General features: G+C 72.5%; 44 protein-coding genes, 3 tRNA genes and 1 pseudogene. 17 read left to right on the top strand and 31 right to left on the bottom strand.

Going from position 1 to position 56882, the window contains the following annotated elements:
* Positions 1–86: 86 nt before the first annotated feature.
* The 4 genes from ACFT4A_RS36555 to ACFT4A_RS36570 form a co-directional block, all read right to left on the bottom strand.
* On the bottom strand, positions 87–2015 hold the full coding sequence (locus ACFT4A_RS36555) for an ABC transporter ATP-binding protein (protein ID WP_382839331.1): 1929 nt from the start codon (positions 2013–2015) through the stop codon (positions 87–89).
* Positions 2015–3748 (bottom strand): ABC transporter ATP-binding protein, encoded by a 1734-nt coding sequence (locus tag ACFT4A_RS36560; RefSeq protein WP_382839333.1) that lies wholly within the window; start codon positions 3746–3748, stop codon positions 2015–2017. Before ACFT4A_RS36560 ends, ACFT4A_RS36555 begins: the two co-directional genes overlap by 1 nt.
* A 109-nt stretch (positions 3749–3857) precedes the next feature.
* Positions 3858–5312 (bottom strand): FGGY-family carbohydrate kinase, encoded by a 1455-nt coding sequence (locus ACFT4A_RS36565; RefSeq protein ID WP_382839335.1) that lies wholly within the window; start codon positions 5310–5312, stop codon positions 3858–3860.
* A gap of 152 nt (positions 5313–5464) precedes the next feature.
* The gene (locus ACFT4A_RS36570) at positions 5465–5770 is read right to left on the bottom strand and encodes a YtxH domain-containing protein (protein ID WP_189725003.1); all 306 of its coding nucleotides are present in this window, start codon (positions 5768–5770) and stop codon (positions 5465–5467) included.
* Positions 5771–5930: 160 nt separating this feature from the next.
* On the opposite strand from ACFT4A_RS36570, the gene ACFT4A_RS36575 reads away from it, so the two are divergent.
* The 4 genes and pseudogenes from ACFT4A_RS36575 to ACFT4A_RS36590 form a co-directional block, all read left to right on the top strand.
* Positions 5931–6003: transfer RNA gene (locus ACFT4A_RS36575), tRNA-Asn, on the top strand.
* Positions 6004–6008: 5 nt separating this feature from the next.
* Positions 6009–6081: transfer RNA gene (locus ACFT4A_RS36580), tRNA-Asn, on the top strand.
* 190 nt (positions 6082–6271) lie between these two features.
* Positions 6272–6345, top strand: a tRNA-Ile gene (locus tag ACFT4A_RS36585).
* A 153-nt stretch (positions 6346–6498) separates the two neighbouring features.
* A pseudogene (locus ACFT4A_RS36590) lies at positions 6499–6947 on the top strand (sigma factor-like helix-turn-helix DNA-binding protein); the annotation flags it as partial.
* Positions 6948–7023: 76 nt separating this feature from the next.
* Here ACFT4A_RS36590 and ACFT4A_RS36595 read toward each other — a convergent pair.
* Together ACFT4A_RS36595 and ACFT4A_RS36600 are read right to left on the bottom strand one after the other, a co-directional pair.
* The gene (locus ACFT4A_RS36595; protein WP_382839337.1) at positions 7024–7686 is read right to left on the bottom strand and encodes a DUF4232 domain-containing protein; all 663 of its coding nucleotides are present in this window, start codon (positions 7684–7686) and stop codon (positions 7024–7026) included.
* A 358-nt stretch (positions 7687–8044) separates the two neighbouring features.
* Positions 8045–9205, bottom strand: coding sequence for an FAD-dependent oxidoreductase (locus ACFT4A_RS36600; protein WP_382839339.1), 1161 nt, complete (start codon positions 9203–9205; stop codon positions 8045–8047).
* Positions 9206–9503: 298 nt separating this feature from the next.
* On the opposite strand from ACFT4A_RS36600, the gene ACFT4A_RS36605 reads away from it, so the two are divergent.
* A complete protein-coding gene (locus ACFT4A_RS36605) occupies positions 9504–11357 on the top strand; it encodes an alpha/beta fold hydrolase (protein WP_382839342.1) in 1854 nt (617 codons plus the stop codon).
* Between the two features lie 222 nt (positions 11358–11579).
* Positions 11580–12317: a dienelactone hydrolase family protein gene (locus tag ACFT4A_RS36610; protein WP_382839344.1), complete on the top strand. Its 738-nt coding sequence runs from the start codon at positions 11580–11582 to the stop codon at positions 12315–12317.
* 10 nt (positions 12318–12327) lie between these two features.
* Here the strand turns inward: ACFT4A_RS36610 and ACFT4A_RS36615 are convergent, their stop codons facing one another.
* Genes ACFT4A_RS36615 through ACFT4A_RS36625 form a run of 3 tightly spaced genes read right to left on the bottom strand, consistent with a single transcriptional unit; the run spans position 12328 to position 14946 of the window.
* A complete protein-coding gene (locus ACFT4A_RS36615; protein WP_382839347.1) occupies positions 12328–13293 on the bottom strand; it encodes an alpha/beta hydrolase in 966 nt (321 codons plus the stop codon).
* A 26-nt stretch (positions 13294–13319) separates the two neighbouring features.
* The gene (locus tag ACFT4A_RS36620; RefSeq protein WP_382839349.1) at positions 13320–14300 is read right to left on the bottom strand and encodes a zinc-binding dehydrogenase; all 981 of its coding nucleotides are present in this window, start codon (positions 14298–14300) and stop codon (positions 13320–13322) included.
* Positions 14301–14328: 28 nt separating this feature from the next.
* Entirely contained in the window at positions 14329–14946 is a 618-nt protein-coding gene (locus ACFT4A_RS36625; protein ID WP_382839352.1) for a TetR family transcriptional regulator, read from the bottom strand.
* A 176-nt stretch (positions 14947–15122) separates the two neighbouring features.
* On the opposite strand from ACFT4A_RS36625, the gene ACFT4A_RS36630 reads away from it, so the two are divergent.
* Together ACFT4A_RS36630 and ACFT4A_RS36635 are read left to right on the top strand one after the other, a co-directional pair.
* Positions 15123–16616: a SpoIIE family protein phosphatase gene (locus tag ACFT4A_RS36630; protein WP_382839354.1), complete on the top strand. Its 1494-nt coding sequence runs from the start codon at positions 15123–15125 to the stop codon at positions 16614–16616.
* A gap of 86 nt (positions 16617–16702) precedes the next feature.
* On the top strand, positions 16703–17734 hold the full coding sequence (locus ACFT4A_RS36635; protein ID WP_382839356.1) for a hypothetical protein: 1032 nt from the start codon (positions 16703–16705) through the stop codon (positions 17732–17734).
* 212 nt (positions 17735–17946) lie between these two features.
* Here the strand turns inward: ACFT4A_RS36635 and uppS are convergent, their stop codons facing one another.
* Both uppS and ACFT4A_RS36645 read right to left on the bottom strand, forming a co-directional pair.
* Positions 17947–19683, bottom strand: coding sequence for a polyprenyl diphosphate synthase (gene uppS / locus ACFT4A_RS36640; RefSeq protein WP_382839359.1), 1737 nt, complete (start codon positions 19681–19683; stop codon positions 17947–17949).
* Positions 19684–19819: 136 nt separating this feature from the next.
* Positions 19820–20500 carry an ANTAR domain-containing protein gene (locus ACFT4A_RS36645; protein WP_382839419.1) on the bottom strand — a complete coding sequence of 227 codons (681 nt, stop codon included), beginning with the start codon at positions 20498–20500 and terminating at the stop codon, positions 19820–19822.
* Positions 20501–20692: 192 nt separating this feature from the next.
* Between ACFT4A_RS36645 and ACFT4A_RS36650 the strand changes: the two genes are divergently transcribed.
* Both ACFT4A_RS36650 and ACFT4A_RS36655 read left to right on the top strand, forming a co-directional pair.
* Positions 20693–21043 (top strand): STAS domain-containing protein, encoded by a 351-nt coding sequence (locus ACFT4A_RS36650; protein ID WP_382839362.1) that lies wholly within the window; start codon positions 20693–20695, stop codon positions 21041–21043.
* Entirely contained in the window at positions 21040–21993 is a 954-nt protein-coding gene (locus ACFT4A_RS36655) for an anti-sigma factor RsbA family regulatory protein (protein ID WP_382839365.1), read from the top strand. Before ACFT4A_RS36650 ends, ACFT4A_RS36655 begins: the two co-directional genes overlap by 4 nt.
* Positions 21994–22008: 15 nt before the next feature.
* Here ACFT4A_RS36655 and ACFT4A_RS36660 read toward each other — a convergent pair whose 3' ends face one another.
* The 8 genes from ACFT4A_RS36660 to ACFT4A_RS36695 form a co-directional block, all read right to left on the bottom strand.
* Positions 22009–23046, bottom strand: a complete 1038-nt coding sequence (locus ACFT4A_RS36660) for a rod shape-determining protein (RefSeq protein ID WP_382839367.1) — start codon at positions 23044–23046, stop codon at positions 22009–22011.
* A gap of 137 nt (positions 23047–23183) precedes the next feature.
* On the bottom strand, positions 23184–27530 hold the full coding sequence (locus ACFT4A_RS36665; RefSeq protein ID WP_382839370.1) for an SAV_2336 N-terminal domain-related protein: 4347 nt from the start codon (positions 27528–27530) through the stop codon (positions 23184–23186).
* Positions 27520–28575 (bottom strand): AAA family ATPase, encoded by a 1056-nt coding sequence (locus tag ACFT4A_RS36670; protein ID WP_382839372.1) that lies wholly within the window; start codon positions 28573–28575, stop codon positions 27520–27522. Before ACFT4A_RS36670 ends, ACFT4A_RS36665 begins: the two co-directional genes overlap by 11 nt.
* Before the next feature lie 70 nt (positions 28576–28645).
* Positions 28646–30379, bottom strand: coding sequence for a trypsin-like peptidase domain-containing protein (locus tag ACFT4A_RS36675; RefSeq protein ID WP_382839375.1), 1734 nt, complete (start codon positions 30377–30379; stop codon positions 28646–28648).
* On the bottom strand, positions 30376–30729 hold the full coding sequence (locus ACFT4A_RS36680) for a CU044_2847 family protein (protein ID WP_382839421.1): 354 nt from the start codon (positions 30727–30729) through the stop codon (positions 30376–30378). Before ACFT4A_RS36680 ends, ACFT4A_RS36675 begins: the two co-directional genes overlap by 4 nt.
* An 80-nt stretch (positions 30730–30809) precedes the next feature.
* Complete coding sequence (locus ACFT4A_RS36685; protein ID WP_382839378.1) at positions 30810–32150, bottom strand: carboxyl transferase domain-containing protein; 1341 nt, start codon at positions 32148–32150, stop codon at positions 30810–30812.
* The gene (locus ACFT4A_RS36690) at positions 32143–33609 is read right to left on the bottom strand and encodes an acyl-CoA synthetase (RefSeq protein ID WP_382839381.1); all 1467 of its coding nucleotides are present in this window, start codon (positions 33607–33609) and stop codon (positions 32143–32145) included. Before ACFT4A_RS36690 ends, ACFT4A_RS36685 begins: the two co-directional genes overlap by 8 nt.
* Positions 33610–33682: 73 nt before the next feature.
* Positions 33683–34951 (bottom strand): SLC13 family permease, encoded by a 1269-nt coding sequence (locus tag ACFT4A_RS36695; protein ID WP_382839383.1) that lies wholly within the window; start codon positions 34949–34951, stop codon positions 33683–33685.
* Positions 34952–35143: 192 nt separating this feature from the next.
* On the opposite strand from ACFT4A_RS36695, the gene ACFT4A_RS36700 reads away from it, so the two are divergent.
* A complete protein-coding gene (locus ACFT4A_RS36700) occupies positions 35144–35851 on the top strand; it encodes a FadR/GntR family transcriptional regulator (RefSeq protein WP_382839386.1) in 708 nt (235 codons plus the stop codon).
* Positions 35852–35861: 10 nt separating this feature from the next.
* Here the strand turns inward: ACFT4A_RS36700 and ACFT4A_RS36705 are convergent, their stop codons facing one another.
* Positions 35862–36947 (bottom strand): MerR family transcriptional regulator, encoded by a 1086-nt coding sequence (locus ACFT4A_RS36705; protein WP_382839389.1) that lies wholly within the window; start codon positions 36945–36947, stop codon positions 35862–35864.
* A gap of 166 nt (positions 36948–37113) precedes the next feature.
* On the opposite strand from ACFT4A_RS36705, the gene ACFT4A_RS36710 reads away from it, so the two are divergent.
* The gene (locus ACFT4A_RS36710) at positions 37114–37998 is read left to right on the top strand and encodes a RimK family alpha-L-glutamate ligase (RefSeq protein WP_382839391.1); all 885 of its coding nucleotides are present in this window, start codon (positions 37114–37116) and stop codon (positions 37996–37998) included.
* A gap of 56 nt (positions 37999–38054) precedes the next feature.
* Positions 38055–39446 carry an MFS transporter gene (locus ACFT4A_RS36715; protein WP_382839393.1) on the top strand — a complete coding sequence of 464 codons (1392 nt, stop codon included), beginning with the start codon at positions 38055–38057 and terminating at the stop codon, positions 39444–39446.
* On the opposite strand, the gene ACFT4A_RS36720 is transcribed toward ACFT4A_RS36715, so the two are convergent.
* From ACFT4A_RS36720 to ACFT4A_RS36765, 10 genes are all read right to left on the bottom strand, one after another.
* Complete coding sequence (locus ACFT4A_RS36720; RefSeq protein ID WP_382839395.1) at positions 39427–40020, bottom strand: hypothetical protein; 594 nt, start codon at positions 40018–40020, stop codon at positions 39427–39429. The two genes, ACFT4A_RS36715 and ACFT4A_RS36720, sit on opposite strands and share 20 nt — an antisense overlap.
* Positions 39995–40822: an FkbM family methyltransferase gene (locus tag ACFT4A_RS36725; protein ID WP_382839397.1), complete on the bottom strand. Its 828-nt coding sequence runs from the start codon at positions 40820–40822 to the stop codon at positions 39995–39997. The genes ACFT4A_RS36720 and ACFT4A_RS36725 overlap by 26 nt, the downstream gene beginning before the upstream one ends.
* On the bottom strand, positions 40819–41040 hold the full coding sequence (locus ACFT4A_RS36730; RefSeq protein WP_382839399.1) for a Trm112 family protein: 222 nt from the start codon (positions 41038–41040) through the stop codon (positions 40819–40821). The genes ACFT4A_RS36725 and ACFT4A_RS36730 overlap by 4 nt, the downstream gene beginning before the upstream one ends.
* Positions 41037–41942: a hypothetical protein gene (locus ACFT4A_RS36735; RefSeq protein WP_382839423.1), complete on the bottom strand. Its 906-nt coding sequence runs from the start codon at positions 41940–41942 to the stop codon at positions 41037–41039. Before ACFT4A_RS36735 ends, ACFT4A_RS36730 begins: the two co-directional genes overlap by 4 nt.
* A gap of 15 nt (positions 41943–41957) precedes the next feature.
* A complete protein-coding gene (locus ACFT4A_RS36740; RefSeq protein ID WP_382839401.1) occupies positions 41958–42731 on the bottom strand; it encodes a class I SAM-dependent methyltransferase in 774 nt (257 codons plus the stop codon).
* Positions 42728–44008 (bottom strand): condensation protein, encoded by a 1281-nt coding sequence (locus tag ACFT4A_RS36745; RefSeq protein WP_382839403.1) that lies wholly within the window; start codon positions 44006–44008, stop codon positions 42728–42730. Before ACFT4A_RS36745 ends, ACFT4A_RS36740 begins: the two co-directional genes overlap by 4 nt.
* Positions 44005–48138, bottom strand: a complete 4134-nt coding sequence (locus ACFT4A_RS36750) for an alpha-(1->3)-arabinofuranosyltransferase family protein (protein ID WP_382839405.1) — start codon at positions 48136–48138, stop codon at positions 44005–44007. The genes ACFT4A_RS36745 and ACFT4A_RS36750 overlap by 4 nt, the downstream gene beginning before the upstream one ends.
* Positions 48135–48860 carry a class I SAM-dependent methyltransferase gene (locus tag ACFT4A_RS36755; protein WP_382839407.1) on the bottom strand — a complete coding sequence of 242 codons (726 nt, stop codon included), beginning with the start codon at positions 48858–48860 and terminating at the stop codon, positions 48135–48137. Before ACFT4A_RS36755 ends, ACFT4A_RS36750 begins: the two co-directional genes overlap by 4 nt.
* Complete coding sequence (locus tag ACFT4A_RS36760) at positions 48857–50008, bottom strand: glycosyltransferase family 4 protein (RefSeq protein ID WP_382839409.1); 1152 nt, start codon at positions 50006–50008, stop codon at positions 48857–48859. Before ACFT4A_RS36760 ends, ACFT4A_RS36755 begins: the two co-directional genes overlap by 4 nt.
* 241 nt (positions 50009–50249) lie before the next feature.
* Positions 50250–51245, bottom strand: a complete 996-nt coding sequence (locus ACFT4A_RS36765) for a DUF3068 domain-containing protein (RefSeq protein WP_382839411.1) — start codon at positions 51243–51245, stop codon at positions 50250–50252.
* Between the two features lie 214 nt (positions 51246–51459).
* On the opposite strand from ACFT4A_RS36765, the gene ACFT4A_RS36770 reads away from it, so the two are divergent.
* The gene (locus tag ACFT4A_RS36770) at positions 51460–51612 is read left to right on the top strand and encodes a hypothetical protein (RefSeq protein WP_184592273.1); all 153 of its coding nucleotides are present in this window, start codon (positions 51460–51462) and stop codon (positions 51610–51612) included.
* 2 nt (positions 51613–51614) lie between these two features.
* Positions 51615–52859: a PucR family transcriptional regulator gene (locus tag ACFT4A_RS36775; RefSeq protein WP_382839413.1), complete on the top strand. Its 1245-nt coding sequence runs from the start codon at positions 51615–51617 to the stop codon at positions 52857–52859.
* A gap of 16 nt (positions 52860–52875) precedes the next feature.
* Here ACFT4A_RS36775 and ACFT4A_RS36780 read toward each other — a convergent pair whose 3' ends face one another.
* Positions 52876–54912: a TerD family protein gene (locus ACFT4A_RS36780; protein ID WP_382839425.1), complete on the bottom strand. Its 2037-nt coding sequence runs from the start codon at positions 54910–54912 to the stop codon at positions 52876–52878.
* Between the two features lie 232 nt (positions 54913–55144).
* Between ACFT4A_RS36780 and ACFT4A_RS36785 the strand changes: the two genes are divergently transcribed.
* Both ACFT4A_RS36785 and ACFT4A_RS36790 read left to right on the top strand, forming a co-directional pair.
* Positions 55145–55918, top strand: a complete 774-nt coding sequence (locus ACFT4A_RS36785; protein WP_382839415.1) for an IclR family transcriptional regulator — start codon at positions 55145–55147, stop codon at positions 55916–55918.
* Positions 55915–56775 (top strand): SMP-30/gluconolactonase/LRE family protein, encoded by an 861-nt coding sequence (locus tag ACFT4A_RS36790; RefSeq protein WP_382839417.1) that lies wholly within the window; start codon positions 55915–55917, stop codon positions 56773–56775. Before ACFT4A_RS36785 ends, ACFT4A_RS36790 begins: the two co-directional genes overlap by 4 nt.
* The last annotated feature ends 107 nt before the right edge of the window (positions 56776–56882 follow it).

Below are 56882 nucleotides of genomic sequence, written 5' to 3' on the forward strand. Positions count from 1 at the left end.
GTTCCCCGCGCCCCTGGAGGGGCGCGAGCCGCACGTCCTCAAGGGGCGCGGGGAACTGCGCGACCAGCCACAACGGACCCGCGGCCTCAGTCCACTTCCGCCACGGCCTGCGCGAACTGCGCCTTGTACAACCGCGCATAGGCCCCGTCCGACGCCAGCAGCTCCCCGTGCGTCCCCTGCTCCACGATCGCCCCGTTCTCCATCACGAGAATCGCGTCCGCGTCCCGGATCGTCGACAACCGGTGCGCGATGACGAACGACGTCCGCCCGTGCGCCAGCTTCGCCATGGCCTTCTGAATCAGCACCTCGGTCCGCGTGTCGACCGACGACGTCGCCTCGTCCAGCACCAGGATCACCGGGTCGGACAGGAACGCCCGGGCGATGGTGATCAGCTGCTTCTCGCCCGCGCTGACCCCGGTCCCCTCGTCGTCGATCACCGTGTCGTACCCGTCCGGCAGCGTACGGATGAACCGGTCCGCGTGCGCGGCCCGGGCCGCCTCCTCGATCTCCCCCCGGGTCACCTTCCGGGCCGCCCCGTACGCGATGTTCTCCGCGATCGTGCCGCCGAACAGCCAGGTGTCCTGGAGCACCATGCCGATCCCGGCCCGCAGTTCGTCCCGGGACATCCGCGCGATGTCGACCCCGTCGAGGGTGATGCGCCCGCCCGTGACGTCGTAGAACCGCATCAGCAGATTCACCAGCGTCGTCTTGCCGGCGCCCGTCGGCCCGACGATGGCCACCGTGTGCCCGGGCTCGACCTTCAGCGACAGGTCCTCGATCAGCGGCGTGTCGGGGTCGTAGCGGAACGACACCCGCTCCAGCGCCACCAGCCCGCGCAGCTCCTCGGGCCGTACGCCCGGCACCGGATCGGCTCCCTGCTCCTCCGCGTCCAGCAGTTCGAAGACCCGCTCCGCCGAGGCGACCCCCGACTGCACCAGGTTCGCCATGGACGCGACCTGGGTCAGCGGCATCGAGAACTGCCGCGAGTACTGGATGAAGGCCTGTACGTCACCGATGGACAGCGAGCCCGAGGCGACCCGCAGCCCGCCGACGACCGCGACCAGTACGTAGTTGAGGTTCGACACGAACATCATCAGCGGCTGCATCACCCCGCTGTTGAACTGCGCCCGGAACCCGGCCTCGTACAGCTCCTCGTTCTGCTCGGCGAACTGCCTGGCCGACTCCTCCTGCCGCCCGAACACCTTCACCAGGGTGTGCCCGGTGTACATCTCCTCGATGTGCGCGTTCAGCTTGCCCGTCGTACGCCACTGCTGCACGAAGTGCGGCTGCGACCGCTTGCCCACCCGTGTGGCGATGACGAACGACAGCGGCACGGTCACCAGCGCGACCAGCGCCAGGATCCAGGAGACGTAGAACATCATCGCGAGAACGCCGATGATGGTCAGCACCGAGTTGATGAGCTGCCCCATCGACTGCTGGAGCGTCTGCCCGATGTTGTCGATGTCGTTCGTCGCCCGGGACAGCACCTCGCCGCGCTGACGCTTGTCGAAGTACGACAGCGGCAGCCGCGACAGCTTCGTCTGTACGTCCTCGCGCATCCGGAACATGGTCCGGTTCACGGCCCGGTTCACCAGCCGTGTCGCCACCGCCATCAGCAGCCCGGCCACCGCGAACACGCCCAGCGCGAGCAGCAGCACCTGCCCCACGGCCGTGAAGTCGATGCCCTGGCCCGGGGTGAAGTCGGTGCTGCGCAGCATGTCGGCGACGTCACCGTCCCCGCGCTGCCGCATGGAGTCGAGGACCTGCTCCTTGCTCGCCCCCTCCGGCATGCCCCGCCCGACGATGCCCGCGAAGACCAGGTCGGTCGCCTTGCCGAGGATCTTCGGCCCGACGACGCTGAGCCCGACGCTCAGCACCACGCACAGCAGCAGCACACAGATGGTCACCCGCTCCGGCCGGAACCGCGTGACCAGGCGTTTGCCCGACCCCTTGAAGTCCAGCGAGCGCTGGTCGGGGCCGCCCCCGGCCATCATCCGCCCCATCGGCCCGGCCATCAGGCAGCCTCCGCTTCCGTGAGCTGGGAGAGCACGATCTCCCGGTAGGTCTCGTTGTCCGCCATCAGCTCGTGATGCCGGCCGGTGCCGACGACCCGGCCCTCGTCGAGGACGACGATCCGGTCGGCATCCCGGATGGTCGCCACCCGCTGGGCGACGATCACGACGGTCGCCTCGGCGGTCTCCTGCGCCAGCGCGGCCCGCAGGGCGGCGTCCGTGGCGTAGTCGAGCGCGGAGAAGGAGTCGTCGAAGAGATAGATCTCGGGCCGCTGCACCAGCGTCCGGGCGATGGCGAGGCGCTGCCGCTGACCGCCCGACACATTCGTCCCGCCCTGGGCGATCGGCGCGTCGAGCCCGCCCTCGAGACGCTCGACGAAGTCCTTGCCCTGCGCCACCTCCAGCGCGTGCCACAGCTCCTCGTCGGTGGCGTCCGGATTGCCGTAGCGCAGGTTCGTCGCCACCGTGCCCGCGAACAGATACGGCTTCTGCGGCACCAGTCCGACGGTCCGCGCGAGCAGCACCGGATCGATCTCCGCCACCTCGACACCGTCCACGAGCACCTGCCCGTCGGTCGCGTCGAACAGCCGCGGCACCAGCCCGAGCAGTGTGGACTTGCCGCTGCCGGTCGAGCCGATGACGGCGGTCGTCTCGCCCGGCCGGGCGAGCAGGTCCACGGCCCGCAGCACCGGCTCCTCGGCCCCCGGATAGCGGAAGCCCGCCCCCCGGATCTCCAGATGCCCGTGCCGGCGCAGCTCCCGTACGGGCGCGGACGGCGGTACGACGCTGGAGGAGGTGTCCAGCACCTCCTGGATCCGCTCGGCGCACACCTCCGCGCGCGGCACCATCATGAACATGAAGGTGGCCATCATCACGGACATCACGATCTGCATCAGATAGGCCAGGAACGCCGTCAGGTCACCGATCTGCATCCCGCCGCTGTCGATGCGGTGCGCGCCGAACCACACCACCGCGATCGACGACAGGTTCACCACCGTCATGACGATCGGGAACATCAGCGCCAGCAGATTGCCTGTGCCCAGCGCGAAGTCCGTGAGATCGGTGTTGGCCTTCCGGAAGCGCTGCTGCTCGTACTCGTCCCGGACGAAGGCGCGGATCACCCGGTTGCCGGTGATCTGCTCGCGCAGCACCCGGTTCACCGTGTCCAGCCGCTCCTGCATCGCCCGGAACAGCGGGCGCAGCCGCCGCACGATCAGCGTCACGCAGATGCCCAGCACCGGCACGACCGCCACCAGCACCCCGGACAGCGGAACGTCCAGGCCGAGCGCCAGCACGATGCCGCCCACGCACATGATCGGCGCCGACACCATCAGCGTGAACGTCATCAGCGCCAGCATCTGCACCTGCTGGACGTCGTTCGTCGTACGGGTGATCAGCGTCGGCGCCCCGAAGTGACCCACCTCGCGCGCGGAGAACGACTGCACCCGGTCGAACACGGACGCCCGCACGTCCCGCCCGAGCGCCGCGGCCGTACGGGCGCCGTAGTACACGGCACCGATGTTGGTGACGACCTGGACCAGCGAGATGCCGATCATCAGGCCGCCGTAGCCCACGATGTAGCCGGTGTCACCGTTCACGACACCCTGGTCGATGATGTCCGCGTTCAGCGTGGGCAGGTAGAGCGTGGCGCAGGTCTGCAGGAACTGCAGCAGCACCAGCAGGGCTATGGGTTTCTTGTAGGGCCTGAGATAGGTCCGCAGAAGTCGTATGAGCACGCTGCTTCTCTCGGAGTGGGCGACGGGGCGGTTGGTTGCCCCTGGCCCCTATCGTCGAACACTCCACCCGCGTTACCTCAACCGAATTAACCCAACAGGGCCTCCGGGCCTACTGCCGCAGCGCTCCGGGATGCGTCTGCTCCCGCACCGCCACGAACTGCTGCCGCACCGCCTGCCCCACGGCCAGGTCCTCCCCGGGCTCCAGCACCTGGGCGACGGCGCCCTGCCAGGTCGGCGGGGTCCGCGCGTCGAGCGAGCCCTGCGACACCCCGAGCGCCCAGGCCGCCTGGCGGGCCGCGCCGATCGCGGCGTAGTCCGCGGGCTGCGGCACCACGACCTGCGTCCCGAACAGCGAGGGCGCTGCGGCCTGCACGGCGGGCAGTTCGGCGGCCGACCCGAGCAGGAAGACCCGCCGCACCTCCACGCCCCGCCCGCGCAGCACGTCCAGCGCGTCCGCGAGCCCGCACAGCATGCCCTCGAACGCGGCCCGCGCCAGATGCTCCGCCTTCATCGACTCACGCCGCAGCCCCGCCAGGGTCCCGGCGGTGTGCGGCAGATTCGGTGTCCGCTCACCCTCCAGATAGGGCAGCAGCACCAGCCCGTGCGACCCCGGCGTCGACTTCATCGCCAGGTCGGACAGGCTCTCCAGATCGGACAGCCCGAGCAGCTCGGCGGTCCCGCGCAGCGTCCGTACGGCGTTCAGCGTGGTGACGACCGGCAGGTGCATGCCGGTCGCGTCGGCCAGCGCGGTGATCATCCCGGAGCCGTCGACCAGCGCCTCGGGGTGTACGGCCATCACGGACCCGGACGCGCCCAGCGACACGACCGCGTCCCCGAGCCCGATGCCCAGCCCGAACGCCGCCGCCATGGTCTCGCCGGTCCCTACGGAGATCAGCAGCCCCTCCGGCGTCCTGCCCGCCGCGTCCGCCGGGCCGATCACCTCCGGCAGCATCGCCTGCTGCCCGAGCGCCAGCTCGACGAGATCGGTCCGGTAGCCGCCGGTCGCCGCCGACCAGTACCCGGTGCCGGACGCGCCGCCCCGGTCGGTGGTTCTTCTGACCGGCCGGCCCAGCAACTGCCACACCAGCCAGTCGTGCGCCTGCAGGAGGATCGCGGTGCGCTGCGCGTTGTCGGGCTCGGTCCGGGCGAGCCAGCGCAGCTTCGTCACCGGCTGCGCGGCCTGCGGCACACAGCCCACCGCCTGCGCCCACGCCTCACGCCCCCCGAGCGCGTCGACCAGATCGGCCGCCGCGACCTGCGTCCGCTTGTCGCTGCCGACCATCGCCGGCCGCACGGTGTTGCCCTGCGCGTCCAGCGGCACGACGGCGTTCTGCTGGGCCGACACGCCGATGGCCTGCACGCCTTCGAGGAGCCCGCCGCCCGCCGCCTCGCCCAGGGACAGCAGCCAGGCCTGCGGATCGACGTCGGACGGCCGGCCGCCGCCCTCGGGGCTCTCCACCGGATGCTGCGCATATCCCTGCCTGAGCACGGCTCCGGAGTCCGTGTCACAGACGACGATACGAGTGAAATCGGGTGAACTGTCCAACCCGGCGACTATCCCCATGGCCAAAATTCTGCCGTACCGCTGCGCTGGCCGGGGCGGTGGGCGCCGTGGGGGCCCGTGCCGGCTTCTGGGCGCGGGCCTCGTCGTGGCTGGTCGCGCCGTTCCCCGCGCCCCCTGGGTACGTGGACCCGCCCGGCACCGCAGCGGAACTGTTACGTGTTGCTCGTGCCCCAGTCGTCTTCGCCGCCGTTGTGGGTGGCGCGGTCGCGGAGGTGGCGGACCCGGTCGGCCACCGACTCGGGGACGCGGTCCCCGACCTTGTCGCTCACCACGTGGTACGCCTTGCCGGCGAACTCACGGCCCTGGTGGGCGGCCGACTCCGCGGTGTTGCGGACGGCGGGGTTCTGCGCGAACTGCTGGGCCGTCTTCTTCAGCTGCTCGTAGCGCTCGCGTCCGGCCCTCGTGCCCAGCACGTAACCCAGGACGACTCCGGCGACGAACGTGAGCCGGTAACGCATGGCGGCCACCCTTCCCTTGCGTAGGTCTCCGGTGCGGTGTCGGCGCCCCGCCGGGTACCGATTGGCGGAGCACCCCCCTGCTTGCGCTAATGTATGTGTCGCAGCGAGCAACCGCCCCCTGGCGGATACCCAGGTAGGTACGTTCGATGCAACGAGGCATTCCTCGGTAGCTCAATTGGCAGAGCAGCCGGCTGTTAACCGGCAGGTTACTGGTTCGAGTCCAGTCCGGGGAGCTCGGTCCTCCGTAGCTCAATTGGCAGAGCAGCCGGCTGTTAACCGGCAGGTTACTGGTTCGAGTCCAGTCGGGGGAGCATGGTGAACGAGGACCCCTCTCAGGGGTCCTTTTTCATGCCGGTTTCGATCTTCCGGGAACCGCGCGGAGCCCGTCGCAGTCCTCATGGTCACGAAGGCCGTGCGAAGCCGACCATCCGAAGCAGGAGATCGTATGAGCGGCTATGCTGCGGCAGACGGCGCGCACACATGTACGCGACACGCCGCTATGGGGCGGTAGCTCAGCCGGTTAGAGCAGCGGACTCATAATCCGTCGGCCGTGGGTTCGAGTCCCACCCGCCCCACTCCAGCAGAATCGTCGTGACCTGCTCAAACGAGGTTCATGACGTTACTCGGGCCACGGCATTCGCCGCACGAACCCCGCACCGACCCGCCGCAGGCTCCTTCGTATGGCTCACACGTCGCGCCGACGGCCTTGCCGGGTGGTTGTCACATGCGCCATCGCGATGCTGACCGTCCTGGAGACGCTCGGACCGGCGGAACGCGCGGTGTTCGTCCTCCGCGAGGTCTTCGACCTGCCGTACGACGAGGTCGCCGAGGCCGTGGGCAGGACGCCCGCCGCGGTTCGGCAGATCGCCCGGCGGGCCCGTCACCACATCGCCGCTCGGCAGCCACGCGTCAGCGTGAACCGGTCGGAGCACCAGGCCGTGGTGGCCGGTTCGTCGCCGCGCTGCATACCGGGCGCGTCCAGGACCTTCTGGAGATCATGGCGCCGGACGTGGTCCTCATCGCCGACGGCGGCGCTCCGGCGATCCGGGTCGACTCCGACAGCGCACGGGCCGCGGTCAGCCTCGTGATCGAGGACGGGCGCGTCACCCGGATCTGTGCGACATCAAACCCCGAGAAACTGACCCGACTCGACGAACCGACCGATCTCACCAGGTAGACCGGGTGCGGGTGTTCTGGTCTGCCCGACGCGACTGGGGATGTCCGGGTAGCGCGGCCGCCTCGCCGGCACCGGCCTACTTGGTCGTGTGCGTGGGGTAGACCTGAACATCGGTGTAGGCGCCCTTGATCTCACCCGCGCTCGCGGGCCACTTCAGGCTCACGCTGTGGGTCTCGTTGGGGGGCGTCACCAGGATGTCGGTCGGGTGCGCGAGGCTGTCGCCGGTGTTGTCGATGTCGTAGGCGAGGTTGAAGACAGCGGCGTCCCCGGGCTTCAGCGTGGTGACACGCGGCTCGGCGTGGCCGCGCTCGATGGGGTTCGAGGTGTTGTCGGCGTCCTTGATGTCGACGCCCGCGAAGCCCGTCGCCGAGCAGGTGGCCGAACCCCGGTTGATCATGGTGATGTCGATCCTGCCGGAGGCCTCGTCGGTCGCGGCGTCCCTGGCGTCGATGGCCAGGTCCTGCGTCTTGCAGAACTTGACCTTGCCGCCGGTCTCCGTCGCGCCGTTCGCGGCACCGGCGGCCTTGGTGTCCTGTCCGGAACCCGAGGAACTGTCGGAGTCCGCGCCGCTCTCCGCCTTCGAGCCGTCATCCGAGGACGAAGAAGACGAGGAGGAAGACGAGGAAGAAGAGCCCTTGGAGGACGAGTTCTTCCCGGAGTCACTGCCGCCACAGGCGGTGAGCGAGAGGGAGGCGGCGACGCCGATGGCGGCGAGGGCGGCGATGCGGGTGTACTTCACGGTGTTCCCCCAGGAGGAGCGCGGTGCGTGCGGTCTGAAGTATTTGTATCTCGCACCGAGTTACAGGCGGTCCTCCGCGAAGTCTTCGTTCTGTCACGGGCGGTCGACGCGGCAGGCCACCGGATTCCTCGGCTTCGACGACCGGCCGCGGCCCGTGGTCGGACACCAGGCGACGGTGACGTGGGCTCTGCTCCTCGTACTCGGCGAGAAACTGGGGCAACGGGATGTCGGCTGCTCTTCGCATTTCAGGCTGAGCTCCTGCTTGCAGCGGCCTGCTCTTCGTATCGACGATGACCCTGGCCGGTGCCGCGTTCAGTCGGCACCAGCGCTGGGACGGCCTCGGCGGACTGATCCAACGTCAGGAAGGCTGGACCTCGTCGAAGAGGGCGACGGCTTGGGACGGGTCCGGGCTGACGAGGCGTTCCAGGCCTGCTGTCGTGATCTTCGCCCACCTGCCGGCCCGGGCCCACATCTGTTCCTCGAAGGCGCGGACGGCTTCGTCCAGATCCGCAGGGCCGGGGGCGGCGGCGATGGACTCGGCGAGTTCGGCGCCTTCCAGCATCGCGAGGTTCGCGCCCGCTCCCAACGGGGGCATCAGGTGGGCGGCGTCGCCCAGGAGCGTCACCCCGGAGACATGGGGCCAGGTGTGGGACACGGGAAGGACGTAGAGGGGGCGGTGGACGAAAGTCGTGCCGTGGCGGAGGAGGTCGAGCACGGGGGCGGCCCAGCCGTCGAACTGGGCCAGCAGGCTTGATCGCACGGCTTCGACATCGGCCGGGCCGAGGTCCGCGGGCTGGTCCGGGGCCGTATGCCGGTCGGGGGTCGTGTGCGAGTCCAGCGGTACGCGGAACTGCGCGTACACCTTGACGTGGCCGCCGCTGTTGCGCTGGGCGACGATCGCGCGGTTCACGCCGTACACGGCCAGGGAACCGTCGCCGACCAGCCGGGCGAGGGCGGGGTGGCGGGTGTCGACGTCGTCCAGGGAGGTCTCGACCAGGGTGACGCCGGTGTACTGCGGCGTCGCGGACGAGACCGCCGGGCGGACCCGGGACCAGGCGCCGTCCGCGCCGATCACGAGGTCGAAGGTCTCCTGTCGCCCGTCCGCGCAATGGACCAGCACGCCGTCCGGGCCCTCCGGCACCACCTCCGTCACGACCCGCCCCCACTGAACCTCCAGAGGTCCGAGCAACAGGTCACGGAGTTGCCCGCGGTCGATCTCGGGATTGGCCCGGTCGCCCGGACGTGGCCGCCAGTCGCGCAGGACGGTCCCGTCCGTGTCCAGGATGCGCATGGCCTGCCCCTCGGGACGGGACAGCGCATGGAACTCCGCCAGCACCCCCGCCTTCTCCAACGCCAGCTGGCCCAGCCCCTCGTGGAGGTCCAGCGTGCCGCCGGCGGGACGGGCGTCGCGGGCTGGGTCGCGTTCGAGGACGGTGACCGGGTGGCCATGACGGTGAAGGACGCGGGCGAAGGCAAGCCCGGCGGGGCCGCTGCCGATCACGGCGATACGGGGTCTCATGTCGAAACAACGTACGGCCCTTCACCGGCAAAGGTGATGGGGTTCATCGACTCGGTCGGCACGATGATTCTCGGCCGTCCGGTTGAGCCGCGAGGTCCGCACGTCGCCGGCGGGTGCCGGGCGTGCGTGGCGTGTGGGGGGCTTCTGAGGCGTTGGGGGCGGGTGGACGTGCTTCTGTGCCCCTGTGCAGCCCTGCTGTGGTGATGGAAGGGATCAAGAGGCTGCCGGGGTCTCCGGCAGCCAGCAGGGTGCCGACCGTCGCCCCCTTCCGGTCGGCGACAGTGAGAGGACGGGCTTCGTGAGCCACCCCCAGGAAGACGACGCGATCACCGCGGTCACCACGGCGCAGCTGAGCCGGATCGCCGAGCAGGGCGTCTACGCGTCGCCCACATCGCTCGATCCGGCCGCCGCCAACCTCGCCGCGGCCCTGGTCGCGACGCTGAACGGCACGTCCGAGAAGGCGGTGCTGCCCCCTGACCTCCAGAAGCTGACGGAACAGGTCCGGCAGAAGGCGACCATCGGCTTCCCCCGCATCACCGCCGACGACGGAGTACGGCTGTCGGCGCACACGATCAAACTCAACACCGAAGAACCGCGGCCCGTGGTGATCGTGCCCTCCGGCTGGACGCCCTTCGGCTGGGCGTTGTTCGAGTACACGTACCTCCAGCTGGCGCTGCGCGGCTACCACGTGCTGGCGTACACCCCGCGTGGCATCGGCTACACCATGGGCCTCCCCGACGGCGGCTACGTCGACGCGCCGTTCACCTCCGGGGGCACGATCGACGTGGCCGGCCCCGCGGACCGGTCCGACGGCTCGACCGTCATCGACTACGCCCAGCAGCACTTCGACCCGAGCGCCATCGCCTTCCTGGGTGAGTCGTACGGCTCGGGCATCAGCCAGCTGGTCGCGGCGCACGACCCGGCGGGACGGGTGGCCGCGGTGGTCGCCCTGAGCACCTGGGGAGACCTGGCCGACAGCCTCTACCACCACGACACCCGGCACCTGGCGGCGGTGGACGCCCTGATCAACTTCACCGGAGGCCCGCTCGAGCGGAAGTTCGACGCGGCCACGCAGCAGATCCTGGCGGACTTCCGGGCCGGCCGGAACCTCGACGACGTCGTGGCATGGGGCAAGGAACGATCGCCGTCGTCGTACGTCGACCTGACCAACGCCCGCGGCGTGCCCACGTTCCTCTCCAACACCTGGCACGAGACGCTCTTCCCGGCCAACCAGGTCATCGAGCACTTCGGCCAACTGACCGTGCCCAAGCACCTGAACCTGTGGATCGGCGACCATGCCGCGCCCGAGGGCGCCGGTCTCACCGTCCCGTTCAGCGGCCCGAACGCGCCGGTCGAGGAGGCGCTCGCCTGGCTGGACCACCATGTGGGCGGGGCCGCGAACGACGTGCCCTCCTGGTCCGAGGTCCGCAGCCAGGTCATGTTCACCTACGAGACCCGGACCGATCCGGACACCGGGAAGAACGTCATCACCGTGCCGGCCGTGCGCGAGTCCAGGCAGTCCTGGGCGGACGTCACCACCTCCGTCGAACGCTGGTACCTCACCGCCTCGTCGGGCGGTCCCGACGGCGCTCTGGGGACCGCTCCGCAGACGGGCTGGGCACGGGAGTTCACCGCCGGGCAGTCGACCGACTGCACCGCCGTGGACGCCATCATCACCACCGGCCAGGCCGAGTGGAACGGCAACCCCAAGAGCTACCAGCCGGACAAGTTCGACCGCCGCAACCTCGCGGTCTTCACCAGCGACCCGATCGCGGCAAGCGGCGGCAGCGGCAGCGGCAGCGGCACCGGTGAGGCCCGTCGGATCCGGGGCATCCCCGAACTCACGCTGACCGTGCGCAGCTCCGCCGACTCCACCACCCTGGTCGCCTACCTGTACGACGTCAGCCCTGACGACACGGCCCGCATCATCACGCACGAGCCCCTCACCCTCACCGGTCTGACCCCCGGCCAGGACCGCACCAGCACCTGGAGGTTGCAGGCCGCCGGCTACGACCTGCCCGCGGACCACCGGTTGATGCTGGCCGTCACCAGCAAGGACCCCCTCTACTCCGACGCGAGCGTCGAAGGCAGCACCACCACGATCGGCTCGCCCGACGGCCGGCCCTCGTTCCTGGCTCTGCCTCTGGGGTGACTGACCGCACGGCCCCGCTCCGTGGCAGCCGGCCACGGAGCCTCCGCCAAAACCTGTTGGCGGGCCGCGTCGCCCCCTGCTACTTTCCGGGAGGCCGTGCGAGAGAACGAGGAGGTGGTACCCGTGAACGCAGTATCGACATGGGTGCTCCCCTCCGGGGTCACGGTCGGGCGATAGGTCGTCCGGGAGCGCCGTTCACGAGCGCTCCCGAAAGGCACGACCATGCGATTCACTTCCGAGCAACGCCTCGACGACGGCGTCCTCGCACGCGAATTCACCCTCGGCGAGATCCCCGGCACCCTGTGGACGCCGGGCTCTGCTGGATCTTCTGGGGCGGCACCGGCCCCGCTGGTCCTGATGGCCCACAACAATGGCCTGCCCAAGGCGCAACCCCGGCTGGTGGCCCGGGCCCGGCACTGCGCGGCGTACGGCTACGCGGTGGCCACCATCGACGCCGCCGGGTGCGGCGACCGGCCCCGTTCCGCCGCCGACGAGCAGGCCCGCGCCGACATGCGCCGGGCGATCCAGTCCGGCGAGCCGGTCGACGAGATCTTCGAGTCCTACATCGGCCCGCTGGTCGAGAAGGCGGTCCCGGACTGGCGGACCACCCTGGACGCCCTCCTCGCGCTGCCCGAGATCGGCGGCCCGGTCGGGTACTCGGGGTGGACCGCCGTCGGCATCCGGCTGGCGGTGTCCGAGCCGCGCATCGCGGCCGCCGGATTCTTCGCCGGGGGGTATGTGCCCCTGGCCCAGCGCGAGGAGGCCCGGCAGGTCACCATTCCGCTGCTGTTCCTGCTGCAGTGGGACGACGAGGGGAACCCCCGGCAGCGTGCCCTCGACCTGTTCGACGCCTTCGGTACCGAGGAGAAGACGCTGCACGCCAATCTGGGCGGGCACACCGGCACCCCGTGGTTCGAGGTGGACGACGGGAACCGGTTCTTCGACCGGCACCTGAAGTGAGCCCGGGCCGTCAGTCCAGGAGCCGCCGCAGCCAGCCGACCCGCGCGGCCGTAGCGGCGCGGGAGAGGGCGGCATCGGGCGCGTACCCCTCGAAGGCGTGGTACGCGCCCGGCCAGACGTGGAGTTCGGCCGCCGCGCCCGACTGCCAGAGGCGGGAGGCGTAGGTGACGACCTCGTCGCGGAAGGTCTCCGCGGAGCCGACGTCCAGGTAGGCCGGGGGCAGGCCCGAAAGGTCCTGTCCCCGTGCGGGCGCGGCGTACGGGGACACCTCGGGCGTGCCCCGCCGTTCGCCCAGCAGCGCCGTCCAGCCCAGTTCGTTGGCCTTGCGGTCCCAGACGCCCAGGCCCTCCATCTGGTAGGCGGACGGGGTGTCGTTGCGGTCGTCGAGCATCGGGGCGAACAGCATCTGCCCCAGCGGGCGCGGGCCCTCACGGTCCCGGGACAGCAGGGAGAGGGCCGCGGTCAGTCCGCCGCCCGCGCTGTGCCCGGCGACGACGATCCGCTCGGGATCCCCTCCGATCTCCTCGGCGTGTTCCGCCGTCCAGACCAGACCGGCGTAGACGTCCTCGACAGGCGCCGGGTGCGGATGTTCCGGCGCGAGCCGGTACTCCACCGACACCACCACCAGGTCCAGTTCGCGGGCCCAGGACGCGAAGCCGTCCATCCCCGAGCGGTTGTTCCCTACGATCATTCCGCCCCCGTGCACGTGGTAGAGAACGGGCCGACCGCCCGCGCCGGCAGCGGGTCGGCAGATCAGCAGGGAGATGTCGGGGGCGCCGTGCGGCCCCGGCACCGTTCGCTCCTCGACCGTGAAGAAGCCGTCGCGGCCGAGCTGTTCGAGAGTGGGGGCCGCGGCGTTCAGGGCCTCGCGCTGTTCGGCGAGCGTGTCATGGGTGAGCGCGAAGGAACCGGCCTCACCGGCGGCGAGCAGGGCTTCGGCGAGTTCCGGGTCGAACGGGGGCGGGAGCAGGGGCATGACGACTCCTTGGCGGTGGCGGGGCATCAGCCGCGCACGTGGACGAGCTTGCCGCGCACCCCACGGCCCGACAGCTCGACGAGCGCCGCCGGTACCTCGTCGAGAGTGACCGTGCGCGCCAGCATCGGATCGAGGCGGCCGTCGGCGGTCAGGGCGAGCAGGTCCGTCAGCATGCCGGACAGCTGCGCGAGGGCCCGTTCGTCGCCGACGGTGTACGCCGCTCCGAGCGCGATCTCGTGCACGGAGGGCGCCATTCCGAAGGGCGGTACGGCGCTCAGGTCGGGGCGTCCGGCGATGGCGGCGAGACCGCCTCCGTGCACCAGGAGGCGGAGGTTGGCGGTGGCGGAGTCGGTGCCGATGGTGTCGACCACGGCGTCCAGACCCCGGCCGTCGGTCAGCTCCCGTACGCGCGTGGGGATGTCCTCGGTGCGGAAGTCGATGACCGCTTCCGCGCCGAGTGCCTTGACGTGCTCGGTGTTGTGCGCGGCCTCGGTGGCGAACACGCGGGCGCCGGCCAGCGCGGAGAGCTGCACGGCGAAGCCGCCGACCCCGCCCGCGCCACCGGTGATCAGCACGGTGTCGCCGTTGCCGACGCCCAGGCGGCGCACCACCGCCTGATAGGCGGTCAGTCCGGCCGAGGGCAGCGCGGCCGCCGTCGCGGGTTCCAGACCGTCGGGGACGAGGGCGAGGACCGTCGCGTCGGCCAGGCTGTACTCGGCGAAGCCGCCGCGTGCGCGGATGTCACCGTGGTACGCGACGCGTTGCCCCGGGCGGACGTGCGTCACGTGCGCGCCGACGGCGTCCACGAGGCCCACGACGTCCAGGCCCAGGACGGCGGGCCACTCCCACTCCGGGATGCCGTACGCGGCACGCTGGTGGTCCGAGGGATTCAGGCCGCAGGCTTCGACCTTGACCCTCACCTGCCCGGGGCCGGGCTCGGGGGTCGGCAGGTCTGCCGGGCGCAGCGTGTCGCAGGTGCCCGGCTGGTCCAGGACCAAGGCGTGCATAAAGAGGTTCTCCTGGTGATGTAAGTGGTCAGCGCTCCGCGACGAGTGCGCGCAGGCGGGTGCAGGTGGTGCGATACGCCTCGGCGAGGGCTGACTCCTTGCCCGGTTCGTACCGCGCCGCCCAGTCGTCGAAGGCCACGCGCAGCGTGACGCTCACCGTCTCGGCCAGGAGACGGGCCCGCGGATCCAGCGGTGCGCTGCCCGTGGTCGCGGCCAGCAACCGCAGGAACCGCTCGCACTGTTCTGCTTCCCGCCGCAGGGCCGCGCTGCGCAACGCCTCGTCCTTCATGACCAGACGGCGTACGCGCACCATGCGCCGTACGACCTCGGGCCGGCCCGAGCCGAGTTCGCCGAGCACGGCGGCCACGGCCTCCTCCACGTCCCGCAGCGCCGACGTGCCCGCCACATGCCCGTCGAGCCGTGCGGTGAGCAGCGCTTCGAAGGCGCGGTTCGGGCCCAGGGCCGCGTCCTCCTTCGTCGCGAAGTACCGGAAGAAGGTGCGCTGCGACATGCCGACCCGCGCGGCGATGTCGTCCACGGTCGTGCTCTCGAACCCGCGCTGCTCGAACAGGTCGAGCGCGGCGTCCTCGATCTCGGACTCCGTGGCCAGCCGGCGGCGCTCACGAAGGTCTTTCTTGTCAGTCACTGACATGACGCTAGCAGATGTCTCTTTGTCAGTCACTGACGGGGATGGCTCGCCCTGTAGGCGCAGTGGTGTGACGCTGTGCGGACTCTTCGCCGGTGTGGGCGTGCACGCGTGGGTGGCGGAGGGGGACGATGGGATGGCGGCGGCCTGATCGGCGGCCGGAAGGAGCCTGGGGTATGGGTGCGACCGAACCCTTCCGGGGTGGGCCCGGTGCGGCGGGTGTGGTCGCGTCCACGCCGGGTGGCCTGCTGGACGTGCTGAACGTGGCGGCTGTCCTCCTCGACGCCGAGGGCAGGATCGATCTCTGGAGCCCGCAGGCCGAGATCCTTTTCGGCTACAGCGCCGAGGAGGCCCTGGGTCAGTACGCGGGGCGGCTGCTGATCGACGAGGAGCACCTCGACACGGTGCTGGCGCTGTTCGCCCAGGTCATGCGGGACGGTACGAGCTGGGCCGGGGCCGCTCCCGTCCGGCACAAGGACGGCAGTACGCGCATGGTGGAGTTCCGCAACATGCGGCTGCAGGACGACCAGCGCGACTTCTGGGCGCTGGGTCTGGCCACCGACCAGGCGACCCTGCGGCAGGTGGAGCGGAACCTGGCCCTGTCCGCACAGCTGGTGTCCCAGTCACCGATCGGACTGGGCATGCTGGACACCGAGCTCCGGTACATCTCCGTGAACCCCGCGGAGGAACGGATGAACGGCATGCCGGCCGCCGAGCACATCGGCCGCCACATCCACGAGGTGCTGCCCTTCGTGGACGAGTCCTTCGAAGCCGCCATGCGTGAGGTTCTGGCGTCCGGGACACCGGTCGTGGACCAGTACACCGTCGGCCGTACGGCGGCCGACCCGGACCACGATCACGCCTGGTCGATCTCCTTCTACCGGCTCGAGTCCCCCAACGGGAAAGTGCTGGGAGTGGCCACCTCCAGCGTCGACGTCACCGACCGGCATCGCGCCGTGGAGGAACAGCGCCGCATCGCCCTCACCCTCCAGCGCAGCCTGCTGCCCCATCCTCCGCCACAGCGACCCGGCCTCGACGTCGCCTGCCGCTACCGCCCCGCGCAGGCCGCCATCGAGATCGGCGGCGACTGGTTCGACGTCATCCCCCTGAACGGCGACAAGACCGCCCTCGTCGTCGGCGACGTCATGGGCAGCGGCGTCACGGCCGCGGCCACCATGGGACAGCTGCGCACCGCCACCAGAACCCTGGCCGATCTCGATCTGCCCGCCGACCAGGTCCTGCACCACCTCGACCACATCACGGACGGCATCGACACCATCGCCACCTGCGTCTACGCCGTCTTCGACCCCCACGCCGCGCGCTGCCACATCTCCCTCGCCGGGCATCTGCCGCCCGTCCTCCTCCGCCCGGACGGCACACGCGAGCTGCTCGACATGCCCACCGGCGCGCCCCTGGGAGGCTGCGGCATTCCCTTCGACTCCACGTCCATCGGCTTCGGACCGGGGGACCAGCTCGTCCTCTACACCGACGGCCTCGTCGAGACCCGCGACCAGCCGATCGACGTCCGCCTGGACGCCCTCCTCGATGTCCTCGACGACCCCGACCGCTCCCTCGACGCGACCTGCGACCTGCTTCTGCACTCCCTGCGCGCCGAGGGAGACCACGACGACGTGGCTCTGCTCATCGCCCGGGCCAAGGCGGAGGCGTGACCCCGCGCGGACGGTACTGACCGCGCGTAGATGACCAAAAGGGATCAAAATGGTCGAAAGGTATGCCAAAACGCGGAGGCGTGGCGATGGGTGGCAACGCCGAGAACGATGAGGACTCCGTCGAGGAGTACGACGACGAGTACGTCGATCCCGAGGCTTACGACGAGGAGGAGGACGAGGAGGACGCGGTCGGGGGGAGCCCTGATGTGTACCTCGATGTTCCGATCCTGAAGGTCGACGAGATCGACCTGGACGTCGAGGATCTGCGGGCACATGTCTCGTTGCAGGCCGAGGTGCTGGATCTGCTCAAACTGAACGTGGGCGCCGACGTCACGCTCGGCCGGGTGCATCTGGGTATCTCGGGCGTCGAGGCCCAGGCCCAGCTCAAGGTGCGGCTCCATCACGTCGCGAAGATCATCGACCGCGTGCTCACCACGCTCGACCGCAACCCGGAGATCCTCCACGAGCTGGCGCGTGGCGTCGGCTCCGCCGTGCAGGACGTCGGCGGCGGAGCCCGTCAGGCCGTGGGGGAGCTGGGTACGGGAGCCGGAGCCGCCGTCAGGGACGTGGGTCAGGGCGCGGGGGCCGCCGTAGAGGACGTGGGCCAGGGTGCCGGGGCTGCTGTTCAGGACGTGGGCAAGGGCGTCGGCTCCGTGGCACAGGATGTCGGTGAGGGAGCCGGGAAGGCTGTTCAGGACGTGGGCGGTGGTGCCGGGCGCGCGGTGGAGGGCGTCGGGCAGGAGGCGGGCCGGGCCGTCGGAGACGCCGGCGAGGCAGTGGGCGGCACCGCCGGGAGCGTGGCCGAACAGGCCACGGGTGCGACGGAAGCGGCAACGGAAGCGGCAGGTGACACGGTACGGGGCAGCGGCCAGGCCGTTGCGGGCGCCGCGGAGACGGCGAAGGACACCGCGGAGACGGCGAAGGGCACCGCGGAAGGGGCCGAGCCGGCCGAGCCGCGTGCGGCCCGTGATGGCGCGGAGGAGGAGCAGGGGCGGCCTGGCCGGAGTCAGAGTGGCACCCGCAAGCGCCGGGTGCGGGGAGAGGACGGAAAGCTGCCGCCGAGGTCCGGTCGCCCGCGTGCCGCCAAGAAGCCCGAGGAACCGGAGGAGCCGCCCTGAACGGGGGACATCTCGTTCCGGTCGACCGTCCACGCCGACCGGCTCCGCTTCACGGAGGAACCCCGGACAGCCGTTCGCTTCACCGGCACCGGGAAGCGGAAGTCGACGAGCCACGGTGACCGCACCCACCTGCCGGACCCGGTCGTCCCCGGTAGGGACTACGAGGACGTCACCGTCGTCTACCGCCTCGTGACGGGGATGCCCTGTTCCGGCTAGGCCGAGGTGGCCGGAGTCGTGCCGTGGCGGCGTTGGCGGTGGGTGTAGGTGGTGACGGCCTGCCAGAGGTCGCGGCGGTCGGTGTCGGGCCAGAGGCCAGGGGTGAAGTGCAGTTCGGCGTAGGCCGTGTGCCAGGGCAGGAAGTTGGAGACGCGGTGTTCGCCGCCCGTGCGCCAGAGCAGGTCCACGTCCGGCAGGTCCGGGCGGGGCAGGTGCCGGGCGAAGTCGTCCTCGGTGATCAGGTCCGGATCCAGGTGGCCTGCTCGGGTGCGGCGGGCCAGGGCGGCGGCCGTTCGGGTGATCTCGTCCCGGCCGCCGTAGTCGATGCACATCGTCAGCGTCAGGCCCGTGCGGGTGCGGGTGGTGCGCTCCCGGAGGTGGAGCAGGTCCACCAGGTCGGGCGGCAGACGGCCGGCGCGGCCGTGCCAGCCCAGCCGGACGTCGAGGTCGCGGAAGGGGTCTTCGACCAGTTCACGGCGCAGGAGGTCGACGATCGCGTCGACCTCTTCGGCGTCGCGGTGCCAGTTCTCGGTGGAGAAGGTGTACAGGGTCAGGTGGCGCAGGCCGAGCTCCAGGGCACCGTGGACCACCTCGCGGACGGCGGTGGCACCGGCGCGATGGCCCTCGTGGCGGGGGAGGCCCCGCTGCTGGGCCCAGCGGCCGTTGCCGTCCATGATCACGGCGACATGGGCGGGCAGATGGGTGGGTGCGATCTCCGGTGACCGCTCGCCGGTGGGGTGGGGCGGGGGAGAGCGGAAGGTGGCGGTGCGAGGCGGGCGAGCGGGCGTGGGGCGTCTGCCGTGGTCAGGCCGGTGCGCGGGTGGCACGGTCAGCGGGGTCAGGCTCCAGGCCAGGGTCGCGCGGGCCCGGGCGGGGGCGAGGATCCGGGCGCGGGTGAGGGGTGCGGGCCGGGGCGGGGCCTGGAGGACGGCCGGCCCGGCGGTGTCGATGGCGTCGAGCTGGGCGCGCAGCAGGGCCGCCATCGTGTGCAGGACGGTGGCGGGGCCGGGGTGCATACCGCGGCAGAGGGTCTCCTGGGTCACCCACCGGCGGGCCAGGCCCGTCAGCCGCGTGACCAGGGCGGACACGGCGGGGCTCCAGCGGCGGTGCGCCAAGTCGACGGCGGACCCGGGGTGGTCGTCGAGGGCCTCGTCGGGCAGGAGCAGGTCGCCCTGGGCGAGGTCGGCGGACAGGTCGGTGAGGATGTCCGTGAGCCGTACGCCGTCGAGGAACTCCTCGTAGGTCTCCCGGGTGTCCAGCCGGAGCGCCACGGGGACGCCGGCCCGGTCGAACAGGGTGCGGACCTGGCCGAACCAGGGCAGCAGATTGTCCCGGCCCCAGGTGCGCCACTCGGCCCAGTCGGCGAAGTGCCTGCCCTCGGTGTCGTCCTGGACCTGGGTCATGGCGGCGTGCAGTTCGGACAGGTCCAGGCGCCAGCGGACCGCCGTGTGCACGAGGGCGTGGCGGATCGGGTCCGGGCTGGTGCCGGTGGGCAGTTCGCGGTGCAGGGCGGTGATCCACTCCTCGACGCGGGCGGCCCGTTCGGCGGCGGGGGCGGTGCGGTCGTCGCCCAGGTCGTCGAGGGCGTTGGCGGCCGCCCACAGCGCGTGGAGCGCCGGGCGCAGCGGGGCCGGCACCAGCTGGATCAGGGCGTACTCCGCGGGGTCCTGCCGCCTGGTCCGGAGCCGGCAGAGCCGGTAGGCCGCCCGTAGTGCCGGGTCGTCGCCGATCACCGTCCGAGCGGTGGTCGTGCGTCGGTCTGCCGGGGCTGGGGTCGCGGGAGGCACATCGCTGACAACGAGAGCGATTCGTCCAGGTATTGCGCTGATCAAGTGGGTTGCCGCGTGCCGGCCGGCCGCCTCCCCCGGGTCAGCCGTGGTGGCGGCGGGCGAGGGCCTTGTTCAGCGCCGTGCGGAGTTCGGGGGGTGGGGGAGGGCCGTCGGATTCCGCGCTGGCCGTGACCGCGGCGGCCACGTCGCGGAGCTTGGTGTTGGAGAGCTGGGACGTTTCCCGCAGGATGTGCCAGGCCTGGTCGGAGCTGCAGCCGTGGGTGGCCATGAGGATGCCGCGGGCCTGGTCGATGACCGGGCGGGAGGCGATGGCCTGGCGGAGCTGCTCGACCTCCGACTGGAGGAGGTGCAGGCGCTCCGCGCGTTCCAGGGCGACCGCCGAGGACGCGGCCGGGACGGGGTCGTGAGCCGCGGGGCGCAGCGGATCCGTGGTGTCCAGGCCCGCCAGCTCCAGGATCCGGCGCGGCTGGCCGTTCCAGTTCGTGGTCGTGACCGTCGTCGTCGCACGCTCCCGGCCGTAGTCGCCCAGGACGTCAAGGAACCGCAGTCCGGCCGTGTCCATGAAATGCACGCCCCCCATGTCCAGGTCGACCCGGGTGATCGTGGCCGGCAGCTCGGCCAGGGTTCGGGCCAGGATGTCCGCGCAGCCCTGAACGAGCTCACCACGCGGGGTGAGCTCGGCACGGTCCGCGTCGACACGGCCACTGATGACCAGGGTGTCCAGCCCTCCTGTGAGGTGTGGTGATGCCGCTGACGTCATGTCACCGCCCTGTCGTTCCTCGTCGGTCGTCATCGGTCCGAGCCGGACTGCGCAACGGTCACGTCGCCCCCCCGGTGGACGTCGGTGTGACGTGCGCCTGCCCCCCTTCCGGCGTACTACACCCGGTTCGGGGGAATGAGATTTTCCCGGACGGGTACGAGCGCTGTGGTCCGCGAGCGTGGGGAGACGGGCTTGAACACTCGATATCAGGTGCCTGCCGCCGGTCCCCGCATGCCGGGCCTGGCGGTGTTTCCGCTGGCCGGGCGGCAAGGTGTCCGGGCGGCGGGAGAAGTCGGCCTGACGACCCGCGCGATCTGGGAAGGCGTACTGGAGCAGGCCGTTCGCGAGGATGAGGACGTGTACTACCTGGAGCTGTCCGACGTGACGTTCGTCGACGTGGCGGGCGCCGGCGCGCTCGCGGCCGCGGCCGGGCAGCTCCGGGACGGCCGCAGGTTCGTCGTGCGCCGGCCGCCGCCGGCCCTGCGACGGACGCTGGACCTGCTGTGGCCCGACCAGGAAGGGATCGAGGTGTCGACGTCATGACCACTGCCGTCACCGAGCCCTTCGGACCCCTCGACCCCTTTGTCCACCCTGCGCTCTTCTACCGGGACGAGCAGGAGTACCTCGACGGCACCGTGCCCTTCGTACGTGACGGCCTCGCGGCCGGCGAACCCGTGGCGGTCGCCGTGCCCGGCAAGAACCTCGCGCTGATCCGGGACGTCCTGGGCGAGGCCGCGGCCGCCGTGAAGTTCCTGGACATGCGGGAGGCCGGGCGCAACCCCGGGCGGATCATCCCGGGCGTGCTCCGCGCGTTCGCCGACGCCCAGCCCTCCGGCCGCCGGGTGCGGATCATCGGCGAGCCCGTCTGGGCCGGGCGCTCCGCCACCGAGTACCCCGCCTGCGCCCAGCACGAGGCGCTCATCAACGCGGCCTTCCGGGGCCGTACGGCGACCATCCTGTGTCCGTACGACGCCGAGCAGCTGCCCGAACACGTCCTCGCCGACGCGTACGCCACCCACCCCACCGTCATCCCCGCCGGCTCCCGGGCGGAGCAGGACAGCGACGCGTACGCCCCCTGGTCCGTCGTCGACCGCTACAACGAGCCGCTGCCGCCCGTGCCGGACGCGCTGACGTTCCCCTTCGACTCCGACTCGCTCTCCCCGGCCCGGCACGTGGCCGTCGGTGAGGCGGCGCGGCTCGGTCTCACCGGCGTCAAGCTGGACGACCTGGCCCTCGCCACGGCCGAGCTCACCACGAACAGCGTGGTGCACGGCGGTGGTTCGGGTGTGCTGCGGATGTGGACCGAGGACGGGTACGTGGTGTGCGAGGTGCGCGACGAGGGACGGCTCGCCGATGTCCTGGCCGGGCGCCGGCCCGTCCCTCGCGACCAGCGCGGGGGGCGCGGGATCCTGCTGGTCAACCTGATCGCCGACCTGGTGCGGGTGCACCGGGGCGACGGCGGTACGACCGTGCGCTGCTGGTTCGTTCGCTGAGGGCCCCGGGGCGGCTCAGGCGCCCAGCGGATCCAGCGCCAGCGGTTCGATCTTGCCCTCCAGCATGGCGCCGAGGCCCTGTACCGCGCACACGTCCGGGCGCTCGGCGATGCGCACGGGCATCCCGGTCGCCTCGCGGAGCATCTCGTCCAGGCCCGGCAGCAGCGCACTGCCGCCGACCATCATGATGCCCCGTTCGCCCAGGTCGGCGACCAGATCGGGCGGACAGTCCCGGAGCACCTTGCCGATGCCGTCGAGGATGGCGGTGAGCGGCGTCTGGATGGCGTCCCGTACGGCGGCGGTGTCGACCAGGACCGAGCGGGCCAGGCCGGTGGCGACGTCCCGGCCGTGGATCTCCGTCGAGGCCGGGCCGTGCGGGGTGAGGCCGTTGCCGGACAGGGCCAGCTGCAACGGCCGCACCGACTGGCTCGGCAGCATCAGCTCGTGCTCGTGCCGCAGGTGCTGCACGATCGCGTGGTCGACGGCCTCGCCGCCCACCGGGATGCGCTCGGCGGTGACGATCGCGCCCAGGGACAGCACGGCCACCTGGGTGGCCGCCGCCCCGCACACCATGATCATCGTTGCCTCGGGCTGCTCCACGGGCAGCCCGCAGCCGACGGCGGCGGCGATCAGTGTGTCGACCAGCTCCACCCGGCGGGCCCCGAGCCCTACCAGGGTCTCGATCGCGGCGCGCTGGGCCAGCGGGTCGGCGTCGTGCGGGGTGCAGGCCGCGGCGCGCAGGATCGGCTTGCGGCGCAGACTGCGGCGCATCTTGTCGCCGAGCAGGTGCCGCAGCATGCGCTGGGCCATCTCGATGTCCACGACCGTGCCGCCGGAGACCGGCCGCACCACCCGGATGTAGTGCGGCGTACGGCCCGTCATCTTCTCGGCGAGCTCGCCGACCGCGATCAGGGCGCCGGTGCGGGTGTTCACGGCGGCGGCGGACGGCTGGTCGACGACGAGCCCGGCGCCCTTGACGTAGACGCGGGTGCGGGCCGCCCCCAGGTCGACGGCGAAGTGGCAGCGGCGCAACTGCTCCAGACTGGCGGTCATGGCAGGTCCTCCCGAGAGCACAGACCGTGGAGGGCCGCCCGATGGCGGGCCTCCCTCGCATCGTGCGCGGGAGGGGACGGAGCCGCCTTTCCAAGGGGGCCGGGTGGGGTGCCGCCGAACGGGGGGTTCGGCCCCCGCTACGTCTGGAGCGAGCGCGCTGCCTCCAGGAGGGGGGCCAGGGACGTGACGGTGGTCTCGCAGCCCGCCTCGCCGAGGTGCCGGGCGGCGGTGGCGTTGCGGGCGAGGCCGATGAAGCGCAGGCCGGCCTGCTGGGCGGCGGTGAGTTCGGCGACCGTGGAGCCGATCAGTACGCCGGTCGCGGCGGCGCCGCCGGAGGAGTGCATCGCGCGCAGGAGGCAGTCGGGGTGCGGGGTCAGCAGGGCGAGGTCCTTGCCGCGGCCGTGGACCCCGGCCAGGGGGAGGCCGTAGGGCTCCAGATAGCGGTGGACGGCCGGTGCGCCGACGTCCGTGACCACACTGACACGGCGTCCGGAGTCGTGCAGCGCGCGGACCAGCGGGACGCAGTTGTGCGTGGTCGGCGCGGCCGGGAGCGCCAGCAGTTCGAGTTTCTCCAGGCGGTCCCGGAGCAGCGGGCCGAGCCGGTCGCGGGCGAACGCCCGCAGGACGTCCAGCGGATGGACGAACGTCTCCCGCCCCGCCCCCGCCACGCTGTCCTGCGGGTCGCGGTGCTCGGCGACCAGGGCGAGCAGGTCGAGGGCGGCCTCGCGCGCGGTGGTCGCGGAGAACAGGCGGGCCACCGGGCCGTCGAAGCCCAGCAGCACGGTCTCGGCGTCGCCGAGGAGACCGGACAGCGGGCGCGCCGACGGGGCCGGGCCCTGCGGTCCGGGCAGGGCCGCCCCCTCCGGGGCCAGCTGCACCGACGCCGCCACCGACAGCCCCGGCACGGGCCACCGGCGCAGCCCGGCGTTGACCGCGCGCTGGGCCGCGCCCGCCCGGCGCAGCGGATGCCGGCGGGTGATCCGGGCCGCCTCCTCCAGCAGATGCTCCAGCAGCGGCTCCGACACCCGGGCGACCTCGCCGCGGACGAAGGCGACCGGGTCGTCCACGTGCCAGGACAGCTCGACCGCGGCGGCGAAGGCGCCCTTGCCGGAGCTCGGCAGGGAGACCCGGTGGTGGGACTGGTGCGTGGTGAGGTCCACCTCGTAGTACGTGACGTGCCGCGGCGGCCCGTCGCCGTGCGGCTGGGCGGGGTTGAGGAGGGTGAGCGGGCCGTCCGGCTGGGTGTGGACGACGGCGGTGCGGCCCGGGGCCGGTATGCCGAGCCGGCGCAGATCGTGCGTGATGAAGGGCCCCCGCACCAGGTCGCGGTCCTCGAGTTCGGGGGCCGTGGAGGGGGACAGCGGGCAGTACCAGGCGACGGGCGGGGTGTCCGTGGCGCCGCCCTGGTAGAGGGGCTGGAAGCGCCGGGGCCCCTGGGCCGCCGAGCTGCCGGCGAACTGCTCGTACACGGCCGGGGAGACGACCACCTGGAGGTCGGCGTTCACGGGCGCCGACACCTCCGGCGGGGTGGGCCCGTCCCAGAACGTCACGGTGAGCGGCGGCGGGTCCACGAGCCCGGTCAGGACCTCCGGGAGCCAGCGCAGCACCGCGACCAGCACGGGGAGGACGTAGGTGCCCGGCTCGGTGTGGACCATGTAGCCGTTGCCGCGCACCCGGACATCGACCTGATGGGTGGCGAGGGCGCCCCGGGAGAGCATCTCGTGCACCGCGTACTCGAGGGTGATGCGGGCCTCGGGGTGACCGGTGAGGTCGTCGGCCTCGAAGAGGATCGTGGGGCCGGCGCCCTCTTCGGACGCCGTCCGCTCCAGGTCGGCCAGCGTGGTCTCGAGGTCCAGCCTGAGGGCGCGCAGACGCTCCCGGGTGGTGGCGGCGGCGGGGCCGGGGACGCCGTCGAGGGGGTCGCCGTACCAGAGGTCGAGGACGCGGCGGAGTTCGGCGGGGCCGCGCATCGTGTCGCCGAGGAGCTCCTCGCAGTGGAGCGCGTCGACGTACACGTCCGGCAGGTGCAGGGCGTAGGCATCCGGGAGAGTGACGAACGCGCCGGGCGGCAGCACCCGTCGCAGCTCGGGAATCAGGTTCTCGATGCGGGCTTCGGCCTCGCGGTCCGCCGGTGGCTCCGCCCACAGCCCCCCGGCCACCTCGGTGCGGGTCACACGGCGGCCGCGGTGGAGGAGCAGCATGCACAGCAGCGCCTGGGCCTCCGGCGAGGGGGGCTCGACGGGGTCCGTGCCGTCGCTGATGCGCAGCGGGCCGAGCAGTGTGAAGCCGTACGAGGGCGGCCACGGGGCCGTCGCGGGCAGCCCGGCGGCGTATCCGGCGGCTTCGCGCATCCTGCGCCTGTCGATCCGGTCGAGCAGCTCCCTGTGCTCGCGGGGAACCGCCACGCCCGCGGCCAGTTGCTTGAGAAACCAGCGGAATTCGGTCACGTCCGACTCGGGGCCCTTGTCCCGGGACTCCTCGCCCAGCGCGACCCGGCTGATCATCACCGTGCCGTCGGGCCGCAGCAACAGGCCCGCAGGGCCGGGCTCCCCGCGCACCAGACCGTGCGCGTGGAGCGCGTCGAGACCGGCCAGGCCCTGGCACACCAGGCGGGCGAACGTCCGGAAGGAGATGCCCGAGAGGATTTCTGAGAGCGTCAGCCCGTCCACGAACTCCGTGACCAGGTAGGGCGTGTTGCCCTCCGTCCCGAAGTCGAGCACCCGCACCACATGCGGATCGTCGACGTCGGCCAGCGCGCGGGCCTCCCTCAGGAACCGCTCGTGCGGCGCGGGCTGGTCGCGATACATCTGTACGACCACCTGCTGGTCGGTGCGGACGTCCACGGCCCGCACCTTCCGTCGGTCGGCCCCTCGCCGCCCGGCCAGCCGGTACCGCCCCGCGAACAACGGCTCCGGCGGCCCCTCCCCGCCCAGCCGCCGCACCGTCTCCTCGCTCACCGTCGCGAACGCGGGCCCCGAGCCGTTCTGCCCGCCGTCCGTCTCGGCCCGGAACTCCCCGGCCGCGAGCCCCGCCCGTTCGTCGATCAGACCGCCGACCCGCTCGAGGAACTCACGGGTCCGTCCCCGGGCCGTACGGGGCAGCGAACGCAGCAGCAACTCCCTCACACCGGGCCGGAATTCGTAGGAGCCGGGTGGGCCCGGGGCCGCCGCGAGCATGCCGCTGAGGATCACCTCGGCGAGGTGCTGGGGGTGCGGGTCGCGGTCGACGGTGCGCTGGACGAGGCGCATCACCGGGACCGAGGGGACCGCCAGCGCGAGATGCCCGGCGAGGCGGAAGGCCTCCGGGGACGCGGTCGCGCGGAAGCGCAGCACCAGGTCCTCCGGGGACGCCGAGGCGAGGTCGGGGACCGGTTCGGCGGGTGGTGCGGGGGCGGGCGGCAGCCAGGCCGCCGCGCCCGGGGTGCGGGCGCCTCCGGGGTCGGAGACCAGGGCCGCCCAGTGGGCGAGCCAGGGGGCGCCCGGTTCCAGGACCGGCAGGGGCAGGGCCTGGTCGGGGGCCGGCGTGGCTTCGTACGGGGTGAAGGCGAGCGATGCCGAGGGCGCCGCCGTGGACGGGGCGGTCAGCAGGCCCGGTTCGGCGGGGAGGGCCGTGGTGGGCCAGAGGTGTTCCGGCAGGGGCTGGACCACGGCGAGCGGCAGGTGGCGGGCCCAGTGGCGCAGGGTGCGGTACCAGCGGTCGCCCGCCTCGCCCGGGCGCCACTGCGGGCCCATGCAGTCGCTGACGACGAGGGTGACCGTACGGCCGTCGTCCAGGACGGGGACCTGGCGGGCCCGGCCGTCGGGTGTGGCCGGATGCAGGGTGACGGTACGGAAGATGCCCGACTGGGCGAGGGCCGTGTGCAGTTCGCTCACCAGGGGGCGCCAGACCGGCATGGTGGGGCCGGTGTCGTGCACGAGGTTCAGGCGCAGCCAGCGGTCGGGGGCCGGGCGCAGCACCGGGAGCCACACGTCGGGGTGGGCGCCGAGCCGCGCGATCCGGTCGGCCGTCGCCCGTTCGTCCAGCACGCGCCGGTGCGGGGAGGGCACCTTGCGCTGCAGCGGGCGCAGGGCGCGCTGGAGTGCGAGGGGGTGGGGCAGCATCGGCGGTGCGGGGGCGAGAAGGGGGGAACCGCCGCCGGCTCCGTCCCCCGGTGTGGGTCCCGGGGAACGCGGTGCGGGCAGGCGCAGGGGGACACGGTCGGGCGTGGGCGCCGGGGCCGTCGGTGGTGGCTCGGAGGACCGTGGCGGTACGGGGGTGGCGGCCGGGGGGTCGTCCTCGGGCGTGAGGGCCTCGGCTGTCGCTTCGGGCGTGGCGGGACCGACGGACCGGGGCTCCTCCCCGGACGGCTGCCCGTCCGCCTCCAACCGGCCCGCCAGCCACAGCAGTTCCGCCAGCTCCCGGGGCGTCGGCGACGCACCCGCCGCGGACAGCGCCGCGGCCAGGCGGGCGACGGGGGACTGTCCGGATCCGTGCTCAGAAGCCATCGCCGTCGGCCGTCGCGCTGAGGTACGGCATCAGTTGCTCGGCGAGGTCGTCGCGGGACTCGGCGTCCAGGCCGGAGACTCCGGTGAGGTAGAGGGCGTTCAGAAGCTGGTCGGTGGCCAGTTCGCCGCCGTTGGCCCGCTCCAGGAAGCGGGTGATCAGACGGTCCGCCGCGGCGTCCGGGGTGTCGAGGTGGGCGCGGACGATGTCGGTGAGCTGGTCCCGGTCGGGGCGGCGCAGCTTCAGCCGGACGCAGCGGCGCAGGAAGGCGGGCGGGAACTCGCGTTCGCCGTTGCTGGTCAGTACGACGAACGGGAAGGCCCGGCAGCGGACCCGCCCGCGCCGGACGGCGACCGGGGTGTCCGTGCCGTCGGCCAGGACCTCGGCCGCCGTGTCGTCCGAGTGGCGGGCGGCGCGGACCAGTTCGGGGATCTCGTACTGGCCCTCCTCCAGGACGTTCAGCAGGTCGTTCGGCAGGTCGAGGTCGCTCTTGTCGACCTCGTCGACGAGCAGGGCCCGGGGCCGGTCGTAGGGGAGCAGGGCCGTACCGAGCGGGCCCAGGCGCAGATGGTCCTCGACATCGCCGGCGGCCGGACGGTCCTGCCGCAGCCGGTCCTGCCGGTCCTGCCGGTCCTGCCGGTCCTGCCGCTCCCGGGCCGCGTACAGCCGGGACAGCGGGTCGTACTGGTAGAGGCCGTCGGACAGCGAGCTGCGGCTGGTGATGTTCCAGCGCAGCACCGGGCCGAGGCGCAGCTCGCGTGCCACCGCGTACGCCAGTGAGGACTTGCCGGTGCCGGGCGGGCCGGTGACGAGGAGGGGGCGGCGCAGACAGAGCGCGGCGTTGACGAGCCGGACGCTCTCCGGGGTGGCCACGTACGACTTGGCCCGGTGCACGCGGTCGGGCGAGACGGCCGTCGCGTCGTCGCCGTCGTCGGGCGGCGGCAGGGCCGGCCCGCCGTCGAAGGCGCGCCAGGGCGGTGGGACGGGGAGGTGGTCGATGCCGTCGTGCGGCTCGTTCTTGCCGGTGTAGACCGACCAGTGCGGCATGGGGGGTGGTCTCCGCTCTCCGTTTTCGTGCTGGTGTTTCTCAAGGCGCCCCGGACCGCGTCCGGGTGGGTCAGGACACCGGCGACACCGGCGACCCCGCGTGCGCGGCGACGACCGCGTGCGGGTCGGTGAAGACCCGTGGGTCGTCCCACAGCAGCTGGATGCCGTGGGCCCAGTGGTCCTCCTCGGCGTCGGCCTCCTCGCGCAGCGCCAGGATGTGGCGCGGGAGTTCGGCGGGCGGTACGGCCGAGAGGCAGGCGTCGAGCGCGTCGAGGAAGGCCTTGCCGGTGCAGCCGTCCGCTCCGGCGCACTCCTCCTGCCCGGAGTCGCAGCCGTCGCGCGACCACACGATGACCGGGGCCGGCGCGGTGAGCGAGGTGTCGAAGTGCGGTCGGGTACGGGAGGCGGCCGGGGCGGTGCCGAACCCGGCGAGGCAGGCGTCGGGCCGCCGCATCCGCATCCGCAGCCGCCCGGGCTCCTCCGGGCCGCCGCACTCCACACGGTGCATCCGCGCGCCCGGCAAAGCGTCCAGGCGCTTCCACGCCCGGGTCAGGACATGCCGGGTGCTGGCCTTGCGCCGGGCGTGGTCGGTGACGACCAGCGGGTAGACGCAGCCGAGCGGGGTCGCGTCGTCGGGGGCGCTCTCCCAGAGGTCGACGGGCCAGTCCAGCCAGTCCCGGGGCAGCGCGAACGCCACCAACTCATCGGCGCCGGGCGTCAGATACCGGAAGGCCGCCTCGATCCGGTCCCGCACGTAGGCGTGCAGCCGGTGCTGTTCGACCGTGCCGGAGTCCACCGGGTGCCGTCGCCCCTCGCTGTACGCGGACACCTCGACCCGGACCAGGCCGTCGCCCGCTCCGCTGTGCCCGAGTTCGACGAGGATGGGCGACCAGTCGGGCGCCGACGGCTCCACGGCCGGGGTGTGCAGCAGGGCTTCGAGCCGGTCGGCGAACCGGGACACGGTCCGCGCGGCGCCCGGCCCGTCGAGTTCGCACAGTACGAACAGGGCCGCCGACCACAGGGAGTCGAACCCCTCCTCGGGCGGCGGCGGGTCGAACGGGTCGGCGGCGGCGGAGTAGAGCCGGGCCGGGTCGCAGTCCACGCCCGCCCGGGCCGCCTTCTCCACCAGGGCGCGCAGCCGGGCCCGGTCGGCACCGGCGTGGTCCGAGGTGGGGACGAGGCTCTGTAGGCCGGGCCAGTAGCGGGCCATGACCTGGGTGGGCATCATCCGGCCGTTGCGCACGTCCCGGCTGCCGGCCGCCGCCGTGACCATGCCGACGACCTCGCCGGTGTCGGCCAGGGTGACGGCCGCCCCGCTGAAGCCGGGGGCCAGGGCCTGGCCACCCGGGTGCCAGGCCTCCAGCTGGAGCCACTCCCGTTTGATCAACTGCGGTGCGGTGACGCGGTACTCGGCGAGGGTGCCCTCGTCGAAGCCGACCGGGAAGCCGTAGACGACGAGCTTGCGGGGGCTCGTGCCGTGCGCGGCGTCGACCGGCGCGAGCGCGGCCGGGGCGATGGGCATCTCCCGGTCCAGTTCCAGCACGGCCAGGTCACCGAGGTCGGTGCCGGCGCCGCTCCAGCCGCCGTGCGCGACGACCCGGGCGGGCACGGCCGGGGAGCCGGGCAGCTCCGTGAAGGTCACCGTCGGGCCGTCGCCGTCCCGCACGACATGGGCGCAGGTCAGCACCGTGTTGGGGGTGACCAGGAAGCCCGCTCCGGCCACCTGGCCGCGTAATTCGATCCGGGCGTGCCACTCGGCGCTGTTCAGGCTGGTCTCCAGGGCGCTGTCCACGGCGCTGTTCATGACGCGGTGCCGGCCTCCCGAGCACCGGCCTCCGAAGCGGACGGGGACCAGGACAGCTTGACCACGAGGTGCCCCTCGGCGGTCCCCTTGGCGATGAACGCGCCTGCCTCGGCGGACAGCTTCACCCCGAACTCGATCTCCACACCGTCCGGCTTCAGCGAGCCGTCCCGGAAGACGCGCAGCGCGGACTCGGCGGCGGAGCGCACGCCGTCCAGGGCGCCCTCGAACGTACGGGTCGCCTGGACCGCACCGTCGCCACGGGAGACCAGGCGGGAGCCGGACCGCTCCTCCACCCCCTCGACCGCGACCACGGCACCGTCACCGGTCCTGAATTCGACCAACCCGTCCACGGCACCCCCGTCGTCCCACTGCACTGAGCATTTCCGTTGTTACGGAAGGTACTTGATGTTCCGTGGGCCATCCACCGGACTCACGGACCCACCGTCCCCCGGATCACCCTCAGCTCCACCAGATCCTGCGGCCGGATGCGGAGCTGGTCCGCCGTCGGTTCCACCTCGCGCGGCGGCCGCTTGAGGATGGCCGCCGCGAGCTCCGGCGCGATCACCGAGAAGTAGCTGTCGGCCGTGGCCCAGGTGTTGCCGGGCGCGGCCAGGGCCAGCGCGCCGCCGGAGCCGCCCTCGCCGATCACCAGCGTCGTCACCGGCGTACGGGCGCCCGCCACCGCGCCGAACAGGTCGGCGATCGCCGCGCCCGCGCCCTGCCGCTCCGCCTCCGCGTCGTTGGCGGCGCCCGGGGTGTCGACGAGGGTCAGCACCGGGATGCCGAGTCGGTCCGCGAGCCGGATCAGCCGGGCGGCGGTGCGGTAGCCGGCCGGGCGGGTCGCGGTCCCGGTCTGCGCCGCGTACGCGACCGTACGGCCCCGATGTTCACCGAACCCGCACAGCATCCCGTCCGGGTCGGTGCCGCCGCAGCGGTCGCCGCTGATCGCGACCCGGTGGGTGAAGTAGGCGTCCAGATAGGCGGCGGCGCGCGGGCGCCGGGGCGAGCGGGCCCGCCGTACGGCGTCCCAGCCGGTGCCGGGCAGGCCCGCGCTGTCGCCGAGCGGTTCCGGCGGCGGGGCGGGCGTGCCGGACGGGGACGTCAGCAGCGGCAGCCACCGCCCCAGCGCCTCGCGCAGCTCCTCCGGCCGTACGACCGCGTCCACCGCCCCCGCCGCGAGCTGCGCCTCGGCCGTGTACGCCGCCGGGTCCGCGTCCGCCGGCCGCACCCGGGAGCCGGCGAAGCCGACCTGTGCCCCGGGCAGCGCGAGGACCACGTCGGCGCCCGCGCCGAGGGTGGCCCAGCCGCCCCCGGTCGTCGGGTCGCGCACCACGGCGACCTGGGCCAGCCCGGCCTCCCTGGTGAGCGCCGACTGCCGGGCCACGCGCTGGAGCTGGGTCAGCGCGAGCATGCCCTCCTGCATCCGGCTGCCGCCGGTGGCGACGAGCGGCACGACCGGGAGACGGTGTTCACGGGCGTATGTGTACGCCGCCTCCAGCAGGTCGCCGGTGCGCTGCCCCAGGGAGCCGCCGAGGAAGCCGAACTCGAACGCGATCAGTACGGCCCGGGCGCCGCCGATCCGGGCGGTGCCGCAGACCACGGACTCCTGCTCGCCGGTGCGTTCGGCGGCACGGGCGCGGGAGGCGTCGTAGCCCGGCCAGGCGAGGGGGCCGTCCGGCCGGGGGTTCCTTATGGACAGGGGGAGTTCGGCGAAGGTGGAGTCGTCGGCGACGAGGGCGACGATCTCTCGAGCCGAGTGCCGGTCACTCATGGGTCAGCGCCCGCTTCATGATCTTCCCCATGTCGTTGCGGGGCAGCGCGTTCAGGTGGTGGACGACCCGAGGGCGCTTGTGCGGTGCGAGGCGCTGGGCCACATGGTCGGCCAACTCGGCCAGGGCGGGCGGCGACTGGGGATCCGCGGGCACGATCCACGCCACGATCCGCTCGCCCAGGTCGGGGTCCGGCTCCCCGGTCACCGCGGCCTCCCGCACCCCGGGGTGTTCGAGGAGCGCGTTCTCGATCTCGCCGGCCCCGATCTTGTAACCGCCGCTCTTGATCAGGTCGGTGGCCTTGCGGCCGACGATCCGCACATAGCCGTCGGGGTCGCGCACCGCCATGTCGCCGGTGCGGAACCAGCCGTCGGCGGTGAAGGCGGCGGCGGTGGCGTCGGGCCGGTTGAGGTACTCGGTGAACAGGTTCGGGCCGCGCACCTGGATCTCGCCGACGGTCTCCCCGTCGTACGCGCCGACCTCCGAGCCGTCCTCCTCGACCAGCCGCAGCTCCACGCCCGGCAGCGGCACACCGACCGTGCCCGGGCGGGCCTCGCCGTCGGCGCGGACGCTGGTGTTCATCAGCGTCTCCGTCATGCCGTAGCGCTCGATCACCCGCCGTCCCGTCGCCGTCGCGATCCGCCCGTGGTCGTGCACGGGCAGCGCGGCCGAACCGGAGACCAGCAGTCGCGCCCCCGTCAGTGCCTTCACCAGATCCGGGTCACTGGTCACCGCCTCGGCGATCCGGTGGTACATCGTCGGCACGCCGAACAGCATCGTCGCCCCGCCGGCCAGCTCGCGGGCCACGCCCTGGGTGCTGAACCGGCCCAGGTGCCGGACCGACCCGCCGCGCCGCAGCGGGCCGAGCGTGCCCAGGACCAGGCCGTGGACGTGGAACAGCGGCAGTCCGTGGACGAGGACGTCGTCGCCGCTCCACTGCCAGGCGTCGGCCAGCGCGTCCAGGGTCGAGGAGATCGCCCGGCGCGGGATGACGGCACCCTTGGGCGGGCCGGTGGTGCCGGAGGTGTAGACGATCAGGGCCGGGTCGGACTCGTCGGCGTGCTCCTCGACGGCGGCGGGGGCGGGGCCGGTGCCGTGTACGTCGATGTCTACGTCCACGTCGAGGCGGGGCAGGTCCCGTACCGGGGAGGGGAGTTGGTCCTCCGGGGCCGTGAGCACCAGGTCGGGGGCGCTGTCGGACAGGATGTGGCCGAGTTCCTTCTCGCCCGACTTGGGGTTGAGCGGTACGGCGGGGATGCCGGCCAGCAGGGCGGCGACGACGGCGACGGCGGTCTCCATCGTGGGTGTCGCCCAGACGGCGACCCGCCTGGCCTCGCCGATGCGTCCGGTGAGGGCGCCGGCCGCGGCGGCGAGTTCTCCGTACGTCAGTGAGCGCTCGCCGAAGCGGAGAGCGGGCCGGTCGGCCGGGGCCTCGGTCAGGGCCGGGAAGAGAGGGGGCACGCGTCCGTCTCCTTAGTCGTCTTGCCTGTGTTGCCTGTCTTGCCTGTCTGTCCGTTCAGGGGGCATCGGTCGGTCATCCCCAGCCGGGGACGACCATCACCAGCCATGCCGCCGCCGGTACGACCGCCACCACGACTCCTCCGTACACCATCAGCTGCCGGAAGAAACGTTCGCGGTCGACGTCCGGCGCGGCGGCCAGGACGAGGGCGCCGTTCGTGGAGAACGGGCTCACGTCCACGACGGTCGCCGATACGGCGAGTGCGGCGACCATGCCGATCGCGCCGATCTCGCCTTGTTCCAGGAAGGGGACGGCCAGGGGGATCAGGGCGCCCATGATTCCCACGGAGGAGGCGAAGGCGGAGACCAGGGCGCCGATGTAGCAGAGGAGCAGGGCGGCGAGGAGGGGGATGCCGATGCCGCCTACGCCCTCGCCGGCCCAGGTGATGGTGCCCATCTCTTCCAGGACGCCCACGTAGGTGAGGACGCCGCAGATGAGGAGGACGGTGGGCCAGGCGATTTGGCTTGTGGCCTTGCGGCTGTCTTCGGGCCATGCGGTGCTGAGGATGACGGCGAGGGTGATGGCGGTGAGGCCTGCGTCCAGGTCGAAGACGAGGACGGCTATGACCAGGGCGAGGAGGGAGGTGAGGGTGGCTATGCGGGGTGGGGTGAGGGTGGTTTCTTCCGGGCTCAGGGTGGGGGTGGCTGGGGCGGGACTGCCGTCGTCCACCGCGCCCTGCGCCCACAGCTTCAGTCCTCCGCACACCACGAACACCACCCCGGCGATCACCACATTCGCCGTCAGTGACGCCAGGAAGAGGACCAGTTCGCTGCCCGGGAGGTTCTCGCGTGCCACCAGGCCGTTGACGATCGAGCCGTAGATGCTGATCGGGGAGAAGCCGCCGGCCTGGGCGCCGTGGACGACCATCGCGCCCATCAGGAGCGGGCTGATCCCGTAGCGCGTGGCGAAGCTCAGGGCGATCGGGGCGACGATCGCGACCGCGGCCGGGCTGACCGCGCCGATCGCCGTGAGCGCGCCGGTCAGCGCGAACATCACCCAGGGGATGAGCGCCACCCGTCCCCGTACGAGCCGGACGGCGGCGTGCACCAGCCAGTCGGTGGTGCCGTTGGCGCGGGCGATCGCAAAGAGGTACGTGACGCCGACCAGGACGACGAACAGGTCACCGGGGAACCCGGCGAAGATGCCGTCCGCGTCGAGGTCGGCGACGAGCCCGCCGACCCCGAAGGCCGCGGCGAAGGCGAGCGCGCCCATGTTCACGGAACGGGTGGTGGCGATGACGAACACCACGACGAGGACGAGGATCGAGATGAGTTCGGGGGACATACGGGCTCCCGTCGTTGGGCCCCGGAGCGGTTGGGAGTGCCTGAGAATGGACGAGTGGCTGAGCCACTCGTGCCGCGTTGGCTGAAAGCGTGGGTGCGGCCCGGGCGCCCGTCAAGGGGTCGCGCGACAATTGGTTCAGCCACTCGGCCACCGGGTAGCCCGGTGCTACGCTCCCGGCGAGAGGGGGACTCCGTGACCGACGCCCTGCGCCCCATGACGAAACAGCGCCTCTACGAACAGGTGCTGGAGCGGCTGCGCCAGTACGTCGCCGAGGGCGGGCTGCGCGCCGGCGACCGGCTGCCGCCCGAGCGTGATCTCGCCCAGCGGCTCGGGGTCAGCCGGGCCTCGGTGAAGCAGGCGATCGTGGTGCTGGAGGTCCAGGGCCTGGTGGAGGCCCGGCACGGGGGCGGTACGTATCTCGTGCGGGACAGTCTCGACACCGAGCCCGTCGAGCGGATGGTCGAACGCCGCAGGCGCCTCCCGGATGTCCTGGAGGCCCGGGAGGCGCTGGAGACGAAGCTCGCCGAGCTGGCCGCCGAGCGGCGCACGGAGGACGATCTCGCGGCGATGCGCTCGGCGCTCGCGCACATGGCGGAGGAGATCGAGGCGGACGGTCACGGCGTGGAGGGCGACCGCCTGTTCCACGCGGCCGTGACGGCGGCGGCCCACAGCAGTCTGCTCGCCGAGTTCATGCGCTCCATCGCCGAGCAGATCGCCGAGAGCCGCACCGAGTCGCTGCGCCAGCCCGGCCGCCCGTCCCGCTCCCTCTCCCAGCACCAGGCCATCCTCGACGCGATCGCCGACGGGGAACCCCGCCGGGCGGCGGCGGCCATGCGCCGCCATGTCCGCACGGTGGCGAAGGTGCGGCTGCTGGACTGGGAGCCGGGGGAAGAGGAGTAACAGCCCGGGGTCAGGCGGTCGGCCGCTCCACCACGTCCGCCACCACACAGCTGACGTTGTCCGGGCCACCGGCCTTGTTCGCCGCGCCGACCAGGGCCTTGACCGTCTCGTCCGGGGTGACCTGCGAGGTGAGGAGCCCGAGGATGCGGTCCTCGGGGATCACGCTCGACAGGCCGTCGGAGCACAGCAGGTAGCGGTCGCCCGCGTGTGCGTCGTGCAGGCGGAGGTCCGGGATCACCGTGGCCCCGCCGCCCGTGAGGGCCTTCAGGAGGAAGGCGCGCTGGGGGTGGGAGACGGCCTCCTCGGCGGTCAGACGTCCCTCGTCGATCATCGACTGGACGACGGTGTGGTCGTGGGTGATGAGGAACAGTTCGCCGTCGCGCAGCAGATAGGCGCGGGAGTCGCCGATGTGCACCAGGGCCAGCCGCGAGCCCGTCCACAGCAGGGCGGTCAGGGTCGTGCCGATGTCCTCGGCGCCGTCGGCCACGTCCTGGACGGCCTGGGCCGCGCCCCTGACCGCGTCCTCCAGGAGGTTGAGGACCCCGCCGGCCGGGATCTCGGCCGTGTCCAGGGAGCGCAGTGCCTCCACGGCGGCGCTGCTCGCGGGCGCGCCCGCCGGGCCGAAGCCGTCGGCGACGGCGAGCAGCCGGGTGCCCGCGTAGGCGGTGTCCTGGTTGGCGGGGCGGACGCGTCCGGTGTCCGAGTGGGCGGAGTAACGCAGTTCCAGCATGGCGGTGTCCTTTCCTGGCTCTTGCGAGTCCGTCGTCAGGTGATCGACCAGGAACGCGGCGAGGTCCCGCCGTACCGCCGTCTCCGCCTCGACCCGCGCCCAGTAGGCGCGGATCTCGCGGGCGGCGGCCGTCGAATCGTGCGCGCACAGCCGGCCCACCCGGCGGATCTCGGCCAGCGGCATGCCCAGCCGCCGCAGCCACGCCACCAGCCGGGCCTGCTCCAGCTGGGCCACCGCGTAGTAGCGGTACCCGGTGTCCGGGTCCACCCGGGCGGGCCGCAGCAGGTCCAGCTCGTCGTACAGACGCAGTGCCTTCGGCGAGAGCCGGCAGGCCTTCGCGAACGCGCCGATCGTCAGCATGTCCATGCGTGCCCCCGCCTTCCGCGCGCCCGTCACGGCGCTCGTCGCGCTCCTCGTTCCGCCACCGATGCTGGGGCTTCCCCAAAGGTGAAGGTCAAACAGGGTGTCGAGGTTCCGTCGGCCATTGTTAGCCTGCTCCGGAATCGATCGTTTGCCCGAGAATGGAGTCGCCGTGGCCGGGACCCCGCGCATCGCGCTCGTCACCTACGACCCCGGCGGCGAGGTGAGCAAGGACCAGGACCTGCCCGTGCTGGCGGACGCGCTGCGGGAGGCCGGGGCCGAGGCCGCCGTCGAGTACTGGGACGACCCCGACGTCGACTGGGCCGGGTTCGACCTCGTCGTCATACGGTCCACCTGGGACTACAGCTGGCGGGCCGAGGAGTTCGCGGCGTGGGCCGAGCGGTGCGGGAAGGCGACGCGGTTCGCCAACCCGGTGGACATCGTGCGGTGGAACGCCGACAAACGGTACCTGGGCCGCCTCGCGGAGGCCGGGGTGCCCGCCGTGCCCACCCGCTACTTCGCGCCCGGCGACCCCGTCGACCTGCCCGAAGACCACGAGTACGTCGTGAAGCCCACCTCCGGCGCCGGCGCCCGGTACGCAGCCCGCTACCCGGCCGGGGAGCGCGACGCCGCCCTGCGCCAGGTCGAGCGGATGCACGCCGAGGGCTTCACCGTGATGCTCCAGCCCTATCTGACCAGCATCGACACCCACGGCGAGCGGGCCCTGCAGTTCTACGGCGGACGTCTGCTGCACGCCAGCCGCAAGGGCGCCGTCCTCGCGCCGGACACCCCGTACGACGCCGACAAGATCGCCCACCCCGATCTCCGGCCCTGGGAGCCGACCCCCGCCGAAGTGGCCGTCGCCGAGCGGGCCCTGGCCGCCGTGCCCCTGTCCGGCGATCAGGAGCTGCTGTACGCGCGCGTGGACCTCGTCACCGGGCCGGACGGGGAGCCGTGCGTGATGGAACTGGAGCTGATCGAGCCGAATCTGTTCCTGTGGCTGCACCCGGAGTCGGTGCCGAGGGTGGTGGAGGCGGTTCTCTCCGCCGTCGGCTGATCGCGATGCGTGGGGCATACGTCCCTCGGTGAGTCTTTTGGTGTACCTGTAGGGCCATGCCCTCCGAGCGACGGTCCTGGGCACCGCTGCTGGCGGTGTGCGCCGGGTACTTCATGGTGATCCTGGACGTGACGGTCATCAACGTCGCCGTGCCGGTGATCGGGCGGGAGCTGTCGGCCTCGCTGACCGGCATCCAGTGGATCACCGACGGCTACACCCTGGTCTTCGCCGGGTTCCTGCTGACGGGCGGCGCGCTGGGGGACCGGCTGGGCAACCGGCGGGTGTTCTGCACGGGCGTGGCGGTGTTCACCGTGTCCTCGGCCGCGTGCGCGCTGGCGCCGAGCGCCCCGTTCCTGGTGGTGGCCCGGCTGGTGGAGGGGCTCGGGGCGGCGCTGATCGTGCCCGGATCCCTGGCGCTGCTCCAGCAGGCCTATCCGGAGAAGGCCGTACGCGCGCGGGCCTTCGGGCTGTGGGGTTCGATGGCGGGCATCGCGGCCTCCGCCGGGCCGCTGCTGGGCGGGCTGCTCGTCTCCACGGTCGGCTGGCGCTGGGTGTTCCTCATCAACCTGCCGGTCGGCGCGGCCTGTCTGGCGCTGACGCTGAAGCACGTCGGCCGCTCGCCCCGGCGCGCCGACCGGCCCCTGGACTGGCCGGCGCAGGTCGCGGTCGTCGCGGCGGTGGCGCTGCTGACGGCGGCGCTCAACGAGGCCGGACGGCGCGGCTGGTCCGACCCGGCCGTGCTCGCCGGGCTGGGCCTGGCCGTACTGGCCGCCGCGGCCTTCGCGCTGCGCGAGCGACTGGCCCGCTCCCCGGTGCTGCCGCTGGGCCTGCTGCGCTCGCGCGCCATGAGCGGCGGGGCGGTCATCGGCCTGCTGTTCAACTTCGGCTTCTACGGCATGGTGTTCACCGCCAGCCTGGAGTTTCAGCACCAGCGCGGCTACAGCGCCCTCGGCACCGGGCTCGCGCTGTTCCCGGCGGTGGCGATGACCATGTTCGCCTCCGTCCTGTCCGGCCGGCTGTCCCGCCGCACCGGCGATCGCCCGCTGGTGGTCTCGGGCATGCTCCTGGCCGCACTCGGGCTGGCCGGCTGGGCCGCGGCGGGCGCCGACCCCGCCTACGGGCTGCTGGTGCTGCCGATGATGGCCGCCGGGTTCGGTACGTCCTTCGCCCTCACCGGCTCGACCGCCACCGTGATGGGCGCCGCCCCCGAGGCGTACTCGGGGGCCGCCTCCGCGCTGTTCAACACCACCCGCCAGGTCGGCAGCGCCACGGGCGTGGCCCTCGGCGGCAGCCTGCTCGCCTCGGCCGGCGACTACGGCACCGGGATCCGCACCAGCATGTTCATCGGCGCGCTCGCCTATCTGGCCGCAGCGGTCCTCGCGTGGCGGTGCGTACCCGCGAAGGGCGCGGCCCCGGGTCCGGAGCCCCTCAGTCCTGACGGCCGGTGACGGCCACCCGCTGCAGCAGCCCCCACGTGAACTCCGCGACGACCTCCCACCGCGCCCCCGCCCCGTCCGGCGCCGTGAACGCCAGCCCCCACCGGGTCGGTGCCGTGCCCTCCAGGGGACGGGCCGGGGCGAAGGCGCGAGCCGCCTCGTCCACCGTGCAGGACCAGGGGGCGAGATCATCCAGGGTGCGCAGATCAGGGCCCTCGGCGCCCGGCGCACGGACCAGCCACTCGTTCCACACGGCGCCGTTCGGGGCGGTCAGGACCTCGAAGCGCAGGTCGGGCCAGAGCGGCACGGGCCACAGCCACGCCTCGCAGTCCAGGTCGCCGATGCGCCGGGCGGTACGGGACTCCGCGTCGCCGAGGACCGAGCGATAGCGGGACAAGGCCGGGCGCGGGGAGCGGATCATCGCCTGCCAGCGCTTGTTCGCCTCGCGCATGTCCGCCAGGGAGACTCCCAGCGCGTGCCGGGCGTCCTCCACCGGGCCGGGATTGTGGTCGGCCATGCGGCGCAGCAGCACCAGCTGGAAATCGAGCGGGGTGAAGGGGCTAGCGGGGCGCTTTCCGGAAGGCATGGGAACCATCGTTGCCCACCGGGGCCCTGCCGGGGCGGCGGCCGTCGGGCAGGAACAGCACCGAGTTGACGTAGCGCGGGCCCCTGAGCAGGGGGGAGGGCAGGACACGGCGGAGCAGGCCGTGGGAGACGACGTAGGAGGCGTCGGCCTGGTGGTCCTCCAGCGGGAACTCGGCCAGCGGCACCCAGGTGTCGCCCGGCAGCACCCAGCCGTCGTAGCCCAGCAGGGCCAGATAGGTCACCACCGGGGCGATCGGCTGGATGCGGGACTCCAGTTCCACGAACAGGGCCGGGCGGTCGCGGGCCAGCAGACCCGTCGCCCCGCGCAGCACCGCCGGCTCGTTGCCGTCCACGTCGATCTTGATGAAGCCGACGTCGCGCAGCCCCAGATCGTCCAGCGTGACGCAGGGGACGTCCAGCGCCCGGCCGTGGATGTCACGGCGGACCAGCGAGGACACCCCCCGGTCGCCCGAGTCGTCCGACGGCAGCCACAGACGGGCGAGGCCCGGCCGGTCCGAGGCCGCCGCACGGATCACCCGTACGTTCGACGGGACGGCGGCGGCCAGCAGCCGGGCCAGATGCGGCACCGGCTCGATCGTCACGACCTGCTCGGCGCGGCCCGACAGCCGGTGCGTCCAGGGCCCGTACCAGCCGCCGACGTCCACCGCCGTACCGCAGCCCGGCGGGCACAGCTCGGCGAGCCGGGCCAGCTCCGGTTCGAACCGGGGATACAGGGCCCGGGCCGTCGCGGCCACCAGACGGGTGGGCAGGAGGGGAGCGAGGCGGGCCGCCAGGCTGGTCACGGCGACATCCTCTTGAGGAGTTCCTCGTGCTCCTCGTCCGGCACCTGCTCACCCGACGACGGCAGCAGCTGCGGAATGCCGTCGAGGATCGGATAGCGGCGGCGCAGCCGCGGGTTGTACAGGGACTCCTCCTGCTCGGCCTCCTCGGCCAGCAGATGCAGCGGGCCCTTGTCGAGCGGGCACGCAAGGATCTTCAACAGCGGGTCGTCGGGCTTCATGGGGATGCCAACTCCTTGGCTGGGGCGGGCTCTTGGGGAGCGGAGTCGTGTTTGGGCATGGTCAGCAGTACGGCGACGGCCAGGGTGGTGCCCGCCACCCGCAGCGCGAGCCGCAGGGGATCGTCCGGCAGTGCCTCGCCGAACGACAGCGTGCCGAGCACCGCCGTGAACAGGCAGGTCACGGTCGTGCACACCGGCACGATCAGCGAGGCCCGGCAGCGCTGCAGCGCCGCCTGCGACATCACCAGGCCGAACACGCCGGTGAACAGCAGCAGATACGGATACGGGGAGGCCAGCAGATCCAGGACCGCGCCGCCGATCCCGCTGGTCGTCAGATGGCTCGACACACCCTTGATGGCCAGCGAGCTGACGCCGTACAGCAGGCCCACGGCCACGCCGTACTCGACGCCGGTCGTCGGGCGCCGGTGCCGGTTGCGGGCGCGGCGCTCGGCGGAGCCGTACAGCCACACCCCGGCCGCCAGCGACGGCACGCACACCAGCAGGATCAGGGGGTAGGGCGCGTCCTGGCTGACGGAGTCCGAGCCCTCCCGCAGGGACAGCACCACCATCAGCAGCGCGAGCAGGATCGCGCCCAGGGCGTACCGCTCCCGGCCGGTCGTCTCCTCGCCGAGCAGCCGGGCCGACAGCAGCACGAGCAGCACCAGGCCGGAGACGAAGATGCCCTGCGCGGCGGCGATCGGCAGCGTCCGGTACACGGCGAGCTGGGCGGCGAACCCGGCCGCGAGCGAGAGCGAACCGCCGATCCACAGCGGGCTGCCGAGCACCAGCCGCAGCAGCCGGGCGGGCTGCCGGATCGATACTTCAGGCAGGGCGGCGAGCGCGCGTTTCTCCAGGACGAATCCGGTGCTGTACAGGACGTTCGCCAGCAGGGCCGCGGCCACTCCCCACCACATGGGCTACGTCCTCCTGGCGTGCAGCAGCAGGATCGACGCCAGCTGCGGCCGGGCACAGGCCAGCCGGTCCAGCGGCCGCAGCGGGCGCGGTACGCCGTGGAAGGGCGCCCCTTCGAGCCCTACGACCGTGAATCCGGACGCGGCGACGAACTCCCTGAGCGCGCGGGCCGTGTAGAGGCGCAGGTGTCCTACGACCTCTTTCCCCGGGCGGCCGTGGATGCCGCGCAGGCTGACCTCCGAGAAGACCGGCTGCACACCGGCGAGCAGCAGGGCGCGGTTGTACCAGGCCGCCAGGTTCGGGGTGGACAGCATCAGATGGCCCCCGGGGCGCAGGATCCTGCGGATCTCGTCGAGCGCGGCGTCCGGGTCGACGAGGTGCTCGATCACCTCGCTGAACAGCACCGCGTCGGCCGACTCGGAGGCGAACGGCAGCCCGCCGCCGGTGAGTTCACCGCGGATGGCGTACGGGATGCGGGTGCGGGCACGTCTGAGGGCGTCCTGGGACCAGTCGACGCCGATGACGCGGTGGCCGGGCAGGAGGGGCGCGGCGGTGGCGGCGGCGGTGCCGTCGCCGCAGCCGATGTCGAGGACCGTGCGGGGGCGGTCGGCGGCGGGTCCGAGGGCCCGGGCCAGCATGCGGGCCTGGCGGAGGCTGCGCGGGGTGCCGGAGGCGACGGGCACGGCGGGGTTCTCGTAGAAGTCGCGCAGGTCGCGGGGCGGGCGTCGTCCGGTGGTGGTCGTTGTCGTCGCGGGTGTCGTTGCCGGTGTCGGTGTCATGGGGCGACCTCCGTGGTGTGCAGATAGTGCTCGAAGAGGTCGCGGAGGTGGGCGCCGTCGCCGTGGCTGAGCAGGGCCCGGGACCAGCGCAGGGCCAGGTGGAGGCGGCCGGCGGTGGAGGCGGTGGTGACGGTCAGGCCGCGCGGCATCCGGGCCGGGGCCGAGAACCAGACCGCGTGCGCGCGGCCCGCCTCCTCGCCGAAGTCCAGCGGGTACGGGATACGGCCGATGTTGCTGAGCAGGGTCGTCGACGTCCACGGCGCGGCGGCCCTGCGCAGGCCGCGAGTGAGGGCGGCACGGGCGGCGACCGGGGCCCAGGGGGTGGTGAGGAGCGCGGCCCCGTGGCCCAGTTGGGGGCGGGACAGGGCCTTCAGCGCGCGGGTGCGCTCCGCGGTGCGGCGGAGCAGGGTGGGCATCTCGTCCTTCAACTCCCCTGGTGCGAACGGTACTTCGACCAGGCGGGTGCCGTTGCCGATGGGCATCGTCGCGTCACGGGGGCGGTCGTCCACGGGCATGGTGATGCGCAGGGGGCGGGGGCGGGCGCCGTGTTCCCGGTTCCAGTGGGCGATGGTCAGGGCCGTGGTGACCATGAGCTGGTCGTTGACCGTGTAGGGGGATCCCTTGGGGCGGTGCGGGAGGGGGAGTTCGGTGACGAGCATGCCGTTGCCGGGGGAGGGGTCGGGGGTGCCTTGCGCCACCCGCGCGGGGGGTGACCAGGTGGTGGGGGTGTCCGGGGGTTCCTTTCCGGGTTCTGCGGGTCGGGTCGGGGGTGCGGTGGGGTTGTTGTCCTGGCCTCCGTAGAGCTCTGCGGCGGTGGCGAGTATGCGGAGGCAGGCCGGGCCGTCGAGGGCGGTGTGGTTGATGGTGAGGAGGAGGACTGTGCCTTGGGTGGTGCTCGCGCGATCGCCCGCAGCCAAGCCAACTGCTTCGAGCCGTATCGGCGGCGACATCGTCAGGGGCGGCGCCTCCGCCAGCGCCCTCGTCCTGGCGTCCTGCAACGCCCTCGGCCCCGCCGGGGTGAAGGTCACCACCTCCGTGTCCGGCTCGCCGGTCAGCTCCCACTCGTAGCGGCGGCGGAACCACGGCCCCCCTGCCTCCCGCATCAGGATCCGGGGATGCCGGTGCAGGGCCTCCGTGAAGGCCTTGCGCAGGCGGGCGGGTTCCAGGGGGCCCGGGAGGTGGACCTCGATGTGGACCGTTTCCGGTTCCTCCTCCTGGAGGCAGTGCCGGGACACCTCGTCCACCACCGGGAACGGGATGCGGGTCGGAGGGGTCATGCGGGCTCGGTCCTCTCCGGGTCGGGCTCGCGCAGGCTCACCAGGCCCGCGAACAGGCCGATCAACGCCAGCAGTTGGGCCACATGCCCGAACGCGCCCGCGCCCGACCCCACCGGCTCCCCGGCCCCGAACGCGGCAAGCACACCCGCTCCCGCCAGCGCGACGAACGCGATCGGCACCAACAGGGCGTGCCGCCGCGAGGCCAGCAGTGCCAGGGCCGGGACCAGCAGCGCGAACCAGCCCGCGATCACCACTCCGACCAGCGTCAGCGCCACCGTGCCGAGCCACAGCCCGGGCAGCGGCGGGACCGGCTGCGGCGCGTCGGGGTTGGGGGCGCGGCGGCGCCACAGGGCGAGGCCCAGCAGCACCGCGATGCCGGCGCCGCTGCCGATCAGCCCGACGTCGTACGTCGTGGCCGGTTCGTACGACAGCTTGACCGCGCCACCCTCCCCGGCCGGGACCCGCCAGCCCTGCTGCCAGCCGTCCAGCCGTACCGGGGTCAGCTCCTTGCCGCCCAGGGTGGCCTTCCAGCCGTCGTTGAAGTTCTCGTACGTCGTGAGGTACGAGGCCGTGCCCGAGCCGACCTTCAGCTCGCGCCGGTCGCCCAGCCAGTCCCGTATCTCCAGCTCACGCCCGGCCGCCGCGGCCTCCGGGACCGTCCCGCGGGTCAGGGTCACGTCCGTGAGCGCGAGCGGACCCGCGTCACCGCCCTCCAGCCGGTGCTCGCCGGCGGGCAGCCGCACCTCGGAGTCGCCCCGGCCCTCCTGGCAGAGCGTCACCTCGACGCCCCGCCGCTCCACGAGATCCCGCACCGTCCCCTTCACGCTCGTCCGGTACAGCTCGCTGTCCAGCGCCACGTCCGGGCCCTTGCCGCACGGCAGCGAGAACTTCCGGGTGCCGTCCGGCTGCGGGGTGCGGTACTGGTCGAGGGCCGGGACGTACGCCTCCGTCAACCCCACCGGGAGGCGCAGGTCCTCGTCGGCGACCGGGTTGTGCAGCGTCAGCGGGGCGGTCTCGGTGACCGTGATGTCGAGCCGGTCCGTGGTGATCGGCGGGAAGCGGACCCAGCCGTTCTCGTCGACTCCGGCGATCGTCGCGCCGTCGGGGGAGCTGATGTGCACCTGGGAGGCACGGGTGGACAGGCCGCCCGCGGGGGCCAGCACCAGCTCGCCCACCGCCTGCTTGCCCTCCCAGCTCAGGTGGATCGTCGGCCGGTCGCCCGCGATCCAGGCCGTCGTCAGGTCGCCGTCGGTGAGGTTGCGTGCCGTCAGGCCCGCGCCGAGGCTCGCCGTGGAGTCGGCGGTGGCGACGATCCTGGTCTGCTGCTCGGGTGCGACCTCGTAGAGCAGCCGGTCGAGTTCCTCGCCCGGCACCGGCACCGCGTTCGCCTTCACCTCGTAGGTTCCGGCGGCCGGTGTCGTGAAGCGGCGGTGCAGTCCGGCCTCCGTGCCGGTCGCGGACAGGCCCGTCGGGTCGGAGGCGCGGTGCAGGGAGACCAGGGTGGCGGGCGCGGTGGCGTTGTCCGCGTCGGTCGGCAGCTTCAGCAGCCGGGTCACCTGGATGTCCGGCAGGTCGATCTCGGAGAAGCCCGCGCCCGTCAGACCGGCCCGGCGCTCCACCGAGTCCACGATCGTCAGCTTCATCCACCGGCTCGCGCCCTCGGGCGCCTTGATCCGCTGCGTCTTGCCGTTCGGCTGCAGGAAGCTGGTCTTCGAGCCCTTCTCCGTCTCGACCCGTACCTTCGTCGCCGCCGCGCGCACGCTCTCCTGCGGCAGCGGCGTGACCTTGAAGGAGGACGGCATGTCGTAGGGGCCGGTGAAGCCGACGCGCAGCCACTGCCCGTCGGGCGTGTCCGGCGCGCCCTCCGCCCACGCGGTGTCCGGGTTGCCGTCGAAGGCGTTCACCGGGTCGTACTGCGGCAGATGGAAGAGCCAGTTGCCGTACGAGGACGCCGTCACCGAATGGGCGCCGCGCAGTTCGGCCACGGTCTGGTGGTCGGTGCCCTCGGCGGGCAGGATCTGGCGCGGCTTCTCGCCCGGGTCCTGCTGGGCGTCGGGCGCGTTGCGCTCGTCCTCTGTGTACGTGTACGACGTACCGGCGTTGACCAGGCCGAACCGGGTGTCGGCACGCCGCATCCCGTCGCCCACCACCTGCACGGCCGGGGTGCCGAGCCCGGGATGGTTGTCGCCGGTCAGGACGGCCGCCCGCCCGCGCAGCCGCGACGCCAGCGGCAGCAGCGCCTCCGGGCCGCCGGACACCACGGCCGTGTCGGAGACCGGGGCCACTCCCGCCTGCCCGGGCCGGAGGACGTCCGCGTCGGCCGGCCGGTAGATCTCCACCGCCCGCTGCCGCGCGTACAGCCCCTCGACCTGGAGCGGTGCGTCCTGCGCGATCCGCCCGCCGGTCATCACCGGACCGAGCCCCGTCACCCGCTCGTACCCGGACTGCTCCAGCGTCCGCTTGACCGTCGCGGTCGGCACCGCGCCGATCTGATCGGGATCGAGATCGTTGCGTACGACGACGTAGTACAGCCCCGCCCGGCTCAAGTAGTCGGCGAGACCGGGGACTTCGCCTCCCGTCAGCAGCGCCTGCTCGACGGCGTCCATCGCGCGCCGGTTGCCGGGCGTGCCGAACGGGACGTAGTCGCGCTGCGCCCAGCGCGACTCGGCGAGCACGTCGAGCGGCTGGTCGATGGGGGAGCCCCAGGTGTACATGCCGTGCGCGGTCGCCGGGACGACCAGGGCACGGGAGTCCGGGGAGTACTTCTCCAGCCAGTCGGCCGTGGCCTGCCAGTAGGTCGGGAGCTTCTGGAAGGAACCCGGGTTGAGGATCGAGCCGTTGAGGTACGGCAGCAGCAGCCCCGGCAGGACCAGCACGGCCGCGATCAGCGGGGCGAGGCGCCGGCCGCGCACCGGGCGGGCCCCGCGCGGCTCGGCGGCCACACCCGCCAGATGGACCAGGCCCAGCACGAGCGCCAGCGCCATCCCCGCCTGGAACTTGTAGATGTTCCGGAACGGCGACAGCCACCCGTCCAGCCAGCCCTGCACGACCCCGTGGAACGGCGCCCCGAACGCCCCGCCGTATCCGGCGAGCAGCACCAGCGCCGCCACCAGCACGGTCAGTACGAGCCAGCGCCGCTCGGGCAGGTCCCGCCGGGCGAGTCCGGCGAGCCCCAGCCCGGCGGCCAGCGCCGAGCTCAGGATGACGAGGACCGACGAGGCGACGGCCCACCCCGCGGGCAGCCACGCCTCACCGAAGTGCAGATAGGCGACCCAGTTCCCGGCGCCGCGCAGCGCCTCGGTCGCCGACATGGTGTCCGTGGTGGTCTGCGCGGTCTCGATGTACGGCAGGAAGTTCTCGCCGTAGACCCCGAGCAGCAGCAGCGGCACCCACCACCAGGCCGTCACGACGATCACGGCCGGGGTCCACCAGGCGATCAGCTTGCGCTGCCGGGGCCCGGGCGGCCGGGACAGCAGATACAGCCCGACCGGCAGCAGCGAGGCCAGGGTCGCCGAGGCGTTCACCCCGCCCATGAACGGCACGAGCAGCGCCGACCGCAGCGCGGCGACCCGGGCGGCGTACCGCTCGTTGGTCAGCGGCAGCAGCACCCACGGCAGGAAGGCGCCGGGCAGCGCGGCGGCCGACGTCGACCCGATGAGCGTCGTGAACACCGGCCACAGCGCGTACGCCACGGCCCCCAGCAGCCGGGACGTCCCACTGCCCACCCGCAGTCGCTCGGCCAGCCGCACCGCACCCCAGAAGGCGACGGACACGACGACCGACAGCCACAGCCGTTCCGCCAGCCACACCGGCAGCTGTACGAGGTCGCACAGCCAGTAGAACGGCAGCATCGGCCACAGATAGCCGACGTACTGGTCCTGGATCCCGCCGAACCCGGCCCGGTCGTGCCACAACTGGCCCAGATCGGCGAGGAACTGCCCCGGATCGACGGTGACGCCCAGCTTGGTGTCGAAGGTCTGCCGCCCGGGCTGCACCGCGAGGAACAACACGAACACCACGGCCCAGAAACCCAGCAGCCAGCGTCGCGACCGCGGGCCCTCGGGGGGACCCGCCGCGGTCGCGGTGGTGGGAACGGCCGCCGGGGGAGGAGCCTGGACCGTGGTTGTCATGTAGGACACCGCCGCAGAATGAGGAGGAGGTTCCAGGTGGCGAACTCGCGGATCCCGGGCGCCTTGACGACGGTCTCCGCGAGGAAGGGCCAGTAGCGGGAGCGCGCCGAGACGACCGTGACGTCGTCGCGGGCACGCACCTGCCGCAGGGTGGAGCCGATGTGCACGGCGAACAGGTTCTCGCCGAGCGTGTGCTTGGCGGGCCGGCCGGTCCGCCGCAGATAGCGGGCCCGGGCCCGCTCGGCACCGAAGTAGTGCCACGGGGCCCACTCGTGCCCGCCCCACGGCGACAGCCAGTTGGTGAACGACACATAGATCAGCCCGCCCGGGCGCGTCACCCGGGCCAGCTCACTGAGGAAGGTCTCCGGATCGGCCACGTGCTCCAGCACGTTGGAGGAGAAGGTGACGTCCGCGATGCCGTCCCGCAGGGGCAGCAGATACCCGTCGGCGACCACCGCGCCGTCGGGCGGCTTCGCACCCAGCTCGGCCATGTCCGGCTCGAACAGATAGGCATGAGCCCCGCGACGCCGGAATTCCTCGGTGAAGTACCCGCTGCCCCCACCGATGTCCAGGACGGTACGCCCGGCGACGGGCCCGTCATAGGCCTCGACCTGGTCGGCGGCGTCTCGGGCGAGCAGCGAGTAGCAGTATTCGGGATCGTCCTGTTCACGGAGGAAGGCACGGAACAGGGCAAGAGATCTTCGAAACGAGGGGTCTTTCACGGCCCCCAGCCCCTCACCGCCTCCGCGGCCACCACCCGGAACTGCCGAACCGTACGGTCCCACCGAAACTGCGCGGCACGATCCCGCGCCGCCTTCCCCATCAACTCCCGCTCCCGCCCGGCCAGGGCCAGCGCACACCACGCCGCCGCGAACGAGGACTCGCCCTGTGCGAGCACCCCGGTCTCACCGTCCACGACGGAGTCCTTGAGCCCCGGCACGTCGAAGGCCACACTCGGCGTCTCCCGGGCCGCGGCCTCCGTGACGACCAGCCCCCACCCCTCCACGGCGGAGGGATGCAGCAGCAGCCAGGCCGCACACAGCAGTCGATGCTTCTCGGCTTCCGACACATACCCGGTGAACTCCACACCGGGCCCCGCAAGCCGCTCCAGCCGCTCACGCTCGGGCCCGTCCCCGACGATCACCAACCGCCCGCCGGTCACCGGCCGCACCCGCTCCCACAGCCGCAGCAGCAGATCGATCCGCTTGTACTCGACGAGCCGCCCGACGGCGACGAACAACGGCTCGGCCGAGCGTTCGGCTCGCGGCCCCGGCTCCTCGACCCCGTTGTGCACGACCCGGATCCGGTCCCGCTCGACCCCGATCGCCCGCAGCGCGTGGGCCGTCGAGGAGGACACGGCGACCATCAGGCTGCCCTGCTGCGCGCCGGTCAGCGCCCAGTGTTCGAGTCTTCGGCCGATCCGCGCCGCCGGGGCCAGCGGCCCGCCGAAGCGCATCTTCCACAGATCCGTGTGGACGTGGTTGACCAGACACAGCGTGGGACCGCGATGCCACAGGGGCGCCAGATACGGCATGCCGTTGCACACCTCGACCAGCAGATCGCAGTCGCCGATCTGGCGGGCGAAGGCGGAACGGGCGCGCAGATAGTGCCCGTAGGGGCCGCCCGCCGACACGACCCGGTAGTCACGGAAGGCAGCGGGGCCTCCGCACAGCAGGGTCACCTGGTGGCCCAGCCGGGTCAGCCCGTCGGCGAGCTTGTCGACCAGCAGCTCGGAGCCGCCGGCCGACGGGTTGTCCAGATCACGATGGGCGAGGAAGACGATCCGGCGCGGATGTGGGGGGAGCGCCGGAAGGGGGCGCTGCGCGCCGAGGGACGTGGCGCGCAGCGGGGACGGTACGTGCTGGGGCATGGGTGCTCCAACTCGTCTCGGGGTGCGGAACTCAACGTGGGAAAACGTGGGGGGTTCGTTCCGAACGGGAGTCTTGAAAGGGGAGTCTTGAAGAAGTCGGCCTGTGGGGGGCCTGAGCTCTTCCTGGGAGGGGAGTGTGGACGGGATGTGCTCGGGTGGGGTTGGACAGTTTTCGCCCGGACGTTCGCCAGGGCTACTCACCGACGTGACAATTTCGGGCTTTGTTGGAGCTGACGTCACATCACATCGTGAGGGTGGGCTGGGGCGTATCCGGCTTTTCGGATGGAACGGGCTGCTCCGGCTCCTTCCGCCCACGCGCCACGAGAACACCACCCACCACCATGAGCACAAAACCGGTCACCGCCGCCCCGATCGGCAACGTCACGCCCACCAGCCGCAGTTGGCCGCTGTCCCGCTTCGCCTGCCGCACGGCTTCCTTCTGCGTCGCGGTCGTGAACGAGACCTTCCGGCTGTCCAGCAGCACCGCCGCGTCCTTCTTCCCGCCCGGCGCCCGCAGGGTCCGCCTGGGTCCCGTCTGCGCGTAGATCACCCGGCCGGTGGCCTGGTCGACGACCAGCTCGAACCCGTGGTTGGAGTACCACTCCTCCGCCAGCACCTGCGGCCTGCCCGGCTCGTCGACGATGCTGCCGGGCACCATCCGCGTGCCGGTCCTGGTCGGCGGCACCGAGCCGGTGAACTTGTAGCCCGTGTAGCCCTGGACCTTCTCGGTGCCCCGGTAGCGCAGCACGACCGTGTCGCCGAGGGTGTTGTCCCACCACTGGTACGAGCGTTTCTGCACGTCGAAGGGGAACTTCAGATAGGCCTCGCCCTCGATGTACGGCTTCTCCCCGCAGCAGTGCACCGGCCGGGTGGTCTCGCGGTCCATCACCCAGCGGTGCGGTGTGAAGTCCAGCGCGTCGTGCGGATCGGCGGCCGGCAGCGACTTGTCCGTGTCGACCGTGGTGATCACGTCCCAGACGGCCTTGCCGCTGCGTTCGCTGTCCTCGACATTGCCCCGGACCCGCTGGGTCACCGTGATCTTCCGGCCGGGAACCGTCTCGATCCGGTCAGTGTCGAAGACGCTGCCCCGGCCGGTGTAGACGGCGGTGGTGTCGATGTCGATCGGATTCACCGCGGCACGCGGCTGCACATACCAGGCGAGCAGGGGCGCCAGCACCAGCAGGAACGTGCCGAGACCCAGCAGGACCAGGGAAAACGGAGAGGTTGTACGGCGCATCCGGGCACTCCAGTGGCTTGGGACGGCTCGACGTACGAGGAGACCGGCACGGCGGGAATCGGCGCACGTGCGGTTGGGCCGGGAACCGTAGGCGGCTCTTGACGGGGTGTCAATGCTTGTCGAGACTGGGCGCGACAGGCAGGGACGGGACGCCGGGGTGGGGAAACCTCCGGATGATCTCCGGACGTATCCGGACAGAGAGGCTGACCCTGCGATGTCGAGACTGCTCGCTGCCGCGCTGACCGTCGCGCTCGCCGCCGCCCTTGCCGTGGGCGCCGCGCTGGGCGTGGTCGCGCTGCTCCAGGCCACACCCGACCAGCCGAACACCCCCCTGATCACGTACGAGCAAGCGGACCAGGGGAGTTGACGGTGACAGCCGCCCGCACCGGAACCGTCACCGCACGCTCGGCCTGGCACGACGTACCGCGCTTCCAGGTGCGCCGGTTCGCGGCGATCGCCATGGCCGAGGCGCCCGCGCTCGCCGAGGAGATCCTCTGCGAGATACAGCGCGAGTACCCCCATCTGCCCGTCGTCCTCGACGACTCCGGCGAGCCCATGGCCCTGGTCGGCATCCGCCGCGCCATCGAGGTCTTCGTGCAGCACCTGGAACACTCCGAGGGCCGGCCCACCGTCCCGCCCGGCGTCTTCCAGGACTTCGGCCGCGGCGAGGGACTCAACGGCCGCTCCCTCGACTCCCTCCAGGCCATCTACCGCATGGGCGTCCGCCTGGCCTGGCGCCGCTTCGCCGACATCGGCCAGCGCGTGGAGATCCCGCCCCCGGCGATGTACGAACTCGTCGACGCGGGCTACGAGTACCTGGACGGCCTCGTCGACCAGTCCGTACGCGGCTACGCCGAGGCGGCGGCCCGCCAGGCCGGTGAACGCCTGCGCCTGCAGCGCCGGTTGATGGAGCTGCTCCTCGCCGAGCACCATCGCGGCGACCCCTCCGAGGCCCTGACCGAACGTGCCGCCCGCATCGGCTGGCCCTTACCGGCGAAGGTCGCCGTCGGCGTCCTGCTGCGCCCCGCCCGGGAGGCCATGGCCCCTGCGGTCGGCCAGGGCGTGCTGCTCGACATGGAGTACGAGCAGCCCCGCATGGTCGTGCCCGACCCGGGCGCGGCAGGCCGCCCCGAGCTGCTGCACCGGGCCCTGGCCGGCTGGTCCGGGGCGATCGGCCCGCCCGTACCGCTCGCCGACGCGGCGAAGTCGCTGCGCTGGGCCGAGGCCGCGGTGCGTCTGATGGAACGCGAGCTGCTCCCCATGGGCGAGGTCCTCTACTGCACCGAGCACACCGAGGCGCTGGTCCTCCTCCAGCCGGAGGAACTCATCGACGACCTGGCCCTGCGATGCCTCGCCCCCCTGACCCACTGCGGCCCCACCCACGGCCGCCGCCTCGCGGAAACGCTCCTCGCCTGGCTGGAGACCAGGGGCGGAGCCCCGGAGGTCGCGACCCGCCTGGGCGTCCACCCCCAGACGGTCCGCTACCGGCTGCGCCAGATCCGGGAACTGTGGGGCGACGAGATCGACGACCCCGACCGCCGCTTCGAACTGGAACTGGTGCTGCGGGCCCAGCGGTTGCGCGGGCAGTTGGGGGCGATGCGCGGGCGACGGTGACCACCGCCGGCGGATGTCACACCGAGGCCCGCTCCTTCGCCGCCGCCGCCCGCCCGGAGGCCGGGGCGTCCAAGTGGACCACCACCGACGAATAGAACCGCTGCACGGCGTCGTCGACACTGCGGATGAAGCCCGACTCGGCGCTGCCCCGCCCGCTGCCCATGCCCTTGAGGAGGGACAGCCGGAAGCCGGTGATCCGGGTGGAGCCGTCCCTCGGGAGCAGATCCGCCGGCTCCGGACGCAGCCGCTCCAGCGTGCCCCGAGGGCCGCCGGTCTCGCCCTCCACCAAGGTCTCGACATGCAGATCCGCCGGTGCCTCGGCGAGCCGCCGGACCAGCCGCTTGGCCCAGGTCAGGGGGTAGCCCTGCTCGGGTGCCGGGATCTCCACGGACGTGCGCAGCTTGGCGGTCCGCAGATCCGCGCTGAGAGTGAGCAGGCCGGGCGCCCCCTCGACGCGCAGTTCCGCCTGGAGCCTGCCCTCCAGACAGAGCTGGTCGGCGAGGCGGGCGCGCCGGGCCCCGGGATCGGTGCCGCGCCTGGTGCGCTGGGCGGGCAGCACCTTCTGCCCGAGTTCGCCGCCGAGCCGCAGACACACCTGGCGGATGAGCCGCTCCCAGCTCTCCACCACCTCCAGGGCGCGCGGGTCGCCCTGGCAGAGGGTCTCGTCGTTGATCCCGTTGCGTACGGGCACCCAGGCCGCGCCCATGTTCTGGAAGCCGTGGCAGCCGGAGTTCTCGTGCTGGAGGTAGTGCAGGAGGTCCTGGAGCAGCCAGGTGCGGGCCGCGTTGCCGACGCCCTCGTGCCGGATCAGCATCTGTGCCTGGTGGGCCACTTCGGCCCAGGACAGGTGCCAGAGCGCCACCTGGTGCTTGCGCCGCCGGTCGATCTTCACGTCGACCAGCGGGCTGCCCTCCAGCGCGACGTCGTTCGACAGCGTGATCACGGCCTCGTAGCCGCGCCGGGCCGCGATGTCCATGTAGGCCTGCACCTGGTCGGACCTGAGCGGGTTGCCGTTGGTCTTCGTCTCGACGAGTGCCGTCCACAGCTTGCCGGCGCGTTCGACGCGGATGACTCCGTCGGGGCGCCGGGGTGTGTCGCCGTGCGGCAGGGAGACCTCGGTGTAGGTCTCCATGCGGCCGGACGGAGCGCCGAAGGGAGCGGTGACCCGCCTGCCGAACCGGGGGACCTGGGTCATCACCGACAACAGCACGGACGTGGCCCGCGTCTCCCGGTCCCGGTCGCTCTTGAGCGCCGACACCGGGAAGAGCCGGGCCTGCTTCCAGGACTCGTTCTCCGCCAGGCTCTTCACGGGCGCCCTGGGCGGTGTGACCTTCTTCTTCGCGGTCCGGGGCCGGGCCGCCGCCCGCTTCTTCGGAGCGGCCTCCTCCTCCGTGTCGACAGGTCCGCGCGGTGCCGGGACGGCTTCCAGCATCGCCGGAGGTCCGGTCTCGGGTGCGGCTGCGGCGACAGGCACGGCGGGCTCCTCCGGGGCCGCCGCCGACTCGGAATCCGGCTCGTCGTCGTCGACATCCACGCCGAAGTCCGTCGCCAGCCCCGCCAGCCCGCTCTCGTAGCCCTGCCCTACGGCCCGGAACTTCCACTCCTCCGCCCGCCGGTACAGCTCGCCGAAGATGATCGCGCTCACCTCACCGGCGTCCTCGATGACGAACCGCAGCAGACTCTCGCCCCCCGCGTCGGCCAGCGTCACCTTCAGATCGTCCAACTCCCCGAAGCGAGCCCCCTCGTACCGGCTCGCGGCCACGACGATCCGCTCCACCTCGTCCGGGACAGCCGTCAGATCGAAGCTGATCCGGTCCTCGCTGCCGTCCCCCGTCGGCTCCTTGCCGAGCAGCTGCACACTGCCGTCGGCCGCCACCGGGTTGTTGTAGAAGTAGAAGTCGGCGTCGCTGCGTACCTTGCCGCCGGAGTCCAGCAGCAGGACGGACACATCGGCGTCGCCCTCCCCGGTCGGGCTGGACCAGCCCAGGCTGATGATCGCGGAACCGACGTTCTCGCTCAGGGCCGACAGAGACACGTTCGAGCCCATGGTCATGTCGCGCACAGAAATCCCCCCACCTCTGCGGCACCTGTGACGTGCCGCACATACGGCACTTTAATGTGCACGCAACGTGCTCGTGGGGTGCTCGTGGGTTTCCGCCCGCCGTGCCTCCGACTCGTCTGCCCATTGCCCGGCCAAACCTCTATGGCTAGCCTGTGTTCGTCATGCCGATCGCCTGTTGAAATCTCGAACACAGGCGCCTGAGACACATAGGGAGGGGCCGGTCGTGGGACGACTCGTACCAGCCGTGACCCGGGCTCTCGACATTCTCGAGCTCTTCCTCGACGGGGACGGGACGCTCTCCGCCCCCGACATCGTGCGCAAGCTGCAGCTGCCGCGCACCACCGTGCACGAGCTGGTGACCACGCTCGCCGCCCGGAAGTACATCGTCCCGGTGCCCGGCCAGCCGGGACGCTACCGGCTCGGCGTACGCCCGTACCAGCTCGGCGCCCGCTACGCCGAGCAACTCGACCTCGCCGCCGAGGGGCAGTTGGTCGCCCGGTCCGTCGCCGAGACCTGCGACGAGACGGTACACGTGGCGATCCTCGAGGACACGGACGTCATCTACATCGCCAAGGTGGACTCCACGCACGCCGTGCGGATGGTGTCGGCGGCCGGTCGCCGGCTGCCCGCCCACTGCACGTCCGTCGGCAAGATGCTGCTGGCCTCCCTTCCCGAGCACGAACTCGCCTCGCGGATCCCCGACAACGCCGCGCTGGTCGCGATGACCCCCAACAGCATCACCGACCCGGCCGCCCTGCGCGAGGCCCTGACCGAGATCCGCGAGCGGGGCCTCGCCGTGGAGAGCCGTGAGTCCAACCCGGACGTGAGCTGCGTGGCCGCGCCGGTCCGCGACCGCACCGGCCAGGTCGTCGCCGCCCTGTCGATCTCCGTGCCCATGATCCGCTGGAGCGAGGAGCGCCGCGCCGAGCTGGAGCAGCTCGCCGCGAAGGGCGCCGCCGAGCTGTCCGAGCACCTCGGCCACCGGAGCGTGGCATGACGACGAAGCCGTACGAGGTCGCCGTACGGGCCGAGGCCGAGCTCGGCGAGGGGCCGACCTGGGACGCGGCGACCGGCCGTCTGATCTGGATCGACATCCTCGGCTCCCGGGTGCACACCTACGACCCGGCCACCGGCCACCGCACGGTCCGCCGCACCGAACAGCACGTGGGCGCGGTCAAGCCGCGCGCCGGGGGCGGGCTGGTCCTGAACCTGCGTGACGGCATCGGCCTCCTGGACGGTGACGCCGACGGCGGCGGGTTCCGCTGGCTGCACCACGAGCCGGTTCCCGGCCGTCGCGCCAACGACGCCGCCGTGGCGCCCGACGGCACGCTCTGGGCCGGCACCATGCGCTACGACGAGGCCCCGGGCGGCGGCACGCTGTCCCGCGTCGGCGGTGACGGCACGGTCGACGTCGTCCTGGACGACGTGGCCGTCAGCAACGGCACCGGGTGGAGCCCCGACGGGCGGCTCCTGTACTACATCGACTCCCCGACCCGGCGGGTCGACGTCTTCGACCACGCGGACGGGCGGGTGACCGGCCGCCGGACCCTCGCGGAGATCGAGGACGGCGCCGGCTTCCCCGACGGGCTGACCGTGGATGCCGACGGGTGCGTGTGGGTCGCCCTCTGGCAGGGCTCGGCGGTACGGCGCTACACACCCGACGGTGAGCTGGACCGCGTGATCGAACTGCCGGTGCCGTTGGTGACGGCGTGCGCGTTCGGCGGCGCCGGGCTGAGCGACCTGTACATCACGACCGCCCGGGTGGGACTGACGGAGCCGCCCGCGCTCGCGGGGTCGGTGTTCGTGGTGCCGGGGGCGGGCAAGGGCGTGGCACAGCCCGCGTTCGCCGGCTAGTCCCACTGGAGCCCTAGTACTCCAGCAGCGTTTCGCTATCTGGCCTGGTCAGAGGCATCGTCGGGAGTGTACTTGGCTGCTGGCATGTCAGGGGCGATCTTGCCGGA

The organism is Streptomyces sp. NPDC057099 (genome assembly GCF_042671245.1).
Classification (GTDB): Bacteria; Actinomycetota; Actinomycetes; order Streptomycetales; family Streptomycetaceae; genus Streptomyces; species Streptomyces purpurascens.

What these genes read in the sequence shown, in the direction of transcription:
- ACFT4A_RS36555 (WP_382839331.1), bottom strand. Translation starts at nt 2,015, where the DNA reads ATGGCCGGGCCGATGGGGCGGATGATGGCCGGGGGCGGCCCCGACCAG.
- ACFT4A_RS36565 (WP_382839335.1), bottom strand. Translation starts at nt 5,312, where the DNA reads ATGGGGATAGTCGCCGGGTTGGACAGTTCACCCGATTTCACTCGTATC.
- ACFT4A_RS36570 (WP_189725003.1), bottom strand. Translation starts at nt 5,770, where the DNA reads ATGCGTTACCGGCTCACGTTCGTCGCCGGAGTCGTCCTGGGTTACGTG.
- ACFT4A_RS36600 (WP_382839339.1), bottom strand. Translation starts at nt 9,205, where the DNA reads ATGAGACCCCGTATCGCCGTGATCGGCAGCGGCCCCGCCGGGCTTGCC.
- ACFT4A_RS36610 (WP_382839344.1), top strand. Translation starts at nt 11,580, where the DNA reads ATGCGATTCACTTCCGAGCAACGCCTCGACGACGGCGTCCTCGCACGC.
- ACFT4A_RS36615 (WP_382839347.1), bottom strand. Translation starts at nt 13,293, where the DNA reads ATGCCCCTGCTCCCGCCCCCGTTCGACCCGGAACTCGCCGAAGCCCTG.
- ACFT4A_RS36620 (WP_382839349.1), bottom strand. Translation starts at nt 14,300, where the DNA reads ATGCACGCCTTGGTCCTGGACCAGCCGGGCACCTGCGACACGCTGCGC.
- ACFT4A_RS36630 (WP_382839354.1), top strand. Translation starts at nt 15,123, where the DNA reads ATGGGTGCGACCGAACCCTTCCGGGGTGGGCCCGGTGCGGCGGGTGTG.
- ACFT4A_RS36635 (WP_382839356.1), top strand. Translation starts at nt 16,703, where the DNA reads ATGGGTGGCAACGCCGAGAACGATGAGGACTCCGTCGAGGAGTACGAC.
- ACFT4A_RS36645 (WP_382839419.1), bottom strand. Translation starts at nt 20,500, where the DNA reads ATGACGTCAGCGGCATCACCACACCTCACAGGAGGGCTGGACACCCTG.
- ACFT4A_RS36655 (WP_382839365.1), top strand. Translation starts at nt 21,040, where the DNA reads ATGACCACTGCCGTCACCGAGCCCTTCGGACCCCTCGACCCCTTTGTC.
- ACFT4A_RS36660 (WP_382839367.1), bottom strand. Translation starts at nt 23,046, where the DNA reads ATGACCGCCAGTCTGGAGCAGTTGCGCCGCTGCCACTTCGCCGTCGAC.
- ACFT4A_RS36665 (WP_382839370.1), bottom strand. Translation starts at nt 27,530, where the DNA reads ATGGCTTCTGAGCACGGATCCGGACAGTCCCCCGTCGCCCGCCTGGCC.
- ACFT4A_RS36670 (WP_382839372.1), bottom strand. Translation starts at nt 28,575, where the DNA reads ATGCCGCACTGGTCGGTCTACACCGGCAAGAACGAGCCGCACGACGGC.
- ACFT4A_RS36675 (WP_382839375.1), bottom strand. Translation starts at nt 30,379, where the DNA reads ATGAACAGCGCCGTGGACAGCGCCCTGGAGACCAGCCTGAACAGCGCC.
- ACFT4A_RS36685 (WP_382839378.1), bottom strand. Translation starts at nt 32,150, where the DNA reads ATGAGTGACCGGCACTCGGCTCGAGAGATCGTCGCCCTCGTCGCCGAC.
- ACFT4A_RS36695 (WP_382839383.1), bottom strand. Translation starts at nt 34,951, where the DNA reads ATGTCCCCCGAACTCATCTCGATCCTCGTCCTCGTCGTGGTGTTCGTC.
- ACFT4A_RS36705 (WP_382839389.1), bottom strand. Translation starts at nt 36,947, where the DNA reads ATGGACATGCTGACGATCGGCGCGTTCGCGAAGGCCTGCCGGCTCTCG.
- ACFT4A_RS36715 (WP_382839393.1), top strand. Translation starts at nt 38,055, where the DNA reads ATGCCCTCCGAGCGACGGTCCTGGGCACCGCTGCTGGCGGTGTGCGCC.
- ACFT4A_RS36720 (WP_382839395.1), bottom strand. Translation starts at nt 40,020, where the DNA reads ATGCCTTCCGGAAAGCGCCCCGCTAGCCCCTTCACCCCGCTCGATTTC.
- ACFT4A_RS36730 (WP_382839399.1), bottom strand. Translation starts at nt 41,040, where the DNA reads ATGAAGCCCGACGACCCGCTGTTGAAGATCCTTGCGTGCCCGCTCGAC.
- ACFT4A_RS36740 (WP_382839401.1), bottom strand. Translation starts at nt 42,731, where the DNA reads ATGACACCGACACCGGCAACGACACCCGCGACGACAACGACCACCACC.
- ACFT4A_RS36745 (WP_382839403.1), bottom strand. Translation starts at nt 44,008, where the DNA reads ATGACCCCTCCGACCCGCATCCCGTTCCCGGTGGTGGACGAGGTGTCC.
- ACFT4A_RS36750 (WP_382839405.1), bottom strand. Translation starts at nt 48,138, where the DNA reads ATGACAACCACGGTCCAGGCTCCTCCCCCGGCGGCCGTTCCCACCACC.
- ACFT4A_RS36760 (WP_382839409.1), bottom strand. Translation starts at nt 50,008, where the DNA reads ATGCCCCAGCACGTACCGTCCCCGCTGCGCGCCACGTCCCTCGGCGCG.
- ACFT4A_RS36765 (WP_382839411.1), bottom strand. Translation starts at nt 51,245, where the DNA reads ATGCGCCGTACAACCTCTCCGTTTTCCCTGGTCCTGCTGGGTCTCGGC.
- ACFT4A_RS36770 (WP_184592273.1), top strand. Translation starts at nt 51,460, where the DNA reads ATGTCGAGACTGCTCGCTGCCGCGCTGACCGTCGCGCTCGCCGCCGCC.
- ACFT4A_RS36780 (WP_382839425.1), bottom strand. Translation starts at nt 54,912, where the DNA reads ATGACCATGGGCTCGAACGTGTCTCTGTCGGCCCTGAGCGAGAACGTC.
- ACFT4A_RS36790 (WP_382839417.1), top strand. Translation starts at nt 55,915, where the DNA reads ATGACGACGAAGCCGTACGAGGTCGCCGTACGGGCCGAGGCCGAGCTC.